The organism is Methylobacterium sp. E-005, from assembly GCF_022829725.1.
In the GTDB taxonomy this organism is placed as follows: domain Bacteria; phylum Pseudomonadota; class Alphaproteobacteria; order Rhizobiales; family Beijerinckiaceae; genus Methylobacterium.
Genome location: NZ_JAKSYG010000200.1, coordinates 1 through 54,261, shown reverse-complemented (window position 1 = coordinate 54,261; position 54,261 = coordinate 1). Strand labels below are relative to the sequence as shown.

57 protein-coding genes, 1 tRNA gene and 3 pseudogenes are annotated in these 54,261 nt (G+C 69.6%); 32 read left to right on the top strand and 29 right to left on the bottom strand.

Features of this window, described 5'->3' with window-relative positions; all coding sequences use genetic code 11:
- The first annotated feature begins 75 nt into the window (after positions 1-75).
- Both MKK88_RS23035 and MKK88_RS23030 read left to right on the top strand, forming a co-directional pair.
- Entirely contained in the window at positions 76-609 is a 534-nt protein-coding gene (locus MKK88_RS23035) for a glycosyltransferase (protein ID WP_244003864.1), read from the top strand.
- Positions 610-622: 13 nt separating this feature from the next.
- A complete protein-coding gene (locus MKK88_RS23030) occupies positions 623-1,576 on the top strand; it encodes a DUF4214 domain-containing protein (RefSeq protein ID WP_244003862.1) in 954 nt (317 codons plus the stop codon).
- Between the two features lie 512 nt (positions 1,577-2,088).
- On the opposite strand, the gene MKK88_RS23025 is transcribed toward MKK88_RS23030, so the two are convergent.
- Both MKK88_RS23025 and MKK88_RS23020 read right to left on the bottom strand, forming a co-directional pair.
- A complete protein-coding gene (locus MKK88_RS23025; protein WP_244003860.1) occupies positions 2,089-3,081 on the bottom strand; it encodes an ABC transporter substrate-binding protein in 993 nt (330 codons plus the stop codon).
- A 145-nt stretch (positions 3,082-3,226) separates the two neighbouring features.
- On the bottom strand, positions 3,227-4,279 hold the full coding sequence (locus tag MKK88_RS23020) for an ABC transporter substrate-binding protein (protein WP_244003858.1): 1,053 nt from the start codon (positions 4,277-4,279) through the stop codon (positions 3,227-3,229).
- 283 nt (positions 4,280-4,562) lie between these two features.
- Between MKK88_RS23020 and MKK88_RS23015 the strand changes: the two genes are divergently transcribed.
- Positions 4,563-4,823 (top strand): hypothetical protein, encoded by a 261-nt coding sequence (locus MKK88_RS23015; RefSeq protein ID WP_244003857.1) that lies wholly within the window; start codon positions 4,563-4,565, stop codon positions 4,821-4,823.
- 127 nt (positions 4,824-4,950) lie between these two features.
- Here the strand turns inward: MKK88_RS23015 and MKK88_RS23010 are convergent, their stop codons facing one another.
- Positions 4,951-5,556: a TetR/AcrR family transcriptional regulator gene (locus MKK88_RS23010; protein WP_244003855.1), complete on the bottom strand. Its 606-nt coding sequence runs from the start codon at positions 5,554-5,556 to the stop codon at positions 4,951-4,953.
- A 125-nt stretch (positions 5,557-5,681) separates the two neighbouring features.
- On the opposite strand from MKK88_RS23010, the gene MKK88_RS23005 reads away from it, so the two are divergent.
- Both MKK88_RS23005 and MKK88_RS23000 read left to right on the top strand, forming a co-directional pair.
- A complete protein-coding gene (locus tag MKK88_RS23005; RefSeq protein ID WP_244003853.1) occupies positions 5,682-6,356 on the top strand; it encodes a PspA/IM30 family protein in 675 nt (224 codons plus the stop codon).
- Between the two features lie 42 nt (positions 6,357-6,398).
- Positions 6,399-6,674 (top strand): YiaA/YiaB family inner membrane protein, encoded by a 276-nt coding sequence (locus tag MKK88_RS23000; RefSeq protein WP_244003851.1) that lies wholly within the window; start codon positions 6,399-6,401, stop codon positions 6,672-6,674.
- 7 nt (positions 6,675-6,681) lie between these two features.
- On the opposite strand, the gene MKK88_RS22995 is transcribed toward MKK88_RS23000, so the two are convergent.
- From MKK88_RS22995 to MKK88_RS22985, 3 genes are all read right to left on the bottom strand, one after another.
- Positions 6,682-7,572, bottom strand: a complete 891-nt coding sequence (locus MKK88_RS22995) for an alpha/beta fold hydrolase (protein ID WP_279602476.1) — start codon at positions 7,570-7,572, stop codon at positions 6,682-6,684.
- A 226-nt stretch (positions 7,573-7,798) separates the two neighbouring features.
- Positions 7,799-8,743 (bottom strand): ribose-phosphate pyrophosphokinase, encoded by a 945-nt coding sequence (locus MKK88_RS22990; RefSeq protein ID WP_244003847.1) that lies wholly within the window; start codon positions 8,741-8,743, stop codon positions 7,799-7,801.
- A 243-nt stretch (positions 8,744-8,986) separates the two neighbouring features.
- Positions 8,987-9,223 (bottom strand): DUF4170 domain-containing protein, encoded by a 237-nt coding sequence (locus MKK88_RS22985; RefSeq protein ID WP_243970963.1) that lies wholly within the window; start codon positions 9,221-9,223, stop codon positions 8,987-8,989.
- Between the two features lie 189 nt (positions 9,224-9,412).
- On the opposite strand from MKK88_RS22985, the gene MKK88_RS22980 reads away from it, so the two are divergent.
- Positions 9,413-9,802, top strand: a complete 390-nt coding sequence (locus MKK88_RS22980; RefSeq protein ID WP_244003846.1) for a hypothetical protein — start codon at positions 9,413-9,415, stop codon at positions 9,800-9,802.
- Positions 9,803-9,807: 5 nt separating this feature from the next.
- On the opposite strand, the gene MKK88_RS22975 is transcribed toward MKK88_RS22980, so the two are convergent.
- Complete coding sequence (locus MKK88_RS22975) at positions 9,808-10,044, bottom strand: hypothetical protein (protein ID WP_244003844.1); 237 nt, start codon at positions 10,042-10,044, stop codon at positions 9,808-9,810.
- A 163-nt stretch (positions 10,045-10,207) separates the two neighbouring features.
- On the bottom strand, positions 10,208-10,396 hold the full coding sequence (locus MKK88_RS22970) for a hypothetical protein (protein WP_244003842.1): 189 nt from the start codon (positions 10,394-10,396) through the stop codon (positions 10,208-10,210).
- Between MKK88_RS22970 and MKK88_RS22965 the strand changes: the two genes are divergently transcribed.
- Positions 10,395-12,779: a type IA DNA topoisomerase gene (locus tag MKK88_RS22965; protein WP_244003840.1), complete on the top strand. Its 2,385-nt coding sequence runs from the start codon at positions 10,395-10,397 to the stop codon at positions 12,777-12,779. The genes MKK88_RS22970 and MKK88_RS22965 overlap by 2 nt on opposite strands.
- Positions 12,780-12,848: 69 nt before the next feature.
- Here the strand turns inward: MKK88_RS22965 and MKK88_RS22960 are convergent.
- The 4 genes and pseudogenes from MKK88_RS22960 to MKK88_RS22945 form a co-directional block, all read right to left on the bottom strand.
- Positions 12,849-13,440 (bottom strand): annotated as a pseudogene (locus tag MKK88_RS22960) (hypothetical protein).
- 69 nt (positions 13,441-13,509) lie between these two features.
- A pseudogene (locus MKK88_RS22955) lies at positions 13,510-14,476 on the bottom strand (inositol-3-phosphate synthase); the annotation flags it as partial.
- Positions 14,477-14,503: 27 nt separating this feature from the next.
- Complete coding sequence (locus MKK88_RS22950; RefSeq protein ID WP_244003839.1) at positions 14,504-15,511, bottom strand: UDP-glucuronic acid decarboxylase family protein; 1,008 nt, start codon at positions 15,509-15,511, stop codon at positions 14,504-14,506.
- Positions 15,512-15,615: 104 nt separating this feature from the next.
- Positions 15,616-15,873: pseudogene (locus tag MKK88_RS22945) on the bottom strand (glycosyltransferase); the annotation flags it as partial.
- Between the two features lie 79 nt (positions 15,874-15,952).
- Here MKK88_RS22945 and MKK88_RS22940 point away from each other — a divergent pair.
- Positions 15,953-16,276, top strand: a complete 324-nt coding sequence (locus tag MKK88_RS22940) for a hypothetical protein (RefSeq protein WP_244003837.1) — start codon at positions 15,953-15,955, stop codon at positions 16,274-16,276.
- Between the two features lie 284 nt (positions 16,277-16,560).
- Here the strand turns inward: MKK88_RS22940 and MKK88_RS22935 are convergent.
- Both MKK88_RS22935 and MKK88_RS22930 read right to left on the bottom strand, forming a co-directional pair.
- Positions 16,561-16,653 (bottom strand) — tRNA-Sec (locus MKK88_RS22935).
- Between the two features lie 94 nt (positions 16,654-16,747).
- Positions 16,748-17,809 (bottom strand): oxidoreductase, encoded by a 1,062-nt coding sequence (locus tag MKK88_RS22930; RefSeq protein ID WP_244003835.1) that lies wholly within the window; start codon positions 17,807-17,809, stop codon positions 16,748-16,750.
- A 63-nt stretch (positions 17,810-17,872) separates the two neighbouring features.
- Here MKK88_RS22930 and MKK88_RS22925 point away from each other — a divergent pair, with 63 nt between their 5' ends.
- Complete coding sequence (locus MKK88_RS22925; protein WP_244003833.1) at positions 17,873-18,052, top strand: hypothetical protein; 180 nt, start codon at positions 17,873-17,875, stop codon at positions 18,050-18,052.
- 132 nt (positions 18,053-18,184) lie between these two features.
- Here the strand turns inward: MKK88_RS22925 and MKK88_RS33925 are convergent, their stop codons facing one another.
- On the bottom strand, positions 18,185-18,307 hold the full coding sequence (locus tag MKK88_RS33925) for a hypothetical protein (protein WP_279602475.1): 123 nt from the start codon (positions 18,305-18,307) through the stop codon (positions 18,185-18,187).
- Positions 18,304-18,531, bottom strand: a complete 228-nt coding sequence (locus MKK88_RS22920; RefSeq protein ID WP_244003831.1) for an amino acid transporter — start codon at positions 18,529-18,531, stop codon at positions 18,304-18,306. The genes MKK88_RS33925 and MKK88_RS22920 overlap by 4 nt, the downstream gene beginning before the upstream one ends.
- 195 nt (positions 18,532-18,726) lie before the next feature.
- Here MKK88_RS22920 and MKK88_RS22915 point away from each other — a divergent pair, with 195 nt between their 5' ends.
- The 9 genes from MKK88_RS22915 (at position 18,727) to MKK88_RS22880 (ending at position 28,311) form a co-directional block, all read left to right on the top strand.
- Positions 18,727-21,090, top strand: coding sequence for a sensor histidine kinase NtrY-like (locus MKK88_RS22915; protein ID WP_244003829.1), 2,364 nt, complete (start codon positions 18,727-18,729; stop codon positions 21,088-21,090).
- Positions 21,087-22,451: a sigma-54-dependent transcriptional regulator gene (locus MKK88_RS22910; RefSeq protein WP_244003827.1), complete on the top strand. Its 1,365-nt coding sequence runs from the start codon at positions 21,087-21,089 to the stop codon at positions 22,449-22,451. Before MKK88_RS22915 ends, MKK88_RS22910 begins: the two co-directional genes overlap by 4 nt.
- Positions 22,452-22,750: 299 nt before the next feature.
- A complete protein-coding gene (gene hfq / locus MKK88_RS22905) occupies positions 22,751-23,002 on the top strand; it encodes an RNA chaperone Hfq (RefSeq protein WP_007563033.1) in 252 nt (83 codons plus the stop codon).
- A 191-nt stretch (positions 23,003-23,193) separates the two neighbouring features.
- The gene (gene hflX, locus MKK88_RS22900) at positions 23,194-24,606 is read left to right on the top strand and encodes a GTPase HflX (RefSeq protein WP_244003825.1); all 1,413 of its coding nucleotides are present in this window, start codon (positions 23,194-23,196) and stop codon (positions 24,604-24,606) included.
- A complete protein-coding gene (locus MKK88_RS22895) occupies positions 24,606-26,003 on the top strand; it encodes an adenylate/guanylate cyclase domain-containing protein (RefSeq protein WP_244003823.1) in 1,398 nt (465 codons plus the stop codon). The genes hflX and MKK88_RS22895 overlap by 1 nt, the downstream gene beginning before the upstream one ends.
- Before the next feature lie 421 nt (positions 26,004-26,424).
- Entirely contained in the window at positions 26,425-26,655 is a 231-nt protein-coding gene (locus MKK88_RS22890) for a hypothetical protein (RefSeq protein WP_244003821.1), read from the top strand.
- A 547-nt stretch (positions 26,656-27,202) separates the two neighbouring features.
- Positions 27,203-27,523: a hypothetical protein gene (locus MKK88_RS22885; protein ID WP_244003819.1), complete on the top strand. Its 321-nt coding sequence runs from the start codon at positions 27,203-27,205 to the stop codon at positions 27,521-27,523.
- A gap of 117 nt (positions 27,524-27,640) precedes the next feature.
- On the top strand, positions 27,641-27,775 hold the full coding sequence (locus MKK88_RS33920; protein ID WP_279602474.1) for a hypothetical protein: 135 nt from the start codon (positions 27,641-27,643) through the stop codon (positions 27,773-27,775).
- Positions 27,776-27,780: 5 nt separating this feature from the next.
- On the top strand, positions 27,781-28,311 hold the full coding sequence (locus MKK88_RS22880; RefSeq protein ID WP_244003817.1) for an ATP-binding cassette domain-containing protein: 531 nt from the start codon (positions 27,781-27,783) through the stop codon (positions 28,309-28,311).
- A 169-nt stretch (positions 28,312-28,480) separates the two neighbouring features.
- Here the strand turns inward: MKK88_RS22880 and MKK88_RS22875 are convergent, their stop codons facing one another.
- Entirely contained in the window at positions 28,481-28,717 is a 237-nt protein-coding gene (locus MKK88_RS22875) for a hypothetical protein (protein ID WP_244003815.1), read from the bottom strand.
- Between the two features lie 369 nt (positions 28,718-29,086).
- Complete coding sequence (locus MKK88_RS22870; RefSeq protein ID WP_244003813.1) at positions 29,087-29,791, bottom strand: glycosyltransferase family 2 protein; 705 nt, start codon at positions 29,789-29,791, stop codon at positions 29,087-29,089.
- Between the two features lie 85 nt (positions 29,792-29,876).
- Here MKK88_RS22870 and MKK88_RS22865 point away from each other — a divergent pair, with 85 nt between their 5' ends.
- From MKK88_RS22865 to MKK88_RS22855, 3 genes are all read left to right on the top strand, one after another.
- Complete coding sequence (locus tag MKK88_RS22865; protein WP_244003811.1) at positions 29,877-30,317, top strand: hypothetical protein; 441 nt, start codon at positions 29,877-29,879, stop codon at positions 30,315-30,317.
- 173 nt (positions 30,318-30,490) lie between these two features.
- Positions 30,491-31,021 (top strand): Panacea domain-containing protein, encoded by a 531-nt coding sequence (locus MKK88_RS22860; protein ID WP_244003809.1) that lies wholly within the window; start codon positions 30,491-30,493, stop codon positions 31,019-31,021.
- Positions 31,018-31,425 (top strand): hypothetical protein, encoded by a 408-nt coding sequence (locus MKK88_RS22855; RefSeq protein ID WP_244003807.1) that lies wholly within the window; start codon positions 31,018-31,020, stop codon positions 31,423-31,425. Before MKK88_RS22860 ends, MKK88_RS22855 begins: the two co-directional genes overlap by 4 nt.
- 23 nt (positions 31,426-31,448) lie before the next feature.
- On the opposite strand, the gene MKK88_RS22850 is transcribed toward MKK88_RS22855, so the two are convergent.
- Positions 31,449-32,411: an IS1595 family transposase gene (locus MKK88_RS22850; protein WP_244003805.1), complete on the bottom strand. Its 963-nt coding sequence runs from the start codon at positions 32,409-32,411 to the stop codon at positions 31,449-31,451.
- A gap of 107 nt (positions 32,412-32,518) precedes the next feature.
- On the opposite strand from MKK88_RS22850, the gene MKK88_RS22845 reads away from it, so the two are divergent.
- The gene (locus tag MKK88_RS22845) at positions 32,519-32,749 is read left to right on the top strand and encodes a DUF6471 domain-containing protein (RefSeq protein ID WP_244003803.1); all 231 of its coding nucleotides are present in this window, start codon (positions 32,519-32,521) and stop codon (positions 32,747-32,749) included.
- Here the strand turns inward: MKK88_RS22845 and MKK88_RS22840 are convergent.
- Both MKK88_RS22840 and MKK88_RS34130 read right to left on the bottom strand, forming a co-directional pair.
- The gene (locus tag MKK88_RS22840; RefSeq protein ID WP_244003801.1) at positions 32,742-33,407 is read right to left on the bottom strand and encodes a hypothetical protein; all 666 of its coding nucleotides are present in this window, start codon (positions 33,405-33,407) and stop codon (positions 32,742-32,744) included. The two genes, MKK88_RS22845 and MKK88_RS22840, sit on opposite strands and share 8 nt — an antisense overlap.
- Before the next feature lie 119 nt (positions 33,408-33,526).
- Positions 33,527-34,843 (bottom strand): glycosyltransferase, encoded by a 1,317-nt coding sequence (locus tag MKK88_RS34130; RefSeq protein WP_244003799.1) that lies wholly within the window; start codon positions 34,841-34,843, stop codon positions 33,527-33,529.
- 175 nt (positions 34,844-35,018) lie between these two features.
- Between MKK88_RS34130 and MKK88_RS22830 the strand changes: the two genes are divergently transcribed.
- The 5 genes from MKK88_RS22830 (at position 35,019) to MKK88_RS22810 (ending at position 38,870) form a co-directional block, all read left to right on the top strand.
- Entirely contained in the window at positions 35,019-35,840 is an 822-nt protein-coding gene (locus MKK88_RS22830) for a transporter substrate-binding domain-containing protein (RefSeq protein ID WP_244003941.1), read from the top strand.
- 78 nt (positions 35,841-35,918) lie between these two features.
- Positions 35,919-36,146 (top strand): hypothetical protein, encoded by a 228-nt coding sequence (locus MKK88_RS22825; RefSeq protein WP_244003797.1) that lies wholly within the window; start codon positions 35,919-35,921, stop codon positions 36,144-36,146.
- Positions 36,143-36,421 (top strand): type II toxin-antitoxin system RelE/ParE family toxin, encoded by a 279-nt coding sequence (locus MKK88_RS22820; protein WP_244003795.1) that lies wholly within the window; start codon positions 36,143-36,145, stop codon positions 36,419-36,421. The genes MKK88_RS22825 and MKK88_RS22820 overlap by 4 nt, the downstream gene beginning before the upstream one ends.
- Positions 36,422-36,550: 129 nt before the next feature.
- Positions 36,551-38,251 carry a lysine--tRNA ligase gene (locus tag MKK88_RS22815; RefSeq protein WP_244003793.1) on the top strand — a complete coding sequence of 567 codons (1,701 nt, stop codon included), beginning with the start codon at positions 36,551-36,553 and terminating at the stop codon, positions 38,249-38,251.
- 7 nt (positions 38,252-38,258) lie between these two features.
- A complete protein-coding gene (locus tag MKK88_RS22810; RefSeq protein WP_244003791.1) occupies positions 38,259-38,870 on the top strand; it encodes a pyridoxamine 5'-phosphate oxidase family protein in 612 nt (203 codons plus the stop codon).
- On the opposite strand, the gene MKK88_RS22805 is transcribed toward MKK88_RS22810, so the two are convergent.
- The 4 genes from MKK88_RS22805 to MKK88_RS22790 all read right to left on the bottom strand — a co-directional run bounded on the left by MKK88_RS22805 (position 38,797) and on the right by MKK88_RS22790 (position 45,846).
- A complete protein-coding gene (locus MKK88_RS22805; RefSeq protein WP_244003789.1) occupies positions 38,797-39,030 on the bottom strand; it encodes an antitoxin MazE-like protein in 234 nt (77 codons plus the stop codon). The genes MKK88_RS22810 and MKK88_RS22805 overlap by 74 nt on opposite strands.
- Positions 39,031-39,120: 90 nt before the next feature.
- Entirely contained in the window at positions 39,121-40,020 is a 900-nt protein-coding gene (locus tag MKK88_RS22800; RefSeq protein ID WP_244003787.1) for a transglutaminase family protein, read from the bottom strand.
- Complete coding sequence (locus tag MKK88_RS22795; protein WP_244003785.1) at positions 40,017-42,554, bottom strand: circularly permuted type 2 ATP-grasp protein; 2,538 nt, start codon at positions 42,552-42,554, stop codon at positions 40,017-40,019. The genes MKK88_RS22800 and MKK88_RS22795 overlap by 4 nt, the downstream gene beginning before the upstream one ends.
- Before the next feature lie 13 nt (positions 42,555-42,567).
- On the bottom strand, positions 42,568-45,846 hold the full coding sequence (locus MKK88_RS22790; protein WP_244003783.1) for a DUF2126 domain-containing protein: 3,279 nt from the start codon (positions 45,844-45,846) through the stop codon (positions 42,568-42,570).
- Between the two features lie 203 nt (positions 45,847-46,049).
- Between MKK88_RS22790 and MKK88_RS22785 the strand changes: the two genes are divergently transcribed.
- Positions 46,050-47,234 (top strand): putative zinc-binding metallopeptidase, encoded by a 1,185-nt coding sequence (locus MKK88_RS22785; RefSeq protein WP_244003781.1) that lies wholly within the window; start codon positions 46,050-46,052, stop codon positions 47,232-47,234.
- An 8-nt stretch (positions 47,235-47,242) separates the two neighbouring features.
- Here the strand turns inward: MKK88_RS22785 and MKK88_RS22780 are convergent, their stop codons facing one another.
- Genes MKK88_RS22780 through mntR form a run of 3 tightly spaced genes read right to left on the bottom strand, consistent with a single transcriptional unit; the run spans position 47,243 to position 48,369 of the window.
- The gene (locus MKK88_RS22780) at positions 47,243-47,599 is read right to left on the bottom strand and encodes a DUF6883 domain-containing protein (protein WP_244003779.1); all 357 of its coding nucleotides are present in this window, start codon (positions 47,597-47,599) and stop codon (positions 47,243-47,245) included.
- Complete coding sequence (locus MKK88_RS22775; protein WP_244003777.1) at positions 47,596-47,856, bottom strand: DUF4926 domain-containing protein; 261 nt, start codon at positions 47,854-47,856, stop codon at positions 47,596-47,598. Before MKK88_RS22775 ends, MKK88_RS22780 begins: the two co-directional genes overlap by 4 nt.
- Positions 47,857-47,907: 51 nt before the next feature.
- A complete protein-coding gene (mntR, locus tag MKK88_RS22770) occupies positions 47,908-48,369 on the bottom strand; it encodes a manganese-binding transcriptional regulator MntR (RefSeq protein WP_244003775.1) in 462 nt (153 codons plus the stop codon).
- 157 nt (positions 48,370-48,526) lie between these two features.
- Here mntR and MKK88_RS22765 point away from each other — a divergent pair, with 157 nt between their 5' ends.
- Entirely contained in the window at positions 48,527-49,855 is a 1,329-nt protein-coding gene (locus MKK88_RS22765; RefSeq protein ID WP_244003773.1) for an Nramp family divalent metal transporter, read from the top strand.
- A gap of 9 nt (positions 49,856-49,864) precedes the next feature.
- Here MKK88_RS22765 and MKK88_RS22760 read toward each other — a convergent pair whose 3' ends face one another.
- Positions 49,865-51,553, bottom strand: a complete 1,689-nt coding sequence (locus MKK88_RS22760) for a thiamine pyrophosphate-binding protein (RefSeq protein WP_279602473.1) — start codon at positions 51,551-51,553, stop codon at positions 49,865-49,867.
- Between the two features lie 260 nt (positions 51,554-51,813).
- Between MKK88_RS22760 and MKK88_RS22755 the strand changes: the two genes are divergently transcribed.
- The 3 genes from MKK88_RS22755 to MKK88_RS22745 all read left to right on the top strand — a co-directional run.
- Entirely contained in the window at positions 51,814-52,962 is a 1,149-nt protein-coding gene (locus MKK88_RS22755; protein WP_244003769.1) for an acyl-CoA dehydrogenase family protein, read from the top strand.
- On the top strand, positions 52,959-53,543 hold the full coding sequence (locus MKK88_RS22750; protein WP_244003767.1) for a cytochrome b: 585 nt from the start codon (positions 52,959-52,961) through the stop codon (positions 53,541-53,543). Before MKK88_RS22755 ends, MKK88_RS22750 begins: the two co-directional genes overlap by 4 nt.
- Positions 53,544-54,039: 496 nt before the next feature.
- The coding region (locus MKK88_RS22745; RefSeq protein ID WP_244003939.1) for a hypothetical protein at positions 54,040-54,261 on the top strand (222 nt) is incomplete at its 3' end.

Below are 54,261 nucleotides of genomic sequence, written 5' to 3'. Positions count from 1 at the left end.
TCCCTCTTCACGTTCGGGTTTTGTTGCGAACACAAACGATTCGAACACGCCTTTGCAATTACGCGCGAACTTAAAATGAGAAATCGCGACGTCAAGCTCAAACTGTTTTCCGCAATTGACGGACTGTCGCAAAACAGGATCGAATATAGCAACTTTCTCTACATGCTGCGGGACCAACTGGGACTCCGCGAGGAAATTGATCTGCAATTCGGCTTCAAGCCGATGTCTGAAATTCTCTCCGCGGTGCGCGAGTCGAATGTGGCCTTGTTTTGCTACGCCGATCTGACGGAAGGCGGCAGCAGTGCCGTCCGCATTCCACTGAGCTGTGGTGTACCGACGATCACATCATTTTCCTCGATATTTTCAGATCTAGCCAACATTTGCCATCAGATCGATACACAGGACGCGGCGCGCGCAGCCGACCTTATCGAAGAGTTGGTCCTCGATCCTGACAAAATGGAAACGGCGATCCTGAAGCAGACCAGCTATCTGGATTTTTCCACGTGGAGCAAACACTTCTCGAGGCTGGATCGCATGACTGACGCCTCTTCAGATAGAACCAAATCAGGCCCTCACTCTTATCTTGAAAAAGTCCTCAGTCATCATTGAACAGGATTAGGCGATGGCCACCGATGATCTGAAGTCAATCTCCCTGTCATCTTTTGATGGCGGGATCGATTACATTTCCTGGACCAGACAGCACGTCTTCCCGAAGATCGGCGCAGATTGGATCGCTCGCAGAGTGCAAGAATACAAATTGCACACACCCCGCAAGTTGTTCGAGCATTTATCACGTATCTGGCCGGGGACGATCTTCCTGGGGAAGCCGGCGCGCATCATCAATCGGCGTCATACGAGCCGCGACTATCTCAAGACGATTCCCGAGGAGATGTTCATCAACGCATTGTACGTAACCTTGTTAGGGAGAATGCCGGACAAAACCGGGCGGACTCATTACGAGAATGAGCTTCGCCGGGGAGAGGCCCGCGATGTTCTGATCGATAGCATTTTGCAATCCAAAGAATTCAAACTGCTCGGCAAGCAGCATCTCGTGTCGCCCCACGAAGCGGATCTAATAAATTTTCAACGCTTTATTCAAGACGATTCCATGATCTACAGGACGAGGACCGAGACAGGCGGCTTCTTCGATCGTCCGAACACGGTCATCAACGGCTTGTCGGGTTCGGCCTGGAGCTCACTCCTGCATGTGACCGGCGACGATACGAGACCGTTCCTGTTTCCAGGCCTGATCCTCAACGGAAATTATGATTCCCATAACAATTTCAAGGGCGACAAAGATTGGATCGTTTACGGCCCCAAGATCAGCATGCCCGCTGGGGTCTATGATGTGCTGATCGATGTCGAGGCACCGCAGGATTTTTGCTACAGCTTCGATGTTTGCATCAATGACGGCTCGGAAATTTTATTCTCAACCTTCCTGACCGGGAATGTACGAGCGAGTTTCCGTATCGTTGTTCCAGAAAATGCCAACGGTTTTGAGACTCGGTTTCTGAATGTCCATCACCACGAGGCCGTGTTGAAGTTCAAGAATATCGGGCTGCGGCTCAGTCGATGAGCTCACCGGCCCGCGCTGACCGTGGCGGGCCCGATGGTCGGTCTGGCGCAATGCCGAAACTGTCAGCAGCGTGATCGACTGACGGCACTGGTTGTCGTGGGGCCCGCCTGGACTGCCGATCCCCTGGCCCCCAAGGGTGCTGCGCTCGGGAGGCCGGGCAGCCGGATGCGCCGGAAGGCTGCTGGCCGGGAGCGCCCTTCGCCACAATGAACACCGGTCCGGCGCGCGGGCGCGCCAATACAAAGGCCGAGTGCCGTGCCCGGCCGCAACGCCCGTTGAGACGGCCTGACCGATACGGACGCGCTCTGGCCGGTCGGGACCCCGCTGCGGGCACACCGGGATGGATAGTCTCCCGTGAGGCTGCGGCGCGCCACGGCCCCGGGACCCGCTGACGAAGCGGCCGGTCACCCCGATGCGTGCGCAGGCCGTGCCCGAGCGCGGTGCCATCGTGCCCGGCCTGGAATCTTTGCGACGCGTTCTGCGCCGAACCGGTATCCGTGGCGGCGAGCGCGCTAATCGATGATCTCGTCGGCCCGGGCCAGGAGGGCCGGCGTGACGGTGAGGCCGAGCGCGTCCGCGGTCTTCGCGTTCAGCACGAAGGACAGGCGGTTCGGCCCCTGGATCGGAAGGTCCCCGGGCTTGGCACCCCGCAGGATGCGGTCGACGTAGTCGCCGGCCAGCTGGAACCAGACGGTCTCGTCGGTCCCATAGGAGGCCAGACCGCCGGCCATCACGAAGTATCGGAACGGGTACAGGGCCGGGATCCGCCCGCGCGCCGCCAGGGCTGTGATCAGGACACGGTTCTCCAGGGTGAAGGCCCCCGGGGAGACGAGAAGCCCGACCCGGTCCAGGGCAGCCAGGCGCGCGAAGGTCGGCTCCAGATCGGCGGGCGCGTGCAGGGGCATGATCAGGGTCTCCAGCCCGAGGGACGGACCGACCTGCGCGATCGAATCCGCCAGGGCTGTGGAGATCGGGCTGCTCGCTTTGTGCTGCAGGAAGGCGATGCGCTTCAGATCCGGGACGATCTCCCGGAGCAGCCCCACCCACTTCCCGCCCATGGACGGCTCCATCACGGTGAAGCCGGTCATGGTATCCCCGGGCCTCTGCATCGTGGCGACGATGCCCTGGCCGACGGGGTCGCTCACCTGCGTGAAGACCACCGGCGTCCGCTGCGTCCGGCGATGCAGGGCGAGCGCCACCGCGGTCGAGCGGCTGATGATGACATCCGGTTCCGGCGTCAGGATCTCGGGCAGTCGGCGGCCGATCGCGTCCGGATCGCTGCCGACGGAGGCGAAGGTCAGCGTCAGGTTCTTCCCCTCCACCCAGCCGTACTTGAGCAGCGCGCTCCGCAGCACGCGCGCGTTCTCGGCGAAGTTCGGGTCGTCCTTCGAGACGGGCAGGAGGACCGTCACGTGGCGGACCCGATCGGATGCAGCATAGGGGGCTGCCTGACCCGATGTCAGGATGAGACCGGCCGCAAGACCGAGGATGTTCCGCCGCCGCATGGCCCGCCCCTGCTTGTCGGCTGTTTGCCGCCAAGTGCAGATGATCTGAGACGGGTCTGCTTCGATTGCAACATGCGGCCGCGGACAGCCGGGATCGACCTTCGGAGTTCTGTCGAATCCCGGCGGGGCTTCGACCCCAGCAGCCTCACCGGCCCGGCAGGGTGTGGACGATCGGGAAGAACGTATCCTTCCAGTCCTTGGGCTCGGCCTTGATGGTCTTCATCGCGTAGAAGTGCCGGGCCTGAAGCATGATGCCGTAGGGCGTGGTCGAGAAGTTGGTCCCGGGCTCCTTCATGATCGCCACCAGGGTCTCGGGCGGGGTCTTGTCGTTGGTGGCCGCCACGTAGTCCTTGGCGGCCTGGAGCGGGTCCTTGGCGATCTCGCCATTGGCCTCGTCGATGGCGGCCACGATCGCGGCGGCGAGCTTGGGGTTGCGGGTGTACCAGCCGGTCCGGGCGTAGAAGATCGCGTTGCTCACCGGCTCGCCGACCAGCTCGTAGGAGTTGAGCACCACGTGGATCGCCGGGTCCTGCAGCTCGCGCTGCTGGAACGGCGGCAGCGAGAAGTGGCTGTTGACCTCGTTGTGGGGGCTCGCCAGCGCCGCCACCGCGTCCGGGTGGCCGAGCTGCACGGTGAGCGGGTCGAGCTTGGTCGCGTTCTCGGGTCCGAACGCCTTCTTGGCGGCGATCTGGAGCAGCACCGCCTGGGACGAGACCTTCACGGAGGGCAGGGCGATCTTGTCCTTGCCGGAAAAATCCTTGAGCGTCTTCACGTCCGGGTTGCGGGTCAGCAGCATCATCGGCGTGGTGCCGACCCCGCACAGGCCCTTCACGTCGCCCCGGGTGCGGTCGTTGAGCAGCAGCATGTTGGTCGAGCCGCTGTCGACGATGTCGATGTTGCCCGACAGCAGGGCGTCGTTGCCGGCCGCACCGCTCGTCAGGTTGACCCATTCCACCGTCACGTCCCCGAGGCCCGCGGCCTTGGCGTGCTTCTCGATCAGCTTGTGCTGCTCGGCGAGCACGGCGGGGAGGTAGACGAAGCCCGGCTGCCGGCTGATCCGGACTTTGGCGTCGTCGGCCCGGGCAGGGACGACGAGGGTGGGGACGACGAGGGCCAGCCCGGCCAGCAGGAGGACGGCCGGCGGCGCCCGAAAGACACGGCCCAGCCGCGACGAACCCGTCCGCACGATACGCACCATGACGCTTCTCTCCCGATTACCCGGCAGATTCTGTGTGTCTGTGCCGAGCTTTGTGTTGGGTGCGAGTGGACAGGTTCGCGCCAGCAAGCGCAAGGCCCCGGACGCGCCCTGAGGATCCGCTCACGCTGAAGCGTCATCCTCGATGACTTGAACGACGATCGCGCAGGCACGGGGATGAGGATCGGTATCGGGGCGGGGCGCCACACCCTCCCGGCCGCCGCGCTGGACGGCGTCTCGCGGTCTCGGGCTTGTCGGCCTGAAGACGCAGGTCGAGCAGGACCGCATGGCCAAGACCCGCAACCCCGTGGACACGGCCTACAGGGTCGCGGCCGCCAGGGCGGAGCAGAACGCGGCGATCCAGAAGATCGGCCGCGGGGTATCGAGCGCCGCCACCGGGGCGCAGGGCGTCATCGAGAATGCCGGCATGTGGCGGGGGCGCCGCGAGACCGCGGCGGCGTCCGACGCGGTGCGCGGGCTCGCCCGGGATCCGGGGGCGCCCGACCGGACGGTCCGGGGGTTTCTCGCGGCGGTGACGGCGGCCTGAGCGCGGCCGCCGCGCGCGGCGGTCTCATCCCGGCGGCCCAGACGTCGGCGCGTTCGATCGTCGGCAAACGCGACGCGCGTCGCCACCCCTGGGGCGGAGCACCCGGCCGGCGTCAGCCCCCCGGGCCTCAGCCCTCCGAAAAGCCCCGCACCGCCGCCCGCACCAGGGCATCGACCATCGGCCGGACATCGCCGGGCCCGACCGGCCCGAGGCTGCCGAGATCGGCCAAGTAGGTCATGCCGTGGACGCTCGACCAGAGCGCCCGCGCCATCACGGGGATCTCCGCCTCGGCGAGTCGACCACCGTCCCGCAGCACGCCCTCCAGGATCCCGAACAGGGCCGCGATATCGGCCTGCACCGGGTCGGGTGCCGGCCCGGTGCGGCGCTCGAACATCGCCGCCCAGGCCGCATGATGGCCGGCCGCGAAGGCCAGATACGCGTCGGCGAGGCACAGGAGCCGCGCCTCCGTCTCCCGGGACGGGCAGGCCGACAGCGCCGCCGTCAGCACGTCCCGCAGGCGGCGCATGGTGAGGGCGTTGGCTTCGAGCCGGAGGAGCTCCAGGCTGTCGAACTGCGTGTAGACCGAGCCAACCGCGGTGCCGGCCCGCTCCGCGACGCTGCGGGCCGTGAGCGCCCCGGCGCCCCCCTCGTTCAGGATCGCCACGGCGGCCGCGATCAGCCCCCGCCGATCCGCCTCCCGATCGACCGGCGCCTTGCGCGGCCGGCCGCGCATTCTTTTTTGAACATCGTTCATTTAATCGCTTGCGGAATGCGGAAGCCCGTGCTTAGTTCTTTTTCGAACGACGTTCAATAAATTCTGGATCTGGTCCGGGCGCCGTTCCTGCGAGGTGAACCGTGATGAGGACCCTCTCCTGCCTGATGCGCGGCGTGGTCGCCGACAACGCCCAGGCGATCCACGACGCCCATGCCGTGACCATCCTGCGCCAGCAGATCCGGGAGGCCGCCGGAGCCCTGGCGACGGCCCGGCGGGAACTCGCCGGGGCCATGGCCTATCAAGCCGCCGAGATGCGGGCCCTCGACGCGATCGGCGCCCGCATCGACACCCTGTCGGACGGGGCGCGGCGGGCGCTCGGCGACGGCCGCGCGGATCTCGGAACCGGGGCGGCGATCCACATCGCCGCCCTGGAGGACGAGCGGGCCGACCGCCGGGCCGCCGCCGACCGCTTCGGCGCCGAGATCGAACGGCTGAAGCGCTCGGTCGCGCGGGGCGGCGAGCGGCTGCGGGACCTCGACAGCGGTCTCCGGGCGGCGCGGACCACCGAGGCCCTGCGCCGGGCCGGGCTCGAGGGCCGCCGGGTCACGACCCTGTCGGCGGGCGCCCTCGGGGAGGCCGAGCGGACGCTGGCGCGCCTGCGCGAGCGGCAGGCGGCCGAGGCGGATGTCGCCGCCGCGCTCACCGACCTGGAGGCGGAGGCCGCGGGCGGGATCGAGGCCGATCTCGCGGCGGCCGGCTACGGCCGTCCCCGCACGGATCCGCGGGCGGTGCTCGACCGCCTCAGGGCTGAAGCCTGACCAACCCCGATCGCCGACCGAACCGCCCTGGAGATCCAAGCCATGACACCGCAGATGCCCCACACCGCCGCCTGGAAGACCTTCACGCTGGTGAGCTTCGCCGCCGCCGCCGCGATGCTGACGATCGGGATCTTCTTCCTGCCCGCCGATATCTGGATCAAGGGCTACCTCGCCATGGCGGCGCTGTTCCTCACCGGCACGACCTTCACGCTCGCCAAGACCCTGCGCGACGAGCACGAGGCGAACCGGCTGATCAACAAGATCGAGGACGCCGCCGCCGAGCGCGTACTGCGCGAGGCGGTGCCGGGCCGGCTCTGACGCGCGTTCAGGACCGGTCCTTCAGGAACCCGGCCACGCGTTGGGAGAATTCCGGCGTGCGCAGGTAGCCGTAGGATTTGTGCCGGTTCTCGCTGCCGTCCGGCCGCCGGTAGGCGTTGACCACCGGCACGTCCCGGACCTGCACGCCGGCGGCGTTGGGCGCGAAGATCTCCGCGAAATCGTCGCCCACCGTGGCGATGTCCTGGCGGTCCATCAGGTTCGTCCAGGCGGAGAGCGCCGCCGGCACGCGCAGGGCGCCGTGCTCGTCGGCGAGCTTCAGCTTCAGCTCGGCGAGGCCTAAGGGCGAGCCGAGGGTGACCAGGGTGCAGCGGGGCAGGGGGGTCCCGTCCGCCTCGGCGGCGCGCAGCACGTCGTAGGCGATCAGGCCGCCCATCGAGTGCGCGGCGATCAGCACGTCATCATCGCCGGCCGCCTCGGCGAGCACCGCGCGCAGGCGCTCCCGGGCGGCGGCCCGGAATCCCGCATCCGCGTAGTAGCCCCAGAGGTCGTCGAGGCGGTATTCCAGGATCAGGTCGTCCAGCGGGGTCAGCCCGGCGGCCTCCTCCAGGTAGGACAGGCCGCGATAGATCCGGTCGGTCAGCGTCGGCGCGGCCTTCTCGGGTTGCCCCGCCGGAGAGGGGAACGGGCCGAGGCCGTAATCCGGGGCGTAGGGCTCGCGGTTGCGATCACCGGAGAGCGGCTGCGGGTAGCGCAGATCCGCCCAGTAGACGAAGGTGAAGGGCAGGCCGCCCTCCGGCACCCGCAGCCCGCAATTGCGGTCGAGTCCCTCGCGGATCGCGGCCTGCCACCAGGCCGACTTCTCGTCGCGCGGCGGCTTGTTGGCGAGCCCGTGGATGCCGATGATGTGTGCCCGACCCAGTGTTCGCTCCCAGACCAACACTCCTGTCGGCTGAGCCAGATAGGGCCGTCGCGCGCGGGGTGTACTGCGGCCCAGTCTCCTGGGCTTCCAAAGGGCTGAAGCCCTTCGGTGGGTCGTCAGGGCAAAGCCTTGACCGTCCCGGGCGCAGCCCGACACCGGACAACCTCCGGCACCCGGGCTCCGCCCGGGACCCGCGAAAGGGCTCGCCCTTTCGAAACCCCGCCTGTTTGTCCGCCCCCGGCGCTCAGTCGAACAGGCTGGAGACGCTCGATTCCGTCGCGGTCCGGCCGATCGCCTCGCCAAGCAGCGGCGCGATGGTCGCCACCCGGATGTTGCGGGCGAGCTTGACGGCTTGCGTCGGCTGGATCGAATCGGTGATCACCAATTCCTTCATCCGCGAGGCGGCGATGCGCGAGACCGCGCCGCCCGACAGCACCCCGTGGGTGATGTAGGCCGAGACGTCCTTGGCGCCGGCATTGAGCAGCGCCTCGGCGGCGTTGACCAGGGTGCCGCCCGAATCGACGATGTCGTCCACGAGGATGCAGGAGCGGCCCTCGACCTCGCCGATGATGTTCATCACCTCGGACTCGCCCGGGCGCTCCCGGCGCTTGTCGACGATGGCCAGCGGGCAGTCGATCCGCTTGGCGATGGCCCGCGCCCGGACCACGCCGCCGACATCCGGCGAGACCACCATGCGGTCCCCGCTCGGCAGCCGCTCCTTGATGTCGCGCACCATCACGGGCGCGGCGAACAGGTTGTCGGTCGGGATGTCGAAGAAGCCCTGGATCTGCCCGGCATGGAGGTCGAGGGTCAGCACCCGGTCGGCGCCCGCCCGGGTGATCAGGTTCGCCACCAGCTTGGCCGAGATCGGCGTGCGGCCCGAGGTGCGCCGGTCCTGCCTTGCATAGCCGAAATACGGGATCACCGCCGTGATGCGCCGGGCCGAGGACCGGCGCGCGGCGTCGATCATGATCAGCAGTTCCATCAGGTGGTCGTTCGCCGGGAACGAGGTCGACTGGACGATGAACACGTCCTCGCCGCGCACGTTCTCCTGGAGCTCGACGAAGATCTCCATGTCGGCGAAGCGCCGGACCATGCATTTGGCGAGCGGCAGCTCGAGATAGGCCGCGATCGCCTCGGCCAGGGGCCGGCTGGCATTCCCGGCGATGATCTTGATCGAGGACTTCATGCGAAGGACTTCATGGGCGGCCGCTCATGCGCGGCCGGGCTGCCCGCCGCGCTCCGATGACCGGTCCGCGACGGACCGGCGCAATCCGATGACGGGCGAGGCTCTTAGCAGCGGGTCGGAAGTGTCACAATGCCTTCACGCTTTCCGCATGGGTGCCGCGCACAGGCCGGTCGTGTCGCCGGTCCCGATCGGCCATGGCGCCAGGCCTCTGTTTTGACGCGCTCTCCGACGCCGGACGCGCGTTCAGGCGACCGGCGGCTCCAGCAGCCGGTGCAGGTGAACCACGAAGTAGCGGGTCTGGGCGCTGTCCACGGTGGCCTGCGCCTTGGCCCGCCACGCGGCCTGCGCGGAGGCGTAGTCCGGGAAGATGCCGACGATGTCGAGATTCGCGATGTCCCGGAACCGGATGCCGTCGAGATCCTGCAATTCGCCGCCGAAGACCAAGTGCAGCTTCTGGTCGCTGTCGATCGCCGTCGCCATGGCACGCTTCCCCTCGCCCTCGATACGCCCATGGGCGCCCGTGAATGGGGCGCTCGCAAATGGCGCGCCCGTGGTCAAGCCTGAACGCCGCATCCGAGCCCTGCCGCCGCCGCAGATCCGGAATCGCCGGATCCCGGCGCGGATCGCCGCGACGCGCGAACCACCCGCCCGGCGTGGTACGGGCGGAGCATGACACGCGCATTTCTCCTCTCCGTCGTGGCGCTCGGCCTCGCGACGGCGCCCGCCCTGAGCCAGCAGGGGGGCCGGCCGCCGGGGCGGGGCGCCCCCGACAAGGCCGCCGCGGACCGGCGGGGCGGGCCGCCGGTGATCGGCTGCCCGTCGCTGGCCAATTACCGGATGCTGATGCGGGGCGGCGCGCAGGCCGCGGCGGCGCAACTGGCCGATCCGAAGGCGGATCATCTCGGCTGCAGCGTCCTGCCGCGGGCGGACATCACGGGCATCGCCGACCGGGTCTCGCTCGGCGGACAGAGCTACGATTGCGCCAGCCTCCGGAACACGACGGCCTGCCACTGGGTCGAGGCCGGAGCGGTCGACCGCCCCGGGCCGGCCGGGCGCTGACGGTCTTACCGCAAATGGCCGCTGGCGCGCAGGTCGCGCTCCACCGCCTCGTGGACGGCCTGGAGCGGATTGTCGTTCGTGGCGGCCGGCGGCGCGACGACCGGCATCGGTGCGAGCCTCGGGTCGAGGCCCGGCAGGAGGGGCGAAGCCGCCTGTACCCGGTCGGCGGGCCGCCGCGTCACCAGGGTGCGCAACGCCTCGCGAAAGCCCGGGGGGAAGAGCGCGACGAGCGTGTCCAGCATGACCGCCTCAGGGTTCGCGGCCGGCGGCCGGCAGGATCGGGACGATGGGGGCGGACTGGTTCGTCACGGGAATACCGGCACGGGGTCGATCCATCGCGGCGACGGCAGGAGATCCGCCGTTCCGGCGGACCAGGATTGCCGATTTTACTGCGCATGTCGCCTCTCAACCAATAAAGACTTGGTTATCGGCCCGGGCAATCAGGGGCTTGGCGGCATCGGACGCCGACCACAGCGGGATTTCGAGGGATGCGTTCCGGCGCGTCGTGTACGGCGCCATTGCATGCGACGCCACGTTGGAACAAACTAGCAACGAGCTGCCGTCTGCAGCAGGCGCCTTCGCGGTCAGCGACATGTCTTCTCCGAGTTCCGGCCGCACGCTGTTCTTCTTCGAGAAGCCCTCGGCGATGCGCCAGCTGCAGCGCTTCTTCCGCTCGCCGAACACGGTCTGCGTGGCCGCCGAGGGACACCTGCTGTCGGCCGAGGAGCCGGGCACCATCCGGCCCGAGTGGAAGCCCTGGCGCTTCGACGCCCTGCCGATCAAGCTCGCCACGATCCCGGTCGGCTACGGGACGAACCGGTCCGGCCAGTCGCACGCGCCGAAGATCGCCGCCATCCGGCAGGCGCTGAGCGGCGTCGAGCGCGTGATCATCGCCACCGATCCCGGACGCGAAGGGTCGATGATCGCCTGGGAGGTGCTGGAGCATCTCGGCTGGCGCGGCCGGGTCGACCGGCTCAAGCTGGGCGCGCTCGACGAGGTCTCGATCCGCCGCGCCTTCGCGGCCCTGGCCCAGGAGCCGGGTTCGGGCGAGCGCGACTACGCCGCCTACCTCGAAGCTTTGTGCAGGCAGTACGAGGATTACCACCTCGGCCTGAACGGCACGCGGGCCATCTCGCTGCGCCTGCGCCCGCCCGCCTTCCGGGAACCCTGGCGCTTCGGTGGCGTGCAGACGCCGACCCTCGCCATCCTGGCCGATCTGGAAGACCGCATCCGCGCCTTCGTGCCGCAGGACTTCTTCAAGGTGGCCCTGCATCTCGAGACCCAGTCCGGTGCCGCGCTGACCCTGTGGCATGCGCCGAGGGAGCGGATCTTCGACGCGGCGGTCGCCGAGACGATCCGAACGGCCGCCGCAGCGTGGTCGGGCCCGCTGGCGGTCGAGCACAAGGACGTGCGCCGTTCACCCCCGCGGCTGTTCTCGAAGGACACCCTGGCGCGGCGCTGCGCCAAACGATTCGGCTGGGATCCGCAGCATACGGCCGGTCTCGCCCAGGAGCTGTACGATCAGGGCTATCTCAGCTACCCGCGCACCGAGTCCGAGCACCTGCCGGACGGGCAGGCGGGTGATGCCGCGGCGATCATCACCGCCATCGCGACCGTGCTCACCGACCTGCGCACCGTCATTCCGGCGGGCGTGCCACCGCAGATCCGCCGGGGCGTGAAGGGGCATTACGTCAAGGATCCGGGCGAGCACCACGCAATCGTGCCCCTGCGCAAGGTGCCCGAGCGCGGCCGCCTCTCGGCGGACCAGTTCCGCCTGTGGGACCTCGTCGCGAAGGCCTTTCTCGCCGCCCACCTGCCCGACGGCATCGATGCGCGCACGAGCGTCACGGCCGAGGTCGGGACGCCGCTGGGCGCGAAGCCGTTTTCCGTCACCGGCAGCGTCATCCGTGCTCCCGGGTGGCGCGCCGTCTACGGCGGCGAGGCTGAGCTGGAAGCCGATACCGTGCCCGGCAAGGCCCGGCGCGAGGGGGAGGCCACGGCCGCGCGTCTGCCCCCCGTGAACGACCGGGAAGGCGCATCGGCGGCCGGGGCGGAGGTCGCGACCGCGACGACCGAGCCGCCGCGGCGGATCACCCGGGGCGAGCTGCCGGTGGTGATGGGCCGGCTGATCGACCAAGTCGACGATCCGACGGTCAAGCGTGCCCTGGAGAACCCGGTCAACCCGAACGAGCCCAAGGGTCTCGGCACGGCCGCCACCCGCGACACGATCCTGCCCAAGCTCCTGAAGAGCCGGTACATCACCCTGGCCACCGGCAAGGATCCGGCCATCGCGGTCACCGAGGTCGGCCTGGCCTTCATGACGGCGGTGCGACGCGTGTTCCCGACCTATGGCGACCCGGTCGGGCGCGCCCTGTTCGAGGCGGAGCTGGCCGAGATCGGTCGCGCAGCCACGCGGGCCGAGGCCGTCGATCGTGCGAACGCCTTCCGTGAGCGCACGCGCGCGCGCCTCGACGAGCTGATCGCCGCGATCGCGAACTCGCCGGTCATCAGCCTCGACCCGAGCCTGATCCCGCCCGGTCCGGCGGACGATCGGCCGCCGACGCCGGCCATGGTGTCGTTCGCGGTGAGCTTGGCCGAGCGACGGGGCATGAAGCTGCCACGGGGTTGCAAGAGCAGCATCCGGGTCTGCCGGGCCTTTCTGGACGCCCATGCCGGGCCGCGTGCGCCCCAGGAGGACGGCTTGGGCCGCGCCCGCGACCGGACGATTCCGAGCGCGGCGATGGTCAGATACGCCCACAGCCTGGCCGAGCAGCGCGGCATCCCCTGTCCGCCGGAGGCTGAGACCGATTTCGACGCGTGCCGGGGCTTCCTCGACGCGCACGCCCCCCAGACGCAGCGCGGATCGGAGACGGGGAGTACCGGCACAGCCAAGGCCAGAGGGCCGGCCGGGCGCGGGAAGCGGCGGGGCAGGGCGGCACCGGCGTCGCGACCGGCCGCACCACGACGTCGCGCCTGAGGCGATCGGAAGGCCGGTGTCCCAGCACCGTGAGGAGCCGTGAGCGCCGCCTGCGGCGCGGGCGTCGATTCAGCCGGGCGCGCCCGGCGCGTAGCGGCGGACCATGGCGGCGCAGAACGCCGCGTATTCCGACCGGACCAGCGGCGCGCTGGTGTGGTGGGGCGAGATCCCCCGGTGCTCCGGGGTGAAGCAGAAGGTGACGGTCACGTCGAAATCCTGCAGCGCCGCCATCTGCCGGTCGAACCCGTCGAGCGCCCCCGGGCGGAAGCTGTCGGCCCAGGACAGGCCGGTGCGCAGGTGGCGCACGCCCGGACGCTTCATCCAGGCCACCGCCGCGTCGAGCCGGCGATCCTCGAAAGGGAACCACTGGCAGGCCGATCTCGGGTGTGTGGCGGGCAAAACTCTCCAGGGCGATCTTGGGCGTGCCGTCCTGGCGCAGCAGGCCCCTGTGGAAGTGCCGGTCGTAGGAGGAGCCCTCGGCCTCCTTGTGGCGGATGAAGACCGGATCGATCGGCGAGAGGCCGCCGAGCACGCGGATCAGGTGCGGGTTGACGTCCCGGATCGCGTGACCCGCCGCCTTGGCCATCTCGGCAAAGAGCAGCCAGTCGGGGTCGATCTCGGGATCCCCGTGCGACTCGTCGTTGGGCTCGTTCCAGAGCATCACCGAGTCGATCCTCGCGTTCCCCCGCGCTCTTCCAAGCGCGAGGCCGCGCGCGCATCCCCTCACCGCCGCTCCGGCTACGCCCCCGCTTCCCGCAAGCGGGGAGCAGCGCACCGCGTCGATCACGATCCCGGCCGAGTTCGGCGAATCCCAGACTTCGAGCTTCAGCTCGACAGTGAGCGGGGCGCCGCCGAAGGCCGTGCCCTCCAGCCGGATATGGGCCCATGTCCGGTCGGTCAGCCACGGAACGTGGTCGCTCGGGCCGACCTGGACGTCGCCCGGCGCCAGCGGTGCGTCGAGCTGGCTCGCCGCCGCCCGGGTCTTCGAGAGCGTCTTGGATTCCAGCCGCTCGCGCTCCAGCATGTTCAGGAAGTCGGCATTGCCGCCGAAATGAGCCGGTAGGTCCGGTCGAGCCGCACCCCGCGCTCGCGCATCGGGTTGGCCGGCACCCGGTGCACGATGGTGGCGCCGACCTGGCTCTTGATGTCGGCGCCGATGATCGGCAGCCCCTTCGCGGCGAAGCGCTCCGCCCAGTCCGGATTCGACGCGATGAAGACCGGGATGCAGGTCACGAAGGCGCAGCCGGCCTCAAGCGCGCAGGCCGCGTCGAACTCGGTCGCCGCCTGGGCGCCCACCGGCCGGTAGGAGACCAGCACCTGCGTGCCGGCGCGCCGCAATTCGGCCGCCACGTCGGCCACCGGCTCGGAGGACTCCGTGACTACGTCCTCGAGATAGCGGCCGATTCCGTCGAGCGTCCGCCCGCGCCGGACCGTGACGCCGGTCTCCGGCACGGTGGCGAAGCGCAGGGTGTTGTTGGGCTCGGCCAGGATCGCGTCGGCGACGTCGCGCCCGACCTTGGCGCGCTCACGTCGAAGGCGGCGCCCACGGTGATGTCCCCCACCCGGTAGCCGCCGAGATCCGGCGACATCAGGCCCGGCACGGGTTCGCCCGGGGTGGCGTCGCGGTGATGGTGCAGCCCCTGCACGAAGGACGATGCGCAATTGCCGAGCCCGACTTGGATGGGGGCGGCGTCCATCAGCGCCTCGGCCGCCCGGGGCGTGGATCAGCCGGCGACAACGGCGTGCTCCTCGATCGCCGGACGCGTTTGGCGCGGGGTGATCTCGCGGGAGAACCACGCGATCGTCGCCTCCAACCCCGCTTCGAGCGGCACCTTGGGCGACCAGCCCAGCAGGGTCTCGGCCCGGGTGATGTCAGGGCGGCGGCGCTGCGGATCGTCCACCGGCAGCGGCCGCCGCACGATCCGGGACGGCGTCCCGGTCATCCGCACCACGCGGTCGACCAACTCGCCGACGGTCATCTCGTGAGGGTTGCCGAGATTGACCGGCCCGTCGAGGGGGGTCTCGGCCGCCATCAGCCCGAGAAGGCCGTCCACCAAGTCGCTGACGTAGCAGAAGGAACGGGTCTGCGCGCCGTTGCCGTAGACCGTGATGTCGTCGCCCGCGAGCGCTTGGCAGATCACGTTGGAGACGACGCGGCCGTCATCGGCGCGCATCCGGGGGCCGTAGGTGTTGAAGATCCGGGCGACGCGGATATCGAGGCCGTGCCGGCGCTCGAAATCGAAGGTCAGGGTCTCGGCGGAGCGCTTGCCCTCGTCGTAGCAGGCCCGTGGCCCCGTGGGATTGACGTTGCCCCAGTAGGATTCCGCCTGCGGATGCTGCTCCGGATCGCCGTAGACCTCGCTGGTCGAGGCCTGGAGGAACCGCGCGCCCGTATCGCGGGCGATCTCCAGGAGCCGGCTGGTGCCCAGCACGCTGGTCATCATCGTGTGGACCGGGTCGGCCTGATAGTGCGGCGGCGAGGCCGCACAGGCGAGATTGAACACCCAGGCGGCCTTCGGCAGGGCCGGCAGCGGCTCGGTCACGTCCGCCTCCACGAGATCGAAGCGCGGCTCGCGGGCGAGATGGGCGAGGTTTGCCCGCCGCCCGGTCAGCAGGCTGTCCACGCAGGTGACACGGGCCCCCTCGGCGAGGAGCGCGTCGATCAGATGCGAGCCGATGAACCCGGCGCCGCCGGCGACGAGAACCCGGATACCGCTCCTGCTTCCCACCATCATTCTCCCGAGTGCCTGAAGTGCCCTGATGCCGGACCGGATACCGGCCCGGCGTCGAAGCCCGCGTCACGACAACGACGTCGCGGCGTGACCGGTGCGTGACCGGTGCGTGCGCGATCGGGCGCGCGCCGCGCGGGCACCTCCCCGAGATAGCGCTCAAGTTCAGCGGCGCGGGCAGCGGCGGTGTGCCGCGCGAGGATCGCCGCGCGGGCCGCCATGCCGAGCCGCCGCCGCTCCGCCTCGGATTGCCCACCCAGGATGGCGAGGACGGCGTCCGGACCGTCAGGCAGCAGGATCTCGCGCCCCGGCACGAGCAGCGTGTCGAGCCCGTCCCAGGCGTCGGAGAGCACCGGTGTGCCGGAGCCGCCCGGATCGCGATGCGCGATGGTGCAGGCCCAGGGTGCAGACTGGTGCGGCGGGCCCTGCACCGAAGGTAGCTCGGTGACGCGCTGGGACGATCGCGGAGCAGAAACAGGTCGGCCCAATTCCCGAGCGATAGATTTTGCCATTGCTCATAATAATAGCGCGGCGGTACCCATCGGGATGAAGCGGATTTCCGGTGGGATCGACGATCTGCACGGCTTCATAGCCAGCATCGATCCATTTCTTCGCAAGCACCACAGCGCTCGCCGCTTTCGTTCTCGTCTGCTGGACGATGCCGTCTCGCGACGTGGCAGTGACGACATACTGGGCTGCGCCGATACTCGTCCGTGTCATGGCTGCAGCGGTACGCAGGCCCGTGATCACGACGACAAAGTAGGTTAAACAGCCAAACTGGACGGCGGCATTTCGGCCGTTGTTGGCTGACACTTCGGATGCCGCTGGCGCCATCCGCGGCGCGGCCATTCAGCAGCGGCTGCGCACATGACAGACGCCAGCATGAAACCCTGGCCGCCGGAAAGCCGACGAACGGGGGCCCTTGGACAGCGCAGATGGCCTTCGGCACCGCCGGTATGGGATCGTCCGCTTGTCCGCCGGACCTGGTCCGGAGCGAGAACCGGCACAGCGTGACCGGTCCCGGCGGCATCGACGCCGGCCTGTGCGTGATCTGGCGGAAGCGGATGGGAATCGAACCCACCGTACGCTGTTGGCGTACCGCTGGTTTTGAAGACCAGGAGGGCCACCAGACCCCGTTCGCCTCCGGGATCGGGGTTACGGGCCGCCCTTCATGGGGTCAAGGGCTCCGCGGCAGGCTGCGCCTGGGGATGCCGGGGCGTGCGCAAAGGTCGCGCCCGCTCAGGTCCCCCGCTCGTCCGGCGCGAGCGGCAGGCCGAACGAGGCCCCCGTCCGGGCCGACGTGAAGGCGGCCTCCAGACAGGCCATCACGCGGATGGCCTCCCGCGTCGATGCGTCGTCGACCGTGCCCCGGGCGATCAGCTCGGCCACGCCCTGGTAGAAGCGACGCTGATCCCCGGTGATCGACGGTCGACGCGTCACCCGCCCGGTCCCGTCGTGGATCTCGAGATCGTCCGGATCCGCGCCCCATCCCGGCGCGCCGGGGGCGAGACCCGCCAGCAACTGCTGCTCCTGACGATCGGCGCCATGCTTGATCAGGCTGCCGGCCTCGCCATGCGCCAGGAAGCGGGGCGATCCGCCGGCGACCAGCATGCTGGCCTGCAGCAGCACCCGGCGGTCCGGATAATCCAGCACCACGTGGGCCCAATCATCCGCCCGTGCGCCGGGGCGGAGCTGCGCGAGGCTGGCGGTCACGCGTTCGGGCAGGCCGAACAGCAGGAGCGCCTGATCGAGGAGGTGCGGCCCGAGATCGTACCAGATCCCGCTGCCGGGGCCGGCGCCCTCACGCCACCGGTCGCGGACCTGGGGGCGGAACCGGTCGAAATGCGATTCGAAATGCCGGACCGGACCGATGACGCCCTCGCCGATGGCCGCCCGGACGGTCAGGAAGTCGCTGTCCCAGCGCCGGTTGTGAAACACCGTGAGCAGCCGGTCCCGGCCCCTGGCCCCGGCGCGGAGCGTGCGGGCCTCCGCGAGGTCCAGGGTGAAGGGCTTGTCGACCACGACATGCTTGCCGGCCGCGAGCGCAGCCTGCGCCAGGGGGGCGTGGGTGTCGTTGGGGGTGGCGATCACCACGAGGTCGACGGCGTCCGCGGTGGCGACCGCGTATGGATCGGCGACGACCGCCACACCGGGCAGGTCGGCCGCGACCCGGGCGGGATCGCTGGAGCCGATCAGCCGCAGGTCGAGCCCCGGGACGGCGCGGATCAGGGGCGCGTGGAAGGTCCGGCCGGCATAGCCGTAGCCGATCAGGCCGACCCGGATCGCAGGCGCGGCCTTCATCGCCGCGTCGTCCCTGGGCCGCGAGGAAGGCGCAGGGTCGCGCGCTCAGAACACCGGATCGCCATGCCCGACCTCGCCGCCACGGTACACGACACGAATTCGGATGCTTTGGGTCGGTTGTCCAACCCACCCCCTCATCCTGAGGTGCCGCAGCGGAGCGAAGGCCTCGAAGGAGCCCTCCAGATGGACCTGCGATCCCTGGAGCCCTTCTTCGAGGCCCGCTTCGCGGTCACCTCAGGCTGAGGGGATTGGATGGGATCGCCCGGGCGCGATGCGCTGTCGTGTCCTGTGCCTCGCCGCTGCGGGACGGCTCCAAATCTTTGTTTTGACGCGCCCTCTTGCACCGAACCGGTGTCCGCTTCGGCGGAGCGCGCCCTAAGGCCGACGCTCCGGAGCGTCGTGCCGATCCTGCCGACCTGTGAACCAGTAGACGAAGCCCGCCGCGACCATCAGCATCAGTGGGGCGATGATGGCAGCGGACAGGAAACTGCCCGTCATTCCTCGATCCTCCGCAAGACACGCCGCCCCACGAGATGTAGGCCCACGCTCAGGGATAACCAAGTCATCACCAGACCATTCAAGCCCGTGAGCGCGATCGAAGCTGTTGACGTGATGGATGTCACGATCGGAGCAAAGCATCCGACCGCGCGGGCAGCCACGGCCGCACCATTCAACCCCGTCGCAGTCAGCTTGATGCGTTCGTTCCGAGCGGCTTTGTTCATGGCGACCTTCCGGCCCAGCTTCCGCATCGCCCGTCGCCGCGCCAAGGATGCCTGCGAGACCGAGACAATTCGGTGCGTGACTCGAGGCCGCAACGCTCCGTGCGGTGGCAGACCTGCGAGGAATTCAACCTGTGGGCACCGCAACCGGGGCGATTCGTATTAATTCCGCCACACTGTTGTGGCCCTGCACCACCCATGCCGTTCCTGCAGCGCTCACCGACAGAGGAAGGCCCCGTGCCGGACCCGGAAGGGCCGGGCGAGGGAACCAATCCGGACGCGGCCTTGGCCGAGTCGCTGCGGCCGGGCCCCCGCGGCCCGGGCTGGATCGGCGCGGCCGTGGTGGTCACCGCCCTGATCTCGGCGCTCGCGACCTTCCTGATCCTGGCCGGCGTGATCCGGGTGACGCCGACGCCGGCCTACGGCGTGACGCTGCTGGCCATCAACGCCGTCCTGGTGCTCAGCCTCGTCTTCATCATCGCCTGGGAGGCGCGGGTCTTCCTGCATGCCCGCAAGGCCAACGCCGCGGTGGCGCGGCTGCACACCCGCATCGTCGGCCTGTTCAGCCTGATCGCGATCCTGCCGACCATCCTGCTCGCCGTGGTCGCCTCCGTGACCATCGACCGCGGCCTGTCGCTCGGCTTCACCGACCGGGTCCGCGACGTGGTGCTAAAATCCGTGGAGGTGGCCGACGCCTACCAGGAGAACCAGTGCCAGAGCCTCGCCCGGGAGATCCGGATCCTCGCCGACGACCTGACCCGGGCCCGTCCGAATTTCGACGTCAACCGGGACTGGTTCCAGAACTTCCTGACGACCCGGGCGAGCAATCTCGGCCTGCCGGTCGCCCAGATCATGCGGGGCCCCACCGAGGTGGTGGCCCGGGCCAAGATCGACGTCCTGAAGACCAACCGCCTGCCCTCGGCGGCGGCCTTCGAGGACGCGGCGTCCTCCGCCGATCCGATCTGCCTGCTGCCCACCGAGGGGCGGGTCTTCGCCGCGCTGATGCGGATGCCCGCTTACGACGACGCGGTGCTGATGGTGCAGCGGGAGGTGAGCCAGCTCGCCATCGACTTCCCCGGCGTGTCCCGGGCGGCGGCGGCCGAGTACCTCACCTACGATTCGCTGCGCCGCTCGATCCAGATCACCTTCGCGTCGGTGTTCCTGCTGATCGCGCTGATCGCGCTGCTCTCGGCGGTGTGGTTCGGCATGAACTTCGCCAACCGGTTCGTGGCGCCGATCCGGCGCCTGATCAACGCCGCCGATCAGGTCGCCTCGGGCAATTTCTACGCCCAGGTGCCGACCAAGAAGACCAGCGGCGACCTCGCCCATCTGGGCGAGAGCTTCAACAAGATGACCCAGGAGCTGCGCCGCCAGCATGCGGGCCTGCTCGCGGCGAGCGACCTGATCGACACCCGCCGTCGGTTCACGGAAGCCGTGCTCTCAGGCGTGTCGCCCGGGGTGATCGGCCTCGACGCGGCGGGCTTCGTCACCATCGCCAATCCGGCCGCCGAGCGGATCCTCGATCTCGACAGCGAGGCCCTGGTCGGCCAGCCGCTGGCCCGGGCGGTGCCGGAACTCGCCCCCGTTCTGGCCGAGAGCGAGGCCCGCCCGCGCAGCCTGCAGCAGCAGCAGATCCAGCTCACCCGGTCGCGGGGCGAGCGGACCATCACGGTGCGGGTCACGAGCGAGCAGGCGCAGGGGTCGTCCCGCGGCTGGGTGGTGACGCTCGACGACATCACCGACCTCGTCCAGGCGCAGCGCAGCTCGGCCTGGGGCGATGTGGCGCGCCGGATCGCCCACGAGATCAAGAACCCGCTGACCCCGATCCAGCTCTCGGCCGAGCGGATCCGGCGCAAGTACGGGAAGGTCATCACCACCGACAAGGAGGTGTTCGACCAGTGCACCGCCACGATCGTGCGTCAGGTGGACGAGATCAAGCGCATGGTCGACGAGTTCTCGGCCTTCGCGCGGATGCCCAAGCCGGCCATCGCCCCCAACGACCTGACCGAGATCGCCAAGCAGAACCTGTTCATGATGCGGGTCGCGCACCCCGACATCGACTTCGCGTTCTCGGCGCAAGGGGGCGCGGGGAGTGCGGAAAAGATCGTGGCGGCCTTCGACATCAGGCTGCTCAGCCAGGTGATCACCAACATCCTCAAGAACGCCGTCGAGGCGGTGGCCGAGGTGCCCGAGGCCGAGCTCGGCAAGGGCAAGATCAGCGTGAGCCTCGCCGTCGAGGACGGGTTCGCGGTGATCGCCGTCACCGACAACGGCAAGGGTTTCCCGGCCGAGGGACGCCAGCGCCTGCTCGAGCCCTACATGACCACCCGCGAGGGTGGGACCGGGCTGGGGCTTGCTATCGTCAGCAAGGTGCTTGAGGAGCACGGCGGCGGGATCGAGCTGAACGACAATCCCGCCGGCCGCGGCGGCCAGGTGCGGATGCGGATCCCGCGCGAGCAGGGGTCCGAGCCGGCGGCGGCGCCGTCTGGAACCCGCCCCGTCACGACAGAGGAGAAGGGCGCCGCACCGACGGCCCCCCGGATCGCGGAGATGCACGCATGAGCGCCGATATCCTGATCGTCGACGACGAGGCCGACATCCGCGACCTCGTGGCCGGGATCCTGGACGACGAAGGCCACCGCTGCCGCACGGCCGGCGGCTCGGACGAGGCGTTGGCCGCCATCGAGGCGCGCCGGCCGCACCTCGTCTTCCTCGACATCTGGCTGCAGGGCTCCCGGCTCGACGGGCTGCAGGTGCTCGACCTGATCAAGGCCGCGAACCCCGACCTGCCGGTGGTGATGATCTCGGGCCACGGCAACATCGAGACCGCGGTCTCGGCCATCAAGGCAGGCGCCTACGACTTCATCGAGAAGCCGTTCAAGGCCGACCGGCTGATCCTGGTGGCCGAGCGGGCCCTTGAAGCCTCGTGGCTCCGGCGCGAGGTCCGCGACCTGACGGCGCGCTCCGGCAACGCCAACCGCATCGTCGGCGGCTCGCTCGCGATCAACCAGCTCCGCCAGACCCTCGACCGGGTGGCGCCGACCAACGCCCGGGTGATGATCACCGGGGCGCTCGGCGCCGGCAAGGAACTCGCCGCCCGCAGCCTGCACAAGGCCTCGGCCCGGTCGAACGGCCCGTTCGTGCTCCTGAACGCCGCCGCGATCCTGCCCGAGACCATGGAGGCCGAGCTGTTCGGCGTCGAGGGCGAGAGCGGCCGGCGGGTCGGCGCCCTGGAGGAGGCCCATGGCGGCACCCTCTACCTCGACGAGGTCGCCGACATGCCGCGGGAGACCCAGAACCGGATCCTGCGCGTCCTGGTCGATCAGAATTTCCAGCGTGTCGGCGGCACGACGCGGGTCCATGTCGACGTGCGGATCATCTCCTCGTCCTCCCGGGACCTGCAGGAGGAGATCGCGGCGGGCCGGTTCCGCGAGGACCTGTTCCACCGCCTCTCGGTGGTGCCGATCCGGGTGCCGTCGCTGGCCGAGCGCCGGGAGGACGTGCCGGAGCTGATCCAGTTCTTCATGGACAACATCTCGTCCCAGACCGGCCTTCCGAAGCGCCGGATCGCCGAGGACGCGATGGCGGTGCTGCAGTCGCACAACTGGCCCGGCAACGTCCGCCAGCTGAAGAACAACGTCGAGCGGCTGATGATCCTGACCCAGGCCGATCCGGAGCAGGAGGTCACCTCCGAGATGCTGCCCTCCGAGATCGGTGCCCTGGTGCCGACGACGCCGGGCGGGGCGGGCGGCGAGAAGCTGATGAGCCTCGCGCTCCGGGAGGCCCGCGAGATCTTCGAGCGCGAGTACCTCGTGGCGCAGATCGCCCGGTTCTCGGGCAACATCTCGCGCACCGCCGAGTTCATCGGCATGGAGCGCTCGGCCCTGCACCGTAAGTTGAAGTCCCTCGGCATCGGCCCGTAGGCCGGAGGCGCGGAGCGTCGTTCCGGGCGAGGGGCGCGGTCGCCGAGACACGGCACTGGACAACCGGAGACTTGGAGCCTCGCCCCGATTCCAATGTCCGGGGTGATGCTCTAGGGCAAATGGACGCGTTGAGAGCGGCGCCGATCCGTCACGGGTCGGCCGGGTACGGGGGTTGCTTGCGCCCACGCTTTGACGACGTCATGTTGTATACACGGCTGCGGACAGGGTGACCGGACGATCCGGCCCGCGGCATACCCATCCCGGGCCGAGTGCACCGGGACAACAAGAAGGCCAAGAAGATGGCGGGCGAACGCGCACAGAACCTTCAGGACACTTTTCTCAACCATGTCCGCAAGAACAAGATTCCGCTGACGATCTTCCTGGTCAACGGCGTCAAGCTGCAGGGCGTGGTGACCTGGTTCGACAACTTCTGCGTGCTGCTACGGCGGGATGGCCATTCGCAGCTCGTATACAAGCACGCGATCTCCACGATCATGCCGGGCCACCCGGTGCAGCTGTTCGAGCCGGACGAGACCGCCGAGAAGGCGTAGTTTTATGCACTAGGGCATCCGCTTCTCTCCCCTCTGTGTGGGGGAGGGAGAACCGTGGATCCGCTTGCGCCCTCGCGGATATCCGCCGCCCCGCCGGTCCGGCATCTTGGCCCGGCCCGTCCGAATCCCCATTCTGACGAGTCCGAGTTCTCGAACGAAGCCGCCGGCGATCCGGCGGCGCCAAAGGCCGTATGACCGAAACGCTGACGTCCGGCGAAGCCCGCCTCCAGGCGCACGCCGCCCCCGAGGGCGAAATCGCCGCGGCGACCCATACCCTGGTGATCGGCCCGTATCTGGCGCGCAACGCCTACGGGGCCGGGCCGGGGCAGGCCGCGCCCACCCGCTCCGTGGAGGCCCGCCTCGACGAGGCGACCGGGCTCGCCGCCGCGATCGAGCTCGACGTGGTCGAGAGCCTCGCGATCAGCCTGCCGCGGATCCGCCCCTCGACCTATCTCGGCAAGGGTCGCGTCGAAGAAATCGCCGGCCTGATCCGCGCCCGGGAGATCGGCCTCGTGGTGATGGATTGCGCCCTCTCGCCGGTGCAGCAGCGCAACCTCGAAAAGGCCTGGGGCGCCAAGGTCATCGACCGCACCGGCCTGATCCTGGAGATCTTCGGGCGCCGCGCCTCGACCCGCGAGGGCACGCTCCAGGTCGAGCACGCCCACCTCGCCTACCAGAAATCCCGACTCGTCCGGTCCTGGACCCACCTGGAGCGCCAGCGCGGCGGCTTCGGCTTCCTGGGCGGCCCCGGCGAGACCCAGATCGAGGCCGACCGGCGCATGATCCAGGAGCGCATGACCCGGATCGAGCGCGACCTCGACGCGGTGGTCCGCACCCGTGGCCTGCACCGCCAGAGCCGGGCGCGGGTGCCGTACCCGATCGTGGCGCTGGTCGGCTACACGAACGCCGGCAAGTCGAGCCTGTTCAACACGCTGACCCGGGCCGAGGTCACCGCCAAGGACATGCTGTTCGCCACCCTCGACCCCACCGCCCGGGCGACCAAGCTGCCCCACGGTGAGACCGTGATCCTGTCCGACACGGTGGGCTTCATCTCCGACCTGCCGACCCCGCTGATCGCCGCCTTCCGGGCGACCCTGGAGGACGCCATCGAGGCCGACGTGCTGCTGCACGTGCGCGACGTCTCCCACGTGGATTCCGAGGCCCAGGCCGAGGATGTCGGCGAGGTGCTGCGCGAGCTCGGCATCGAGACCAGCGCCGACCGGATCATCGAGGTCTGGAACAAGGCCGACCTGCTCGACGACGACGAGCGCACCCGGCTCCTGAACCTCAGCGGCCAGGCCAGGACCCGCAACGACCGCGACAGCGCCGCGCCGGTGCTGGTCTCGGCGCTGACCGGGGAGGGGCTTTCCGCCCTCACCAGCCGGATCGAGGCGCGGATCGGGCGCAACCGCGCGAGCTTCGCGGTGGCCCTGCCGCCGGAGGACGGGGCGTCCCTGAACTGGCTCTACGAGAATGCCGAGATCCTGGACCGCCGGTCGGAGGCCGACGGCACCCTGCATCTGGCGGTGCGGATCGCCCCCGAGAAGGAGCCGCGCTTCCTCAACCGGTTCACGGCGGCCCGGCGCCTCGGCCGGGGCGGTTGATGGCCTCAGGCCGCGCCGGCACCCCGCCGCTCCCCGGCCTGCGAACCGCCCGGGCGCCGGTGGAGCGCCGCGCGGTGCCCCCGGATCAGGACGAGGATGCGGTGCTGCGGGCCATGCAGGCCGGCGGGGGCCTGCGCCTGCTCGGTTTGCGCATCGTGATCGTGCTGGTGCTGCTGATGGCGGCCCAGGCCTATGACGGCTCGCTGCACGCCCTGAGCCACTGGTTCATCCTGGCCCTCTACGGCCTTGGTACGGTCTGGTTCGGGCTGCGCGAGCGGGGCGGCGGGCCGGCGGCTTCGGCCTATAGCTGGGCCGGCACCGGGCTCAATGCCGGGCTCGCCGTCTACGTGCTGATCGAGCACATGCTGGCGGGCGGCGGGGCGGGCCTCGGCGCCGACACGGTGAGCCGCCTGCCGGCCTTCCTGCTCCTGCTCCAGACCGGCCTGAGCATGCGGGTGGCCCAGACCGTGGTGTTCTGCGGCGTCGTCCTCGCCTGCTGGAGCGTGACCTTCGGGATCGGGCTGGGGCATCCGGAGCTGTTTCCGAACGCGGACACCTTCCCGACCGCGCAGCTCACGGGACTCGCCACCTTCGCGGCGGCGGGTCTGCTGGTGGTGGACGGGGTGGTCCGCCTGCGGGGGGCGGTGGCGCGGGCCCTGCGCATGGAGCACGAACGGACCCTGCTCGCCCGCTTCGTGCCCGACGCGGTCGCCCTCGATCTCTCGGCCGAGGACGGGGATTCGGCGCTCGGCGTCCACCGGCGCCACGCCTGCCTGATGATCCTCGACATCCGGGGCTTCTCCCGGCTCTCGGGCGAGCACCCACCGGAGGCCATGGTGGCGGCCCTGCTCGCCGTGCGGGCGACCGCGCAGGCGGCGGTGGACGAGGCGGGCGGCCTCGTGGACAAGTATATCGGCGACGCGGTGCTGGTGCAGTTCGTGGTCGACCGGCCGGACGCGCAGGCGCGGGCAGCGCTCGCCTGCGCCCTCTCGCTCCGCCGCCGGATCGCCGCCCTCAACGCGGCGCGGGACGCGGAGGGGCTGTTCACCCTGCGGGTCGTGGTCGCCCTGCATGCGGGCGACCTGCTGGTCGGGGTGTTCGACGACGGGGTCCGGGCCGAATACACGGTGCTGGGCCCGGCCATGAACGCCCTGTCGCGGATCGAGGCTCAGGCCAAGGCGGCCGAGATCGAACTCGCCGCCTCGGGGGATTTTCTGGATCTGCTCGGCGGCGCGCTGCCGGAGGGCATCCGGGCGGTCCAGGTGCCGGGGGCGGTGCTGCCGGGATCGTTGACCCTGTTCGCCGTGGTGGCCCAGCAGGATCCCGATCCGACCCTCCCCATCCGCCCGGGCGTGCGGATTCCCGCATCGGGTGCGGCCGCACCGGCTCAGGGCTGAGCGCGGGTCCCCGCTGCCAGGGGGGCCCCGGCGCCGTTCCCACACCGGCTTCAGCACGGCGCGACCTGCCCCCCCCTCCCGTGCGGGAGAGGGTCGGGGTGAGGGACGAGACGGTTCAGGATTGGGTGCGCCCTCAACGCACGGTCAGGGCGAGCCCCCTCCGGAAAGATCCGATCCCTCGCCCGGCTTTCTGCGAAGGCAGATTTCTCCCGCACGGGGAGGGGGTCCTGTCGCGCTCTGCCGCCAGCGCATCGATCCGCTGGCGCGATGGGGATGTCACAGAGCCCGGCCCGAGCGCGCCGAAGCCGGTCCCCGGTGCCGGACCTTGAGGCGCCCTGCGGTGCGACGCCCGGTGCCGGAACCGGGAGGATTTCAATCCGTTCGGTCGTCGCGGCGCAGCGTCGCGGAGAACGGTCAGATTATGAACAAGCTCATCCTCGGCGCGACGCTCGCGCTCGGCCTCGTCGTCGGCGCCGCCAGCCCGACCCTGGCAGCCCCCGGCGACGGCCTCGACCGGAACGCCGTCGCCACGGGCAACAGCAATATGGGCGGCATGCACCGCACCGCCCGGATGCAGTCGCGGATGATGCGCCACCGCATGATGCACCGGCACCACCACCGTCACCACATGATGCGCCGTCATATGCGCTAAGAGGGGCATCCCGGTTCGAACAGGCTTGAAGGCTGTTCGAACCGGGGATCTTGGGTTTCCAAAGGACCATGCCCCTGGGCGGTCTCTCACGGCAGGGCCCTGAGTTTTCCGGCCGGAAAATATTCACCAAGTCTCTGCCTGGGTCTGCGAAACGTCTCGACCCAGCCCTGTCACGGTGTTGTGCGCTCGACGGGGCCGCCAGGGCTCTCCGTCATCGCGAGCGTGGGCGAAGCGACCCAGGGCAGCGCGACCTGGATCAGCGTGGCGCTGCTGGATTGCTTCGCCCACGCTCGCAAAGACGGTGGCCTTGCCCATCGTGCGCTCAGCCACTGAGCGATCCGAGGAAACCATCACCCGAAAGGGTCTCGGAAACATCTCGAAAGGGCCGGGTCGAGACCTTTCGAAACTGGGACTGGAACCGTCCGCACGATGCGCGCCCGTCAATGCGGGTGCCGACCAGCGCGGCTTCTGCGACGCCCCCGGTCTCATGCCCCCGCCAAATCGGGTGCCGCACCACGAGGACGGGATTCTGGGATCGGGACGGTTGATGCGCTTCGCCCTGGGATGCCTCGCAGCGCCCGCCGCCATCGCCCCCGCGCAGGCCCAGACCCAGCCGGTCCCACCCCTGGTCTTCACCGGCATCCCCGATCAGGACGCGAGCCGCCTCGTCGAGCGCTTCGGCAAGGTCGCCCCCGGCCTTGAGTCCAGGCCCGGCGTGAGGGTGCGCCACCTCCCGGTGAAGAGCTACCCGGCGGCGGTCACCGGGGTCCAGGCCCGCCGGGCGGTGCCGGGCGCCCAGGCGATCGCGCGGGCGCCGAGGACGCGGCGTTCCAGACCGACCTCATCGCCAATGCCGCCACCGGGCTGAAGCCGGAGACGGAGTTTCCGAGGGCCGTCGCGGACAAAATCTTCACGTTCGGCGCCGCGCCTCGACCTCCGGGCGGCTGTTGCCGGACTACGTCATCCGGCACGCCTTTCCGGAAACGTGCGGGCGGCGCTCACCGGCATCACCGATCCGGCGATCCTGGAGCCGTTCGCGCGCTCGAAGTTCATCCCGGTGACCAATGCCGCCTACGCGCCCCTGGTCGAGGTCGGCCGGTCCACCGGCCTGCTGGACTGAACCGCGTGCCGGAGATCGTGCGGGCCGGGGCGGCCATCGTCCTCGGGAACGCCGCCGCGGCCTCTGACGGGCGCCCGGTCCTGCCCGGCATCACCCTGACCGTGCGGGCCGGCGAGCGCATCGCCCTGATGGGCCGCTCCGGCGCCGGCGAGTCGACCCTGATCGGCCTGTTCCACGGGCAGGCCCCCGACCGGATGGCCCTGGTGCCCCAGGCCGCCCGGGTGCGGCCGCCCCCAGTGTTCCACAACGTCCATATGGGCCGCCGCGACCGGCGCTCGCCCCTTTACAACCTGCGCAGGCGCATCCGCCCGGCGCGGGCCGACATCGCCGCCGTCGAGGCGGTCCTCGACCGGGTCGGGCTGGCGAACCGGCTCCGGGCGAAGGCCGGGGAACTGTCCGGCGGCCAGCGGCAGCGCGTCTCGGTGGCCCGCGCCCTCTACAACGGACGGCCGGTCCTGGTCGGCGACGAAGCCGGTCTCCGCGCTCGACCGCCAGCAGGGCGGCCGGATCCCCACCGGGCGGGCCCGCAGCCCTGAGACCCTGATCCTGGCGCGCCACGACGTCGCCCTGGCGCTGGCCCAGGCCGACCGGATCGTGGTGCTGGAGGCGGGCCGGACCGTCCCCGATGCGCCGGCACAGGATCTCGATGCGGCGCGGCTCCAGCCGTTCTCCGCGATCGCGTCGGCCGGATGCTTCGGCATCGCGTCAGGTCCGGGCGCCGCCGCGCTCGCGCACCTGCTCGGCCTGGAGGGCGTTGAGATAGCCGGTCAGGCGCCCGCTCACCGCCGGATCGGCGCATTGCACCCACAAAGGCGCCGGCAGGGTCCGGACGGGCAGGCGCAGCAGGAAGGCCTCGGCCGACAGGGCCGCCTCCCGCTCGGAGCCGGCCGCCAGCAGGCGGGCCCCCGCCTGCGTGCCGATCAGGATCGCGATCGTGGCCATGATGACGATCCACGGTGATGAGTCACCCCGGGACGATAACGATGCGCAGGCGCGAAGCGTTGCGCCGGCTCTATCAGCGCGTCGGGGGGCGGCAGAGCGGCTCCCGGGCCAGCGCGCGGCTGAACGACCACAGGCTCCGCCCGGGCGGACCGGTCAGCACCGCCCCGGTCAGGAGCATGCCGGCGGCCTTGCGGCAGAGGTCCCGGGCCCCGTGGATCGCCGCCTCCGCGTCGTCCGCCTCCGGCGGTCGCTGGCGAAGGCGAGGCCGCAGCGGCCGTCCGCGCGCTCCATCGTGCGGCGGAGATGATAGGCCGGCACCGCTCTGACCTCCCCGCGACGAACCACCATCGGCCCGCGGCACCACCATCGTCATCGCCTGCGGCCCGGCCCGGCTGATCCAGGTCGGGACACGGTGCGTTTCCCGGTCCCCGTCCGCCCGCCGGCCGACCCAGGATGTCGCAGACGGCTGCTCCGGGAGGTGCGCGCCAGACCGTGCTGGGTCTTGTTCCAGCGCTCCGGGGCGCGGACCAGTTCGACCAGCGCCAGCCACGCGGCGAGGCTGACCATCAGGAAGTAGACCGGCATCCCCAGGGCGCAGGGGGCGAGATCGCTCCAGCCGCGGCGGACGCTGCCGATCAGGGCGGGGAGGATGAGGGCGCCGAGCCCCGTCCCGAACAGGGTGATGGCGAGCCCCAGGCTGAGATTGTCCAGGAAGACGGGGGCGGCCGGGATCTCAATGACCAGGAAGGACCAGATCGCCGCGGCGAGGCAGGCCGGATAGGCCAGTGCCGAGACCACCGTGCCGGGGACCAGAGCCAGGGCGCTGAGCGCCTCCAGCCCGCCGAGGCGTCGCGCGTTGAACAGAGGCCTGCGCCCGTGGGTGAGGCTCGTCTGAACAAGCCCCTTGAGCCAGCGGATCCGCTGGCCGAGCCACGGCCGGAACCGGCTGGGTGCCTCCTCGTGGGTGGCGCTCGGCAGATCGCCCACCGTGTAGCCCGCGAGCGCGAGCCGCATCCCGAGATCGGCATCCTCGGTGACGTTGTAGGAATCCCAGCCGCCCAGGGCCCGGAGCACCCGGACGCGCAGGTGCGACCTTATGGAGCAAATGCACCAGAATGCGGCCTAGGTCAAGGCATACGCCATCGTCTATGATGGCAAAATGCGTGACGAAGCCCTCATCGCCGGATTGCTCGCCAAGCGCGAGGAACTGAACCGAGAGAACGCCGAACTGCGGGAACGCATGGCGATCCTAGCCAACGATATAGAGGCCATAGACAGGGTTCTCGACACCTGCGGCTTCAAGGGTGAACTAGAGGGGAAGACGCCCCGTGCGGCCCGTATCGTGCTGTTCTACCGCAACGAGCTACGGGACTATCTGTTGGCCGAGCTACGGAAGTCGCCCGAACCTCTGACGGCCCGGCAACTGGCCTGCCTCGTCTGCCAGACGGAGGGCAAGGACAGCAGCGACCGGCGCCTCATCACGGACGTGACTCGCCGCGTCGGCTCCGCGCTCAGGAAGATGCGTGCGAGCCGGATGATTGAGGGGGAGCGGACGCAGGCGGGGCAAGTGTGGCAGCCGCGAGTGTCCACGGATACGTAAGCGCGACAAATATGCGCGATTGTCGCCGCCGACTCCTGCATGATAACCCGTGTAGGGCAAGTGCGCTATATACCGCTCAACCCATGTGATAAAACTGCATAAATTCTCTGCAAACTGGACCGCAACTGAACCAAATTCATGACAAAATGATTATAAACAGAGAGCGCGAAAAGTTGATCAACGCGATCATATTTTTCGTCGGAAACACAAGGAACCTGGCCAAAATAAAGCTGTTCAAGCTGCTGTATTTTCTCGACTTTGAACATTATAAGCAAACTGGTCGAAGCGTTACTGGGCTTGACTATAGTGCGTGGAAAATGGGTCCTGTCCCAAAGGATCTTTTTGACGAAATCGAGTGCCCGAGCGACGATCTCGCCGCGGCAATCAAGTTTGGCGAAAAATATATCAGCTTCGATAGGCCGCCAATGCTTGTCATCACACCGTTAAAGGAGTTTTCTAGCGAACATTTTACGAAACGTGAAATGCGACTGCTCAGAGACTTATCAAAAGAATATTATAATGCGCGCGCGGACGAAATGATCGAGGCGACGCATCTGGAAAATATGCCGTGGGACCAGGTTTACAATAAGCAAAATAAGCCTTTGCATGGAATACCTTATTCGCTTGCCATAAGAAAAGATGAGGCAGACAGGATGTCTAAGGTTGCAGAGGAGCGAGATGAACTTATGAGGGCACTTGGATGACTCCAGGGTCTGTTTTCTTTGACAGGCTCTTTAAATTCAAGGATGAAGAAACTGGAAGAAAACTTTTCGTAGCGCTTGGCTCAGTTGACGGTGTTTACGTTGTCGCGAAAACTACATCTCAGCAGCATGGTAGAGGCCGTGTTTTTGGATGTCAGCCCACCGACCGATTTCATAATTTCTACCTTCCGCCTTCAAGCTGCGGCTTGGACGGCGAAACTTGGGTATGCTTGGACGAGTTTTACGAATTCGATGCTGCGACCGTACTAAGGAAAAAATTTGGCGGCGTCATAGATGCCATTTGCGATTTGCCTGCCGCTATTATGAAAGACTTACAGGCTTGCGCTTTAGGCAGCGATGATCTTAGTGAATTGCATGAACGCGCGATTAGGGCGTCTTTAGTTTGATATTCTTGTTTTGGCAGCGGCATCTACTGATGTCGCTGCCAGTAGCCCTTCCAAGTCCGGCTCACGCCTGATGCCATCACCAGTCGGATCACGTGGTTGAAGGCGCGGCCGTTGTCGAGACGGCGGAAATCCTCCTTCCAAGCCGCTTCGGCCGCGTACTGGTGGAGGTAGCGAGCGGTCACGAAGTGGTGCTGGCCGCTCACCATGCGACGGAGGCGGGCGAAGTAGCTCTCGGCTTGGTTGGTGTTGGCGCCATCGGCTGAGTACGCCTCGGTGTGATTGATGCGGCCAGCGTCGGGGAAGCGGGCCTCAAGCTCATCCCAATGCGTCGCCTCGTCGGCGTAAACCTTGGTGCCCTTGGCGACGTGCGTCTCGGCCAGCTTCACGCCTTCGGCCTCTCGCTTGGCGACGAACGTGAGGGTGCGGCCAAGGCGCTCGCGCATGACGATGACGACGCGGCGCTCCGTGCTCAGGTGCTCCTTGCGGCGGCGGTCCTTGCGGTCCTCCTTGCGGTTCTCAGGACGCACGGTGCCGCCGAAGTAGGCGCCGTCGATCTCGACTTCGCCCGCTAGCGTGGCGTCCCTGTGCTCAGCCGACAGCGCCTCGCGCAGCTTGTGCGCCAGGACGAAGGCCGTCTTGTAGGACACGTCAAGATCGCGGCCGAGTTGGAGCGCGGACAGGCCCTTCACCGCGTTCACGAAGATCGCGATGCCGGCGCACAGGTCCATGAAGGACAGCTTGCGCGAGGCGAAGATGGTCCCGCTCGTGACGCTGAACTGCGTGCCGCAACCGGCGCACTTGAAGCGACGGCGCGTGCTGATGTCGTAGTGGTCTAGGCAGCCGCACTTCGGGCAAACGGGCTCACCGTCCGTCTCGGGCCAACGAAGGCGCCGGAAGGTGTCATAGGCCGCGTCCTCGCCGGCCTTGTAGATGGCCTTGAGGGAGAGGGTACGGGCCTGGGCCGAGAGGAGGAAGTGGGAAGGCATTGCCATCGCGTCCGGTGCTTATGCATCGCATATGATGGCATGGCTGCACCGTAGTCAAGGGCAAAAGCATCGCGTATGATGGCATGAGCCATTGCATAGGATGCATCATGTCTGAGGGAACTGAAGAGGCTTGGGATGCGCGGGTGAAAGGCATCCTCAAGGCCGAGCTAAAGCGGAAAGGCGTGACTTACGCGCAGCTCGTAGACAAGCTGGCCGCCGTTGGCGTGAAAGAGACAGAGCCCAACATTCGCAATAAAATGGCCCGCGGCAAGTTTACCGCCGTGTTTTTTGTTCAATGTCTCGCTGCAATAGGTGTTGACCAACTGTCTATCAAATAACTCCGGCGGGATCCCTCCGTTGAAAGACCGGAATGTGCTCAGAAAACGACCGGTAGATTTCTCTGTAGGATTTTTGCGGAACGATCAGTTGTACACGTTTGAATGCTACACTTTGAAACGTGCAGTTGATAAAGACCGGGGCTCCTACAATCGCATCTTGTGGTCTTAGCTCAAGGGGATGCCCCACATCTTCAAGCTTGAAATTGCCTATGAAGTTAGTATCTCCATCCATCACCATGCATGCGGGCCCAATGAACTTGCATTCTGTGAACAGCTTGCCGTCAACGGCAATCATTTTGCCATTGGTGGACAGCTGAGAGAGAAGTCTCTGCAAGTCAATTTCAATGCCGTGGAAGACTGATTTGGATAGGTCTATGGCCTGGTCGCGGCGCGTGGCTTCGCGTCGTCGCCACGCGAAGGCCATCTCTACAAGGAACATGAGCGCGAAAGCAGAACCTGCGCCTAACCAGAAGGGGCCAATCCACTCAAGCATGGTGGCACTCCACGGCCCAACATGCTCGCGTAGAAACGGCGTAGCGGTGTCCTTCCAGAAATCTTGAACCGTAACATCGAAGATCGCCTTGAGGGCGGCGGCCAGAAGTGCGCCCAAGAACCCCAACAGGACGCTGACAAGAAATGGGGTGCGCGGCTTGAGCATGAGTCCAACATGCCGCGTAAACGTTCATGCGGCGAGAGCCTTGATGCCTTCGTGGGGTATCCAAATCCCGTTCTCCTACTTGGCCTTGAGGTAAGCACCACAAACGGTGGCAGAAGCCATCACGAGTGGTGCATTTGCTCCATAAGGCCGCGCAGGTGCATCGAGGTGCCGCCGAGCGGGACTGGCAGCCGGCACTGGGCCAGCGCCGGGTTCAGGACATCGAACAGGCCGGCATATTCCAGGGCATAGGCGCGGGTGAGCCAGGAATCATCGGCGTTGTCGATCACGAGCCGGCCCTGCAGACAGGCGGTCCGCTCGGGCAGGCGCGCGAACAGCGCGGCGGCCAGCCGCAACTGCCCGGGGTCGGGATCGTCCTCGGCGTCGAAGACCGTGAGCAGGTTCCCGCGGGCCAGCGGCAGCCCGGCATTGAGCGCCCGCGGCTTGGTGCGTGGGGTACCTGGCGGCACCGTGATCACCTCGAACCGGGCGGGCAGGGGGATCGGCGCGAGCACCGCCGCTGTCTCCGGATCACCGGCCTCGATCAGCAGCTTGATGTCGAGCTTGGCCGGGGGATAGTCGAGGGCCGCCAGGGCCCGCAGCAGGGCCGGAACCACCGCGGCCTCCCGGTAGAGCGGGACCAGGATGGTATAGACGGGCAGGGCCGCATCGGTGAGCGGCGGCACCTCGACGGTGACCGGGGCCGCGATCGCCACGGCTGCGAGGCGGACGGTCGTCATGGCCAGGAACAGGCTTTGCGCGGCGAGCACCACCGCGCCGGCGATCGGCGCCGGGAGCGCCGCGCAGAGGCAGAGCCCCGCGATCGAAACGAGGGCCAGGACCAGAAGCCTCCAGACGGCCGGCTCACGCGCGGTCGCCCGCTCCGGCGCGCACCGTGCGCGGTCGTGCGCCGCATAATCCGCCACCTGCGCCGGGATCGCGGCGAACACGGCCTCGCGTAGGTGGGTTGGGCTGGTGATGGCCGCCGGACCGGCCGGACGCCGGCCGTCCAGCAGTGCGGCGATCACCCGGCCGCGGGGGGCCAGCACCCAGGGCGCCACCGATCCCGGCGCCAGCATCGCGAGACCCGAGACTACGGTCCCGGGGAAGCACAGGCCCGGACCGAACGGGATCGACCCGTCCAGATAGGGGGCGCCAAGCGCCCGGGCGAGGGCGCGGTAATACGCCGCCTCCTCCATCAGGCCGGCATTCAGCAGCGCGGTCGCGGCGTCCGTGCCGGCCTGAGCCGCATCGGCGGCGGTTCGGATCAGCAGCCGCTCCGCGACCCCCTCGGTGCGAAGGAAGGCGATCTCCGGCGGCAGGGCCGCCGACGCGCGCTGGAACGGCACGCCGCGCTCCCCCGCTGACCTCAGGACGTGGTAGGGACCGGAGGTGAGCCAGTCCCCGCCCCCGCGCTCCAGCAGGAGCACCGCCCCCACCTCGGAGCCGTCTCTGAACGCATTGCAATCAGAGACGGCCCCAAGCCCTTGTTTATGCCCGCTCTCTTGCGCCGACCTTGTGTCCGCTCCGGACCGGGTTCGCGCGGCGGGGGCGGGCCGGCGGCGCGCACCCGTCTGGCTCCCAGCGGCCGTGATCGCCGTCGCCCTGTGCGGCGTGTGGGGTGGGCCGCGCAGGGCCGCTGCGGCGGAGACGCAGGCCGCGCCGCCCGCCGTGACGGTCCCGGATTTCTGGAACCCGCGCAGCCGCGGCGAGCGGGTGGAGGCCCCCCAGACCGGCCGGGCGGTCCGCTTCCTCACGGACGACGAGTTCCCGCCGCTGCACTTCGCCGGCCCCGACGGCAACCCGACCGGCTTCGTGGTCGAGCTCGCCCGCGCGGTCTGCGAGAAGCTCGCCATCACCTGCACCGTGCAGGCGCGCCGCTTCGACACCCTGCTGGACGCGCTGGACAGCAAGCAGGGCGACGTGGTCGCCGCCGCGATCCCCCTGACGGCGAAGCTGCGCGAGAAGTTTCTGGCGACGCGGCCGTATTTCCGCTGGCCGGCGCGCTTCGCGGCACGGACCGACAAGGGTCTGCCGGTCCCCTCGGCGGCGGCGCTCGCGGGCCGCAGCGTCGGGGTGCTCGGCAACAGCGCGCATGCGGCCTACCTGAAAGCCTTCTTCCCGAAGGCCGTCCCGAGGGACTTCACCGATCTGACGGCGGCCGAGAGTGCGCTGAAGCGCGGCGAGATCGACTACCTGTTCGCCGACGGCCTGAACCTCGCCCTCTATGTCGGCGGGCAGGACGCGGAAAATTGCTGCGCGCTCATCGGCGGCGATTATCTGGAGAACCGCTATTTCGGGGAGGGGATCGGCCTGATCACCCGCCCGGAGGACGCCGCCCTCTCCCGGGCGCTGGACGACGCGCTCCAGCGGGTCTGGGACGACGGGAAGTATACGGAGCTGTACCTGCGGTTCTTCCCCGTCAGCCCGTTCTGAGGGGGCGAGAGGCTTCCACCGGATTCGCGAATCGGGGATCCTGCACGGCATTGGGTCTCCATGGATCAGGAGCGGCGCATGACCGATCTGCTCGAAAAGGCCGTGGCGAAGGCACGGGTTCTCGCACCGGAGATGCAGGACGAGATCGCCCGCCTGATGCTGGCCTTCGTGGATGACGGGGCCTCCCTCTATCGGTTCACGCCGGAGGAAGAGGCGGAACTCGACGAAGCCGAAGCGGCGGCTGCACGGGGCGACTACGCTACGGATGCGGAGGTGCGCGCCATTTGGGCCAAGCATGGGCTGTGAGACTGCGGCTGACCCGCCCCGCGGCCGACCAGCTCGATAGCCTGCTCACCTACATCGCCCAGCGAAACCCGCACGGCGCGCGTTGTGTGCAGAAGCGTCTGCAGGCGCTCATGGACCTTCTGCTGCACCATCCGTTCGTGGGTTCGATGACGGCCCGCGGCGGCGTCAGGCGCGTCGTGGCGCGTCCCTATCCCTATGCCATCACCTATCGCGTTGCGGATGACGAGATCCTCGTCCTCGGGATTCGCCACACCGCTCGGCAGCCACAGGCTTGAACGCCGGCGCGGGCGCCGCGTCGCCCCTCTCACACAGCCCTGGAACCCCGGATTGCGCCCCCGGGCGTTCCGCTCCGGCGCGAACCGCTCTAGGGTGCGCGCTTCGCATTTTCCTCACATCCCGAAGACATGTCCGCCGCACCCCCAGCCCTGACCCTCGACCCCGACACCATCGAGGCCGCCGCCAACGCCGCCGCCTGGCCCTTCGAGGAGGCGCGCAAGCTCGTGGCGCGGCTGGAGAAATCCGGCAAGCGCGAGGTGCTGTTCGAGACCGGCTACGGCCCCTCGGGACTGCCGCATATCGGCACGTTCGGGGAGGTCGCCCGCACCTCCATGGTGCGCCACGCCTTCCGGGTGCTCACCCGCGATGCGGTGCCGACCCGGCTGATCGCCTTCTCGGACGACATGGACGGGCTGCGCAAGGTGCCCGACAACGTCCCGAACCGGGAGATGCTGGCCGCCCATCTCAACCAGCCGCTCACCCGCGTGCCGGACCCGTTCGGCACCCATGACAGCTTCGGGGCGCACAACAACGCCGAGTTGCGCCGCTTCCTCGACGCCTTCGGGTTCAGTTACGAGTTCCGCTCGGCCACCGAGTGCTACCGCGCGGGCGTGTTCGACACGGTGCTGCTGCGCGTGCTCGAACACTACGACGCCGTGATGGAGATCATGCTGCCGTCGCTGCGCGCCGAGCGCTCGGCGAGTTACTCGCCGTTCCTGCCGCTCCACCCGGTCACCGGCCACGTGATGCAGGTGCCGATCGACGAGGTGAAGGCCGAGAGCGGCACCATCGTGTGGCGCGATCCCGAGACCGGCGAGCGCTACGAGACGCCGGTGACCGGCGGCCACGCCAAGCTGCAATGGAAGCCCGATTGGGCGATGCGCTGGGTGGCGCTCGGCGTCGATTACGAGATGGCCGGCAAGGACCTGATCGACTCGGTCAAGCTCTCGGGCAAAATCGCCCGGGCGCTCGGCGGTGAGCCGCCGGAGGGCTTCAACTACGAGCTGTTCCTTGACGAGAAGGGCCAGAAGATTTCGAAGTCGAAGGGCAACGGCCTGACGATCGACGACTGGCTCAAGTACGGCACGCCGGATTCGCTGGCCCTGTTCATGTACAACAAGCCGCGCGAGGCCAAGCGTCTGTTCTTCGACGTGATCCCCCGGCACGTGGACGAGTATATCGGCTTCCTCGACCGCTATGCCGGCCAGGACGCGAAGCTGCGGCTGGGCAACCCGGTCTGGCACCTCCACGCCGGCAACCCACCCGAGCCCGAGCGGGTGGAGGGCGCGAGCCTGACCTTCGCGATGCTGCTCAACCTCGCCGCGGTCGCCAACACCGAGGATCCGGCGGTGCTGTGGGGCTTCATCCGCCGCTACGCGCCACAGACCGGGCCGGAGACCCATCCGGGCCTCGACCGGCTGGTGAAGCACGCGCTGACGTATTTTTCGGATTTCGTGCGGCCCGCCAAGACCTACCGGGCGCCGACTCCCGAGGAGCGGGCGGCGCTGGAGGACCTGTCGGAGACGCTGGGCGAGCATGCGGGCTCCACCGATCCGGAGGCCCTGCAGGCGGCTGTCTACGAGGTCGGGCGGCGCCACTTCCCCGATACGTCCGGCAAGGCCAAGAGCCCGGACGGGCGGCCCGGCGTGTCGCAGGCGTGGTTCACGAGCCTCTACAACGTGCTGTTCGGCGAGGCGCGCGGACCCCGGCTCGGCTCCTTCGTGGCACTTTACGGAGTGGAGGAGACGCGGGGGCTGATCCAGTCTGCCCTGTCGGGGGCGCTGGTGGCCGAGCACGAAGCCTTCGCGGCCGGCAAGACGGCGGCGTGAGCGCGCAATGATCGTCGACAGTCTCGCCGCCCTGGAGGCGATCTACCACGCGCCCCTGGCGGCCGCGTCCACGGTCAAGGTGGCGGCCTCGGTCACGCCGGATTACGCGGCGCTGATCGACGCCTCGCCCTTCGCGGTGCTGGCGACGAGCGGTCCGGAAGGGCTCGATTGCAGCCCGCGCGGGGACCGGCCGGGCTTCGTGCGGGTCGCCGACCCGCGCACGCTGATCCTGCCGGACCGGCGGGGCAACAACCGGATCGACTCGCTGCGCAACATCGTGCGCGATCCCCGGGTGGCGCTGCTGTTCCTGATCCCGGGCTCGGGCACCACGCTCCGGGTGAACGGGCGGGCGGTGATCTCGGCCGATCCGGATCTGCTGGCCTCCTTCAGCGTCGACGGCCACGCGCCGCGCACCGCGCTCGTGATCACCGTGGAGGCGATCTACTTCCAGTGCGCACGGGCGATCATCCGGGCGGGGCTGTGGGATCCGGAGTCCCGCATCGATCCGGCCAGCCTGCCGAGCCCGGGGGCGATCCTGGGGGCGCTCACCGCGGGCGAGGTCGGCGGCCCGCGCTACGATGCGGAGTGGCCGGAGCGGGCCGCGAAGACGATGTGGTGAGGGACGGCTCGTCGAGATCGGCGAGGGCGGCATCGAGGAAGGCGCCCAACGCCTCATCGGCCGCATCGGCTTGCGCGACCAGCAGCGACTGGCGGCGGCATTCCGCGACAAAGCCCGGCTGGCTCGTGTCCTCAGGGTCCCACGTTACCTGCGCGACCATCGGCGTCCCGCTCTTTATCATGGGTCAGGGTGCGGCAAGCGGGCGACGGCCGTCAAGACGGGCGGGGACCCCGGCCGTCACCGTCCGGCCTCACCCCACCAGCGCCAGATCCTGCGTCTCGGTATCGGGAATCACATCCACCTCGACCTTGAGGCGCTGCTTGCCCGAGCCGCTGACGATGCCGTCGACCGGCGCCACGTCGCCGTAATCCCGGCCGCGGGTCACCACGATGTGGTCGTCCCGCACCGCCACGCCGTTGGTCGGGTCGAGGCCGAGCCAGCCCGCGCCGCACCAGACCGCCACCCAGGCGTGACTCGCATCCGCCCCGCGCAGGCGCGGGCGGCCGGGCGGCGGCACCGTGCGCAGGTAGCCGCTGACATAGGCGGCCGGCAGGCCCATCCCGCGCAAGGCGGCGATCATCACGTGGGCGAAATCCTGGCAGACCCCAGCCCGCAGCGCGAAGGATTCGGACAGCGGCGTGTAGACGTTGGTGGCCCGGGCATCGAAGCGGAAATTCCGGCCGATCCGCAGCATCAGGTCGTGGGCCGCCCCGTAGGCGCTGCGGCCGGCGGCAAAGCTCGGCCGCGCGTAGTCGGTCACCTCGGGCAGCAGCGGCACCCGGCCGCTCGGAAACAGGAAATGCACCGGCGCCCGGCCGCCGAGGTCGCGCCCCGCCACCACCGCATCGCGGACCTGCTCCCAGGCCATCCCGGATTCCGGCGGCGGCGGCTCGGGGCGCTCGACCCGCACGGTAGAGAGCGCCTCGACGCTGAAGGTGGTGTGGGGCGTCTCCAGGGTGATCGCCAGGGCGTCGATCCCGAAATAATCGTGCCGCGTCATCGCGGTGGCAGGGCTCGGGTCGATCGTGACGGCGCTCGCCAGCACGCTCTGGCCCTCGCCATCCTGCGGCTTGAGCCGCAGGGTGCAGCGGGCGAAGCGCACCGGCCGGCCGTAGCGGTAGGTGGTGCGGTGGCGCAGCGTATAGATCACGCCAGCCCCATCAGCTTCTCTGGGCGCAGGGCGTTCGGCCCCGTCGGGAAGTAGCGCGCCGCGATGCCGTCGGCGAGGCGCTCGAGGTCGGACTCCAGGGCGGTGAGGCGCACGGCGTCGAAATCGGCCGCCTCGCCGCTGCGCAGATCCGCCAGGATGCGGATCGCGAGGCGGTGATGCGGCTCCGGGATGCCGTCGGCGGCCAGCGCCGGCAGGTCGGCGAGGTGCCGGGTGATCGCCTCCGCCTGGAAGGCGATCGAACGCGGGTTGTAGGGGTCGAGCAGCACCATGTCGCGCACGGGGTCGAGGGCCGCCCCCTGCAGGTAGCGGCGCCCGTAGCTGATCTGCGAATCGCAGAGCGACAGCATCACCCCGAGGCAGCCCGGCGTCGCCTCGTCGTTGGCGAAGGCCAGCGCGAAGGTGCAGGTGTTGATCGCCCGCTCGACCCGCCGACCGAGCTCGACGAAGTGCCAGCCCTCCGCCCGGCTCATGTTCTCGTGGGTGAGGCCCGAGAGCGCCGCGAGCTGGCTCAGCGCCCGCTCGGCCCGGCCCGTGAGCTGGGATTCGGCCAAGGCCCGCTCGGTGTCGAGGGAGAGGGATTCGCCGAGATCGGCCAGCACCCGCCAGACCTCGCCGGAGAGGCGGGCGCGCAGGGCGGCGGCGTTGCGACGGGCCGACCCGATATGCGCCCAGGCCGAGCCCGACCGCTCGCGCCCGGAGAGTGCCTCCTGGGCGAGGCGGGCGGTGGGCAGGTCGGGCGCACCGATGGCGGCCCATTCGTGCAGGAGGCCGCGCAACGCCAGGGCGGCCGGCGTGTCGAGGGCCCCCGAGATGTCGGTGCCGACCGCGTCGCCGACGCTGCGCAGATGGGCCAGCACCAGCCGGATCACCGCCTCGCTGCGCTCCAGGTAGCGGCCGAGCCAGAACAGGCCGTCGGCCGCCCGGGCGGGGAGGTGGCCGCCGACCCGCCGCACCCGCGGGGCCGCGTGCGAGCCGATCAGGGGCGCGGCGATCGGTTTCTCCGAGAGGATCCAGACATCCGCCGAGCGGATGCCGAGCCGCAATTCGATCGGATCGACATCCTCGCGCTCGGCGAACCGGCAGAAGCCCCCGGGCATGACCTGCCAGCCGAGCGGGGTCCGCGTGGCGAAGACGCGGACCACGAAGGGGCGGGGCACCAGAGAAAGCCCCTCCGGGCCGCGCTCCCAGCCCGGCATGGTCGAGAGCGGCGCGGCCTCCTGGGCGACGTAGTCGAACGGCCGGTCGCGCAGGGCCGCCACCACCCGCTCGCGCTCCGCCGCCAGGACCGGACCCGCCAGGATCGCGTCGCGCCCGGCCCCGCGCTGGGGTGTGGCGACCGGGCGCAGGGTCAGGCTGTCGAGGTTGGCCTGGGCATGGCCCAAGCCCTCGAGGTCGCCGCACCACCATGTCTGCGGATGGCCGAGGCGCAGGGGCTCGCCCAGCACCCGGCGGGCGATGCCGTCGAGATAGGGGGCGAGCGCCGCCGACTCCACGAGCCCCGAGCCCGGCATGTTGGTCACCACCAGGGAGCCGTTGCGCAGGGCCTCCAGGATGCCGGGGACGCCGAGCCGCGAGGCCGGGTTCAGTTCCAGGGGATCGAGGAAGTCGGCGTCGATCCGGCGCCACAGGGCGTCGGCCCGCTTCAGGCCCGAGACGGTGCGCACGTGCAGGCGCCCGTCCTGCATGACGAGGTCGTCGCCCTCCACCAGCATCAGGCCGAGATAGCGGGCGAGCGCCGCCTGCTCGACATAGGTGCTGCTGTAGGGGCCGGAGGTCAGGAGGCAGATCCGCGGGTCGATCCGCTCCGCGCCCAGCGCCAGCCCGTCGCGAAACGCCTGGAAGAAGGCCGGCAGGCGCTCGACATGGAGGTCCTGGAAGAAATCCGGGAAGGTCCGCGCCAGGACCATCCGGTTTTCCAGCGCCCAGCCGAGGCCCGAGGGGGCCTGCGTCCGGTCGGCGAGCACCTGCCAGCGCCCGTCCGGCCCCCGGCCGAGATCGGCGGCGTAGAGCTTCAGGTAATGGCCACCGGGGGGCATGACCCGGTGGAGCGGGTGCAGGAATTCCGGCGTGCCGGCCACGATCGCGGCGGGGAGCAGCCCCTCCGCGACCAGCCGTCCATCCCCGTAGACGTCAGCGAGGATCGCCTCCATCAGCTCCGCGCGCTGGACGATGCCGGCGCTCAGCGTCTCCCACTCGGGCCCCTCGATCACCAGGGGCAGGCAGCCGAGCGGCCAGGGATGCTCGCGCTGGTCGCCGGCGATCCGGAACGAGATGCCCGCGTCGCGGATGTGCCGCTCCGCCGCGACGAAGCGGGCCAGGATCTCCGTCTCGGTGAGGCCGCCGAGATGGTCGAGGAGGCGCGGCCAGGCCCCGCGGGGCTGGCCGTCGGGACCCAGGAACTCGTCCGGCCGGCCGGGGGCAGGGCGGTAATCCGCGGCCCACCGGGCGACGCGTGCCCGCGGGTCCTCCGCCGGCTCGGCTCGGGCGAGACTCTCCGCGAGCGCCGCCTCCATCACGGCCCTCCGGTCATTGCGGGGCCGGCGTGCGCAGGTCGAGGGTCAGCGGGAATTCCGCGCTCGATTCCGGCCGGGGCATCACGATCTGGCCCGGTGTGTGGCCGTGCGGCTGGAACCGGGCGAGGCGCCGACCCTCGGCCTCGTAGGCGTTGACCGGGTGGGTCTCGTAGTTGCGGCCGCCCGGATGGGCGACGTGGTAGCGGCAGCCGCCGAGGGAGCGTCCGCTCCAGGCATCGAGGATGTCGAAGGTCAGCGGTGCGTGGGCGGGGATGGTCGGATGCAGCGAGGAGGCCGGCTGCCACGCCTTGAAGCGCAGCCCCGCCACGGCCTCGCCGCCGCGGCCGGTGGAGGTCATGGGCAGCCGCCGGCCGTTGCAGGCGATGACGTGCCGCTCGGGCACGAAGCCCTCGACCTTGACCTGCAACCGCTCGACCGAGCTGTCGACGAAGCGCACGGTGCCCCCGCTGGTCCCTTCCTCGCCCATGACGTGCCAGGGCTCCAGCGCCTGACGCAGCTCCATCCGGACCCCGCCCTGCTCGATCGTGCCGAACACGGGGAACCGGAACAGGGCCTGCGCCTCGAAGGCGACCGGATCGAAAGCGTAGCCTGCCGCCCGCAGATCCTCCAGCACCCCGAGGAAGTCGGACCAGAGGAAATGCGGGAGCATGAACCGATCGTGGAGGTTCGTGCCCCAGCGGACACAACTCCCGGTCTGCGGCTCGCGCCACAGCCACGCCACGAGGGCACGCAGCAGCAATTGCTGGGCGAGGCTCATCCGGGCGTCCGGCGGCATCTCGAAGGCGCGGAACTCCAGGAGGCCGAGGCGTCCGGTCGGCCCGTCCGGCGAGTAGAGCTTGTCGATGCAGATCTCGGCCCGGTGGGTGTTGCCGGTGACGTCCACGAGGATGTTGCGGAAAACCCGGTCGACCAGCCAGCGCGGGATGTTGGGCGCGTCGGGGGCGGGGATCTGGGCCAGCGCGATCTCCAGCTCGTAGAGCCCGTCGTGACGGGCCTCGTCCATGCGCGGGGCCTGGCTGGTCGGGCCGATATAGAGGCCCGAGAACAGGTAGGAGAGCGACGGGTGGCGCTGCCAGTAGAGCACGAGGCTCTTGAGCAGGTCGGGCCGGCGCAGGAACGGGGAATCGTCCGGCGTGACCCCGCCCATCACCACGTGGTTGCCGCCGCCGGTGCCGGTGTGGCGCCCGTCGGTCATGAATTTTTCCGCGCCGAGCCGGGTCTGGCGGGCCTCGGCGTAGAGGTCGGTGGTGATCGCCACCGCCTCCCGCCAGGAGGCGGCCGGGTGGACGTTCACCTCGATCACGCCGGGATCGGGCGTCACCTTGATCACGCCGATCCGCGGGTCGTAGGGCGGCTCGTAGCCCTCGATCTGGATCGGCAGGTTCAGCGCGGCCGCCGCCGCTTCGAGGTGTCCGGCGAGTTCGAGATACTCGTCGACGCGCTGCACCGGCGGCATGAACACCCGCACCACCCCGTCCCGGGGCTCGATCGACAGGGCCGTGCGCACCGCGACGCCTGTGATCCCCGCGCCGTTGGCGGTTGTCTCGCCGGGATGCCCGTCGGGTAGGGCCGCGCGGGGCTCCAGGGGGTCCTGCGGCTGGTAGTAGGGGTAGTGCTCCGGGGGCACGTAGGGCAGGGACGACAGGGGTAGGCGGAAGCCCACCGGCGAATCCCCCGGCACCAGGAAGGCGCCGCCGCGCCGGAATTCCCACTTCTCCGAGATCCAGACCCGGTCGGCATCGCCGTCCTGGCCGGTGGGGAGGCTGGCGAGCGGCAGGACGTAGCCGGCCGCCTCGCCCAGGCCGCGGGCGTAGACGCGCTTGATCCGGGCGTCGAACTCCACCGAGCCGGACCGGGCCTCGGCGGGCGTGACGTTGACCGGCAGCGCCGCGACCTTCTTCTCCCAGAGGTCGCCGTCCTCGAAGGCCGGGAAGACGTAGTCGGGCAGGCCGAGGCGGCGGGCCACCCCGTCGGCCAGCGCCTTGGCCTGCGCGATGGTGGCCTGACCTCCCTCTCCGGCGATCACCTCCGGGGCGATCAGGGCCGGATCCTGCCAGATCGGCTTGCCGTCCTTGCGCCAGTAGAGCGCGAAGGCCCAGCGGGGCAGGCTCTCGCCGGGATACCACTTGCCCTGGCCGTAATGCAGCAGGCCGCCCGGCCCGAACCGGTCGCGCAGGCGCCGGATCAGCTGGTCGGCGCGGCTGCGCTTGGTCGGGCCGACCGCGGCGATGTTCCACTCGGGCGACTCGAAATCGTCCACCGACACGAAGGTCGGCTCGCCGCCCATGGTCAGCCGCACGTCCTGCGCCAGGAGGTCAGCGTCAACCCGCTCGCCCAGCGCGTCCATGTCGGCCCAGACCGCCTCCGAGAACGGCTTGGTAATCCGCGGCGTCTCGGCGACCCGGGTGATCGCCATCCGGAAGTCGAAGTCCGTCTTGGCCGGCTCCATCGCCCCCGAGATCGGCGCCGCCGAATGGTAGTGCGGCGTCGCGGCCAGCGGGATATGGCCCTCGCCGGTGAGCAGCCCCGAGGTCGCGTCCATGCCGACCCAGCCGGCGCCCGGCAGGTAGACCTCGGCCCAGGCGTGCAGATCCGTAAAGTCGGCGGACGCCCCGGTCGGGCCGTCGACCGCGGTCGTGTCGGGCACGAGCTGGATCAGGTAGCCGGAGACGAACCGGGCCGCGAAGCCGATCCGGCGCAGCACCTGCACGAGCAGCCACGCGGAATCCCGGCACGACCCGCTCTTGAGCCGCAGGGTCTCGGCGGGCGTCTGGACGCCGGGCTCCATGCGGACGCCGTAGGCGGTCTCTCGGGCGATCTGGGCGTTCAGCGCCACCAGGAACTGGACGGTGCTGGGCTCCTCGGGCAGCCGGGCGAGCAGCGCCTCCATCTCGGGGCACTCTGCATCGACCGGAGTGCGGTAGGGGGCCAGCTCCTCGGCGAGATCCGGGTCGTACGTGAAGGGCCGGGTTTGCGCGTAATCCTCCACGAAGAAGTCGAACGGGTTGATCACCGCCATGTCGGCGGTGAGATCGACCTCGATCTTCAACTCGTCGGTCTTCTCCCGGAAGACGAGGCGGGCGAGCCAGTTGCCGCTCGGATCCTGCTGCCAGTTCAGGAAGTGGTTGGCGGGCGTCACCGTCAGCGCGTAGGCCGGGATCTTGGTGCGCGCGTGCGGAGCCGGGCGCAGGCGGATCACCTGGGGACCCAGGCTGATCGGCCGGTCGTAGCGGTAATGGGTGACGTGGTGCAGGGCGGCTTTGATCGACACGATGGCTCCGTCGAAAGGATCGAACGCGGTTCTCGATGCCGGTCCCGGGCGCCGGACCCCACCGCGCCGTTATGCGCTACAGACGTGCCGACAAGCAATTTCCGTGCGGTGGCTTGCGCGCCGGCCCGGGCGTCTGGCAGGAACTTTGCCCCGCGGCTCCGCTTGACCGGCAGGTGGGCCGGATGCCGGCCCGGGACGGCCCGATGAAGATCTTCCAGTGCCAGGCCTGCGACCAGCCGGTCACCTTCGAGGCGACCGCCTGCGAGAGCTGCGCCCGGCGCCTGGGCTACGTCTGCGCGGTCCACGAGGTCTCGGCCCTGGAGCCGCAGGGGCTCTCGGCGCACCCGCTGATGGGCGGCGCGCAGGTCTTCCACGCCTACGCGGATCCCGGCGGACGCTACCGCCTGTGCAACAACGCCCTCTCGGAGGCCTGCAACTGGCTGGTGCCGGAGGACAGCCCGGACATCTTCTGCACCGCCTGCCGCCACAACCGGGTGGTGCCGGACCTCTCGCGGGGCTGGAACCTCACCCGCTGGCGCCAGATCGAAGCCGCCAAGCGCCGGCTGTTCTACTCGCTGCTGCGCCTGGAACTGCCGCTCGCCACCCGCGCCCAGTACACGGACGGGCTGGCCTTCGACTTCCTGGTCGACCCGAGCGAGAGCTTTGCCGGCGGGCCGCCGGTGCTGACCGGGCACATCAACGGCCTGATCACCATGAACATCGCCGAGGCCGACGATGTCGAGCGGGAGCGCCGCCGGATCCTGTTCGGCGAGCATTACCGCACCCTGCTCGGCCATTTCCGGCACGAGATCGGGCATTATTTCTGGTATCTGCTGGTGCTGAACAGCCCGACCTGGGAGCCCTTCCGGGCTTTGTTCGGCGATGAGCGCGCGAACTACGTCCAGGCCCTGCAGGACCATTACGCGAAGGGCGCGCCGGCCGACTGGGACGAATCCTACGTCTCGGCCTACGCCACCGCCCACCCGTGGGAGGATTTCGCCGAGACCTTCGCGCATTACCTGCACATCGTCGACACGGTGGAGACCGCCTCGACCTTCGAGCTGCACGTGCGTCCGCGCCTGCGCCACGGGACCCAGGCGCCCACCGTGATCGACTTCGACCCCTACAACACCCTCGACCTCGACCGGCTGATCGCCGCGTGGCTGCCGCTGACCTACGCGATCAACTCGCTGTCCCACAGCATGGGCCAGCCGGCGCTCTACCCGTTCAAGCTGACGCCGACGGTGATCGCCAAGCTCGCCTTCGTGCATGAGCGGGTCTACGCGTCGCGCACCGGCACCCTGCCGGATGCCGGCGAGGCGGGGGCCGAGATGCTGCGCGCGGTGATCCTGGGGCTGCGCCAGAGGGTGGCGGCGGCGACGGGGTGAAGATAGTTTCACCGGCGCGGGAGCGGCTTCAGGGTGATGAATCGCGCCGTCCGCGACGGATCGCCGTCATCGATCTGCCAGACGGTCCTGACCTGTGGGTCCAGTCCGATCAACGCTGCGAGCGGTCCCTCGAAGTAGAGCTTGATGGCCTCATAGCCGGGACGGACGCCCCGGAAATTCGCCCGGCAACGATGCCTGTGTAGCGCGTCCCTGAGGTCATCCGGGTTGCGCGGCGTGAAGCCGAACACCGCGAGGAAGCGGCATTTCGCGGCGCCGTCCTTGTGATCCAGGTTGAGCAGATAAGCCGCTATCTTGGCGGGGGCGATGTGAAAGCGGGAGGGCCAGTCCGCTTCACCGAGGGTCACCTGACCGCCCGTTCGACGAGGCGCACCGCGGCGGCCTCGACCGTCGCCAGCGTGTCGACGGGCTCCGTGAACTCGACCTCGAACGCCGCACCGTCGGCGTAGACCGCGACCACGGTCCCCGTCGCGCCGACCGGCACCATCAGGTCGTCGTCGCCCGTCACGGCCTGAAGAACCCGCACCCGATCGAGTTCGCGGACCGGACCGTCCGTCTCAGCCCCGGCGGGCGGCACCGACGTTTTCGAAAGCTGGGCTCGCATGGCGCACACGATAATCCTCCCTCTCTCGATCGCAACGCAGACTCTTGCCCCTCACGGCCCCCCATGCCGCGCCGCGAAGGCACGGAACGCCTCCAGCGTCTCGGCGCTGACATGGTGCTCGATCCCCTCGGCGTCCCGCCGGGCGGTCTCGGAACTCACCCCCAGCGCGCAGAGGAAGCGCTCGACGATCCGGTGGCGCTCCCGGGCCTGGGCGGCGAGCCGCCGGCCGGCCTCGGTCAGGAACACGCCGCGATAGGGCCGCTGCTGGACGAGCCCGTCCTCGCACAGGCGCTTGAGCATCTTGGCGACGGTCGGCTGCGCAACGCCGAGGCGCGCCGCGATGTCCACCTGCCGCGCCTCGCCGCCGTCGCCGATCAGGTCGTCGATCAGCTCGACGTAATCCTCGACCAGTTCCGAGCGCCGCGCCTCGCGGGCTTGGCGAAAACTTTCCACATGGCGCTCGGGATCGACCAAAGCGGTCTCGGGCGCGCCCTGCTCGGACGGTTCCTGCATGGGCTCTCCCTCTCGGCACGCACGCGCCGCCCCGCGCCTGTCTAGCAAAAACCCGCACCGGCAGGGGAGTCCCGCACACGCGATACGAGCCCCTTGAATCTCACGGCCGCAGCCCTGAATATAGCCTGCGCTATATTTTTGAGGAGAGGGTCTGAGCATGGTGGCGCCGAACGCCGCGACCGCCCCGGTTCGCGCCGCGCCGGGGGCGATGAGCCGGCGGACCGAGGGCGCGATCCGCGACGTGCTCGACGGGCGCAGGAGCGGCCGCGGCCGGTTCCTGCTGTTCGTGGGGCCGGCCGTGACGGCCTCGATCGCCTACATGGACCCCGGCAACTTCGCCACCAACATCCAGGCCGGCGCCCGCTACGGCTACGGCCTGCTCTGGGTGGTGCTGCTCGCGAACCTGACCGCGATGCTGTTCCAGGCGCTCTCGGCCAAGCTCGGGATCGTCACCGGAAAGAATCTCGCCGAGCATTGCCGGGACGCCACGAGCCGCCCGGTGCGCCTTGCCCTCTGGGGCATCAGCGAGGTCGCCGCCATGGCCACCGACCTCGCGGAGTTCCTCGGCGGCGCCATCGGCCTGTCGCTGCTCACCGGCATGCCGCTGATGGCCGGCATGGCGGTCACGGCGGTGGTCACCTACGCGTTCCTGCTCCTGGAGCACGAGGGGTTCCGGCCGCTGGAGATCGCCATCGGCGTCATGGTCGGCACGATCGGCCTCTGCTACGCGGTCGAGCTGCTGGTGGCCCCGGTGGCCTGGGGCGCGGCGGCCAAAGGTCTCGTCACCCCACGCATTCCGGACGCAGAGGCGCTGACCATCGCGGTGGGCATCATCGGCGCCACCGTGATGCCGCACGCGCTGTTCCTGCATTCGGGCCTGACCCAGGGGCGGGGCAATCCCCGCACCGAGGCCGACCGGCGGTTGCTGGTCCGCTACTCGAACCGCGAGGTGGTGGTTGCGCTGATGCTGGCGGGCCTCGTCAACATCGCGATGGTGATCATGGCGGCGGCGGCCTTCCATCTCGGCCACAGCGAGATCGCCGAGATCGGCGAGGCCTACCGGACCCTGACGCCGCTGCTCGGGCCCGCCGCGGGGGCGGCCTTCCTGGTGTCGCTGCTCGCCTCCGGGATCTCCTCCTCGGTGGTCGGCACGCTCGCCGGGCAGATGGTGATGCAGGGCTTCACCGGATGGCGGATCCCGCTCCTCGTCCGCCGGCTCGCGACCATGCTGCCGGCCTTCGTGGTGGTGGCGATCGGGATCGACCCGACCCGGGCGCTGGTCCTGTCGCAGGTGGTGCTGTCGCTCGCCCTGCCGGTGCCGATGGTGGCTTTGGTGGTGTTCACCCGGCGCCGGAGCGTGATGGGGCCCTTTGCCAACGGGCCGCTGACCCAGGCGGCGGCCGTGGCGGGGGCCGCGGTGGTGCTCGGGCTCAACATGGTGCTGCTGGCGGCGGCCTTCGGGGTTCCGGTGCCGGGATTGGGGTGAGAGCCCCCCTCATGTCGCCCGCACCACCACCTCCACCAGATTGGCGCCCCCCGACCGGATCCCCGCCTCGATCGCCGGGGCGATATCGGCGGCGGCGGTTACCTGCCGGGCCGGCACGCCCATCGAGGCGGCGAGCGCCGGAAAATCGATCCGCGGATCGGTGAGGTCCATGGCGATGAAGCGGTTGGCGCGCACCGAGGCGTAGTGCGCCTGGCCCTTCATGAAGGTCTTGAGGATGTTGTACTCGGCGTTGTTGATCACCACGAAGGTGACCGGCAGCTTCTCGTGCGCGGCCGTCCAGAGGGCTTGCGGCGAGTACATGGCCGCCCCGTCGCCCACGACGCAGACCACGGGCGCGCGGTCGAGACCCAGCGAGAAGCCCACCGCGGCCGGCATGCCCCAGCCGAGCACGCCGCCGCGCATCGCTGCGTATTGGTGGGCCGAGGGGCTGTCGAGGAAGGTACGCAGGTGGGTCAGCGTCGCGGGGGCCTCGTCCACGATGGTGGTCTCGGCCCCGACCGCGCGGGCCACCTCCCGGGCGGCGACCAGCGGCGCGATCACCGGATCCTCGAAGGCGGCATCGGCGGCGGCGGCGAGCTTCGCCCGGCGCTCGGCCCGGGCGGTCACCGCCTGGGTGCGCAGCTCCGCGAACATCTCGGCCCGGTCGGCGAGGCGAGGGCTCAGCAGCGGCAGCAGGGCGTCGAGCGAGGCGCGGATGTCGCCCACCGTCGACAGGGATGTGGCGTAGGTCCGCCCGAGGTCGCGCACGTCGGCCGAGAGCTGAAACACCTGAACCCCCGGCGGCACCGCCGAGACCTCCGAGTAGAGCACGGTGATCAGCGACTTGCCGCCGAGCGCGAACACCGCGTCGTAGCGCCCGAGGATCTCCGCGATGGCGTCCGCCCGGGTCGGCAGGTTGCCGGCCCAGAGCGGGTGTGCGGTCGGGAACGGGATGTGGGCCGGCCAGGACGAGCCGTAGACTGGCGCCGCCAGCAGGTCGGCGAGCGCCACCATCTGCGCGGAAGCGTCCGAGGCGTCGATCTCGTCGCCCGCGATCAGGGCGAGCCGGCCCGGGGCGATCGCGGCGAGCTTTTCGGCCAAGCGATCGAGGGAGCCCGCCACCGCCCGCTGGTCGATGGTCGAGGTCTCGCCCGCGGGGACCGTGCTCATTGCCTCCATCACGTCCATGGGCAGGGACAGGAAGACCGGGCCGGAGGGGGCCGCCCCCGCATCGTGGAAGGCGCGGCGCAGCAGAATCGGGATCTGGTCGGGGCTCGTCACCTCGCGGGCCCATTTCATCACCGGGTCGGCGATGGCCACGAGGTCGCCCATCAGGAGCGGGTCGGTCAGCGCGTGGCGGAGATCCTGCTGCCCCGCGGTGACCACGAGCGGCGTGCCCGAGACCTGGGAATTCACCAGCCCGCCCATGGCGTGGCCGAGGCCCCCCGCCGTGTGCAGGTTGAGGAAGGCGGGCCGCCGCGCCCCCTGCGCGTAGCCGTCCGCCATCGCCACGGCGGTCGCCTCCTGCAGGGCGAGGATGTAGGCGATGTCGGGCGCCTCGGTGAGCGCGTCGATGAGCGGCAATTCGGTCGTGCCGGGATTGCCGAAGATGTAGCGCACGCCCTCCGAGCGCAGCACCTCCACCAGGAGGTCGGCGCCCCGACGGCGGCCTGCCGCGTCCACCGATTCGATCCCCATGCCCACCCCCACAGAAGCGGATGCGAGGCTAGACGATGGGCGCTCCAGGGCAAGACCAAGCCGCCTGCCGAGGGTGGACCGGCCTTCGATCGGGCCATCGCCGGTCCCATCAAGCCGATAGAGGCGCGGCGCATGGTCGACTTGCGGACGCTCCGGTCGCATGGTGCAACGGCTCACGAGCCCGTGAACGGGGATCGCCCTGCGGCCGGAAAGGCGGCTGGAGGATCCGGCTACGCGACGTCGCCCGTTGGAAGGACACCATGGACCAGCGGACGCCGCCCGATCTGAGCCGCGACGCCGAAGCCGCCGCGCGCGCGGTGTCCCTGTCGGCGGCGCACCGCGCTGGCGGCCAGGATCGCGACGATGGATTCCCTGGCGACGATGTCGCCGACCTGGCTCGGCTGGGCCTGCTCGCCGCGCCGATCCCGACCGCGCTGGGCGGGGCAGGCCTCGGCGAGGAGCCCGGCGCCGGCATACTGGCCGAGGTTTTGCGCCTCATCGGCTACGGCAGCCTCGCCCTCGGACGGCTCTACGAGGGCCATGTCAACGCGCTTCAGCTCGTCGGCCAGTACGGCGACACCGGGCAGCGCGCGCGCCTGTTCGCCGATGCCCGTGCGGGCCACCTGTTCGGCGTCTGGAACACCGAGCCCTCGGGGGCGGGCCTCGCCCTGGCTGCGGATGGGGACGGCCTGTCCTTGAGCGGTGCCAAATCCTTTGCCTCGGGCGCGGGCTTCGTGACCCGCGCTCTGGTGACGGGGCAATGTCCGCGCGGCGGCGGGACCCTCATGCTGGTGGTGCCCCTGGAGCCGGGCACCCGGGCCGACCTGTCGGCGTGGCGGGCGCAGGGCATGCGGGCCTCGGCGACCGGAACCCTCGATTTCGGCGGGATCGCCCTCTCGGACGGGGACATCCTCGGCCAGCCGGGCGACTATTTCCGCCAGCCGGCCTTCTCGGGGGGCGCGTGGCGGTTCACGGCGGTGCAGCTCGGCGGCATCGAGGCGGTGTTCGACGCGTGGCGGGCGCATCTCGTGCGCCTCGGGCGCGGGGCCGATCCGCATCAGCTCGCGCGCCTCGGGGAGGGCGCCATCGCGGTCGAGGGGGCGCGGCACTGGGTGGCGCGGGCGGCCGCCCTGGCCACCGGCGGGACGCTGCCGGCCGCACGCGTCGTCGCCTTCGTCAACCTCGCCCGGCTCGCGGTGGAGAAAGCCGGGCTCGACGTGCTGCAGCTCGCCCAGCGCTCCGTCGGCCTGCCGGGCTTCCTGCGCGGGCACCCGCTGGAGCAGCTCTCACGCGACCTCGCCACCTATCTGCGCCAGCCGGGACCCGACCAGGCGCTCACCGGCGCAGCGGCGGAGATCCTGGCGGCCGGGGAGGGGATGGCCGAGCTGTGGGACGGGGGCGTCCCATGACGGGGATCCCGGCCGCCGGGATAGTTCCCGACCGCCCCGAGCCGGCGCAGGCCGTCTGGCGCGACGCGCCGCGGCGCTACGGCCGCGTCAGCCGCGTCTTCCACTGGCTGATGGCGGCCTTGTTCGCGTGGCAGTTCGCGGGGGCGCTGCTCTATGTCGGCCTCGGCGATACGGCACTGACGCGCTTCGTCGGCGGGAGCCACTTCACCCTGGGGGCGACGTTGTTCGCGCTCGTGCTGCTGCGCGGCGCCTGGGGGCTCGCCAATCTCCCGCGACGCCCGTCGCATCGGGGCCGCCTGGGCCGCGCCGCGGTGGCGGGCCATGCCGTGATCTACGCCCTGATGATCGTGGTGCCGGGACTCGCGCTGCTGCGCCAGTACGGATCGGGCAAGCCGTTCACGCCCTACGGAATCCCGCTCATGCCGGGCCGGGACAGCAAGATCGACTGGATGGTGGCCCCGGGCGACCTGCTCCACCATTGGCTGGCCTTCCTCCTGCTGGCGGTGCTGATCGGTCACGTCGCCATGGCCCTGCTGCACCGGGCGCTCTGGAAGGACGACGTGCTGGCGCGGATGACCTGACGGGCCCCGGGACGAGGCGGCGCAGATTGGCCCTGTCCGATCTGGATCTCTGGTTCGGATCTGACGGGCCGATCGTTTGGAACAAGGCCGTCCGGCGCCCTGCGCGCGGCTACCGTCCCTGCGAGCGCGAGCGAAACGATTCAGTCAGCGCTGCGGCGAGCCAGGCCGCGCCGCAGCGCTCGCGCTCGCGATGACGGGGAGCGCTGGCGGCGAAGTCGAGCGCCAAACATCGTGAAGGGCGAGGCGCAGAGCCATGCCCGATCGCGGCGGCAACGTTGCCAGATTATCCTAGATTGTATTGCCTCTTGCTCCCGTAAAACCCTGATTTCATTGAGGATTTGTGATATCGGAGCCACGGTGCCCACCGATTGCGCGGGTGAACGACCTCAGGGGTCGAACAACGACGGCCCGCATCTTGTGGCCAAGCTGCGATCACGTATCAGTGACCGAACGCAATCGTGAAGCGACGCGTGGCTTAAAAAAGGTCGGGGGAAATATGCGGGCCCTTCGTGGCAGTCTCATCGCGTCGGTAGCAATGCTGCCGGGCATCGCGCATGCACAGCAAGCCGTAACACTTGGTGAAATCAGTGTTGTCTCGACGTCGCCGGTCGGGGCCGGCGGCGGCAATTCGAGCGGCGCCCAGAACCTGAACACCCTCGGCCAGATCGTGCCGACCGCCCCCGCCGGGCCGGTCCGCCTGCGCGGCTCCGAGCAGCCG

What these genes read in the sequence shown, in the direction of transcription:
- MKK88_RS22930 (WP_244003835.1), bottom strand. Translation starts at nt 17,809, where the DNA reads ATGAAGGCCGCGCCTGCGATCCGGGTCGGCCTGATCGGCTACGGCTAT.
- MKK88_RS22915 (WP_244003829.1), top strand. Translation starts at nt 18,727, where the DNA reads ATGCCGTTCCTGCAGCGCTCACCGACAGAGGAAGGCCCCGTGCCGGAC.
- MKK88_RS22845 (WP_244003803.1), top strand. Translation starts at nt 32,519, where the DNA reads ATGTCTGAGGGAACTGAAGAGGCTTGGGATGCGCGGGTGAAAGGCATC.
- MKK88_RS23030 (WP_244003862.1), top strand. Translation starts at nt 623, where the DNA reads ATGGCCACCGATGATCTGAAGTCAATCTCCCTGTCATCTTTTGATGGC.
- MKK88_RS22950 (WP_244003839.1), bottom strand. Translation starts at nt 15,511, where the DNA reads ATGGTGGGAAGCAGGAGCGGTATCCGGGTTCTCGTCGCCGGCGGCGCC.
- MKK88_RS22775 (WP_244003777.1), bottom strand. Translation starts at nt 47,856, where the DNA reads ATGCGAGCCCAGCTTTCGAAAACGTCGGTGCCGCCCGCCGGGGCTGAG.
- MKK88_RS22765 (WP_244003773.1), top strand. Translation starts at nt 48,527, where the DNA reads ATGGTGGCGCCGAACGCCGCGACCGCCCCGGTTCGCGCCGCGCCGGGG.
- MKK88_RS22795 (WP_244003785.1), bottom strand. Translation starts at nt 42,554, where the DNA reads ATGGAGGCGGCGCTCGCGGAGAGTCTCGCCCGAGCCGAGCCGGCGGAG.
- MKK88_RS23015 (WP_244003857.1), top strand. Translation starts at nt 4,563, where the DNA reads ATGGCCAAGACCCGCAACCCCGTGGACACGGCCTACAGGGTCGCGGCC.
- MKK88_RS22855 (WP_244003807.1), top strand. Translation starts at nt 31,018, where the DNA reads ATGACTCCAGGGTCTGTTTTCTTTGACAGGCTCTTTAAATTCAAGGAT.
- MKK88_RS22910 (WP_244003827.1), top strand. Translation starts at nt 21,087, where the DNA reads ATGAGCGCCGATATCCTGATCGTCGACGACGAGGCCGACATCCGCGAC.
- MKK88_RS22805 (WP_244003789.1), bottom strand. Translation starts at nt 39,030, where the DNA reads ATGGTCGCGCAGGTAACGTGGGACCCTGAGGACACGAGCCAGCCGGGC.
- MKK88_RS23010 (WP_244003855.1), bottom strand. Translation starts at nt 5,556, where the DNA reads ATGCGCGGCCGGCCGCGCAAGGCGCCGGTCGATCGGGAGGCGGATCGG.
- MKK88_RS23000 (WP_244003851.1), top strand. Translation starts at nt 6,399, where the DNA reads ATGACACCGCAGATGCCCCACACCGCCGCCTGGAAGACCTTCACGCTG.
- MKK88_RS22875 (WP_244003815.1), bottom strand. Translation starts at nt 28,717, where the DNA reads ATGGCCACGATCGCGATCCTGATCGGCACGCAGGCGGGGGCCCGCCTG.
- MKK88_RS22755 (WP_244003769.1), top strand. Translation starts at nt 51,814, where the DNA reads ATGGACCAGCGGACGCCGCCCGATCTGAGCCGCGACGCCGAAGCCGCC.
- MKK88_RS22990 (WP_244003847.1), bottom strand. Translation starts at nt 8,743, where the DNA reads ATGAAGTCCTCGATCAAGATCATCGCCGGGAATGCCAGCCGGCCCCTG.
- MKK88_RS23005 (WP_244003853.1), top strand. Translation starts at nt 5,682, where the DNA reads ATGAGGACCCTCTCCTGCCTGATGCGCGGCGTGGTCGCCGACAACGCC.
- mntR (WP_244003775.1), bottom strand. Translation starts at nt 48,369, where the DNA reads ATGCAGGAACCGTCCGAGCAGGGCGCGCCCGAGACCGCTTTGGTCGAT.
- MKK88_RS22760 (WP_279602473.1), bottom strand. Translation starts at nt 51,553, where the DNA reads ATGGGGATCGAATCGGTGGACGCGGCAGGCCGCCGTCGGGGCGCCGAC.
- MKK88_RS22850 (WP_244003805.1), bottom strand. Translation starts at nt 32,411, where the DNA reads ATGCCTTCCCACTTCCTCCTCTCGGCCCAGGCCCGTACCCTCTCCCTC.
- MKK88_RS22925 (WP_244003833.1), top strand. Translation starts at nt 17,873, where the DNA reads ATGCCCGACCTCGCCGCCACGGTACACGACACGAATTCGGATGCTTTG.
- MKK88_RS22840 (WP_244003801.1), bottom strand. Translation starts at nt 33,407, where the DNA reads ATGCTCAAGCCGCGCACCCCATTTCTTGTCAGCGTCCTGTTGGGGTTC.
- MKK88_RS22980 (WP_244003846.1), top strand. Translation starts at nt 9,413, where the DNA reads ATGACACGCGCATTTCTCCTCTCCGTCGTGGCGCTCGGCCTCGCGACG.
- MKK88_RS22920 (WP_244003831.1), bottom strand. Translation starts at nt 18,531, where the DNA reads ATGAACAAAGCCGCTCGGAACGAACGCATCAAGCTGACTGCGACGGGG.
- MKK88_RS23025 (WP_244003860.1), bottom strand. Translation starts at nt 3,081, where the DNA reads ATGCGGCGGCGGAACATCCTCGGTCTTGCGGCCGGTCTCATCCTGACA.
- MKK88_RS22975 (WP_244003844.1), bottom strand. Translation starts at nt 10,044, where the DNA reads ATGCTGGACACGCTCGTCGCGCTCTTCCCCCCGGGCTTTCGCGAGGCG.
- MKK88_RS22895 (WP_244003823.1), top strand. Translation starts at nt 24,606, where the DNA reads ATGGCCTCAGGCCGCGCCGGCACCCCGCCGCTCCCCGGCCTGCGAACC.
- hfq (WP_007563033.1), top strand. Translation starts at nt 22,751, where the DNA reads ATGGCGGGCGAACGCGCACAGAACCTTCAGGACACTTTTCTCAACCAT.
- MKK88_RS33925 (WP_279602475.1), bottom strand. Translation starts at nt 18,307, where the DNA reads ATGACGGGCAGTTTCCTGTCCGCTGCCATCATCGCCCCACTGATGCTG.
- MKK88_RS22890 (WP_244003821.1), top strand. Translation starts at nt 26,425, where the DNA reads ATGAACAAGCTCATCCTCGGCGCGACGCTCGCGCTCGGCCTCGTCGTC.
- MKK88_RS22865 (WP_244003811.1), top strand. Translation starts at nt 29,877, where the DNA reads ATGCGTGACGAAGCCCTCATCGCCGGATTGCTCGCCAAGCGCGAGGAA.
- MKK88_RS22815 (WP_244003793.1), top strand. Translation starts at nt 36,551, where the DNA reads ATGTCCGCCGCACCCCCAGCCCTGACCCTCGACCCCGACACCATCGAG.
- MKK88_RS22785 (WP_244003781.1), top strand. Translation starts at nt 46,050, where the DNA reads ATGAAGATCTTCCAGTGCCAGGCCTGCGACCAGCCGGTCACCTTCGAG.
- MKK88_RS22810 (WP_244003791.1), top strand. Translation starts at nt 38,259, where the DNA reads ATGATCGTCGACAGTCTCGCCGCCCTGGAGGCGATCTACCACGCGCCC.
- MKK88_RS22750 (WP_244003767.1), top strand. Translation starts at nt 52,959, where the DNA reads ATGACGGGGATCCCGGCCGCCGGGATAGTTCCCGACCGCCCCGAGCCG.
- MKK88_RS22885 (WP_244003819.1), top strand. Translation starts at nt 27,203, where the DNA reads ATGCGCTTCGCCCTGGGATGCCTCGCAGCGCCCGCCGCCATCGCCCCC.
- MKK88_RS22825 (WP_244003797.1), top strand. Translation starts at nt 35,919, where the DNA reads ATGACCGATCTGCTCGAAAAGGCCGTGGCGAAGGCACGGGTTCTCGCA.
- MKK88_RS22970 (WP_244003842.1), bottom strand. Translation starts at nt 10,396, where the DNA reads ATGTCGCTGACCGCGAAGGCGCCTGCTGCAGACGGCAGCTCGTTGCTA.
- MKK88_RS23035 (WP_244003864.1), top strand. Translation starts at nt 76, where the DNA reads ATGAGAAATCGCGACGTCAAGCTCAAACTGTTTTCCGCAATTGACGGA.
- MKK88_RS22965 (WP_244003840.1), top strand. Translation starts at nt 10,395, where the DNA reads ATGTCTTCTCCGAGTTCCGGCCGCACGCTGTTCTTCTTCGAGAAGCCC.
- hflX (WP_244003825.1), top strand. Translation starts at nt 23,194, where the DNA reads ATGACCGAAACGCTGACGTCCGGCGAAGCCCGCCTCCAGGCGCACGCC.
- MKK88_RS22985 (WP_243970963.1), bottom strand. Translation starts at nt 9,223, where the DNA reads ATGGCGACGGCGATCGACAGCGACCAGAAGCTGCACTTGGTCTTCGGC.
- MKK88_RS23020 (WP_244003858.1), bottom strand. Translation starts at nt 4,279, where the DNA reads ATGGTGCGTATCGTGCGGACGGGTTCGTCGCGGCTGGGCCGTGTCTTT.